Below are 57,671 nucleotides of genomic sequence, written 5' to 3'. Positions count from 1 at the left end.
ACGAATTATTGAAACTCCAAACCTACTTTACCGCAGGCGTAAAAGAAGTCCGTGCTTGGACCATTGGCAGAGGCTGGACAGCACCACAAGCCGCAGGCGTAATCCACACCGATTTTGAAAAAGGCTTTATCCGTGCCGAAGTGATCAAATACGATGATTTCATCAACTATGGTTCCGAAGTTAAAGTGAAAGAAGCTGGAAAACTATCCGTGGAAGGTAAAGAATACATCGTTCAAGATGGTGATATTATGCACTTTAGATTTAATGTATAAAATTTAAAATTACTCGCGATAATTTATTGATTTCGTAAATTTAAAAATTCACAAAAAAAGCCATTTCAAATGATTTGAAATGGCTTTTTTAATCCAATGCAATAATTTTAAAAAGCTTCTATAATTTTAGAGAAATCCTCAATATTAAGCGCTGCACCTCCAATCAATCCGCCATCTACATCAGGCTGAGAGAATATTTCTTTAGCATTATTTGGTTTTACCGAACCGCCGTAGAGGATGGAAATTTCTTCCGCCACCTCGCGACCATACTTTTCAGCAATCAAATTTCTGATGTACGCGTGCACCTCTTGCGCTTGCTCTGCAGATGCCGTTTCGCCAGTACCTATCGCCCAAACAGGCTCATAAGCGATAACCACTTTTTTAATCTCTTCCGCACTTAGCGTAAATAGCGCCACTTCGGTTTGGTTTTTAATCACTTCTAAATAGCGACCTGATTTCCGCTCTTCAAGATTTTCACCATTGCAATAAATCGGCGTAAGCCCTCTATCCAAGAGGTTTTTAATCTTTCTATTGGCGTGACTGTCGGTTTCGCCGTGGTATTGCCTTCTCTCAGAATGCGCGATAATACTGCCATTGGCATCCACCGATTTCAGCATATCCGCCGAAATTTCACCTGTGTAAGCCCCACTTCCATACTCAGAAATATCTTGAGCATAAACGCCCACTTTCCCCTTCAGTAGGGCTTGGGCAGGGATAAGATACAATGCTGGTGGCGCAATCATAACCTCGCAATTCGGCTGATGATTTTGCGTGTACTCTAAAAGTTCATTCATCAATTGTTGAGCTTCAGGATAGGTTTTATTCATTTTCCAGTTTCCTGCAACGATATTTTTTCTCATTTTATAATGATTTAATTAGTTTAATTTCCAAATCGTTTTCATCAGTTGATAGAACTGATGCTCTCTTTCCGTGACTTCTTGATCAGCTTTTATCAAAGATTTTGCGAATTTCGCAAATCTCTTGCGCTCCTCTTCCGTAGAATCATCTAAAAAACAATGGGCATGGAATTCAAAATGATCTTTCCACGCTTCAGGTTGTAAATTTGCGATAATCGCCATCTCATTATCCAAATTCATTCTAAAAGGAAACTCTTCGGCTAAATACTCTCTAATAACCAAGCCTTCTTCTGGCTGAAATTCATAATCTACCGCCGAAAGTATCATCAATAAATGATAACCCGCTATAGATTTATTTGACTTTTGCATTATTTTATTTTTTAATTTTTAATGATTTTTTTATTGATTTATAAAATCTCGCGCTGGCATTTTATCTACAATTTTTCCTCGCTTTAGCACCAAAACAAAAGGATTACTTCTCGCAATTGTCTTTATTGCCGTGCCATCCATCAGCCCATTGGGCAATATTTTAAAAGTTTGAGGATTAGTAGAAATGCCATAAACGGTTATCTTTTTCAATTGAGCCACTTTTTCTTCCACATCGGCGAGGAGTTGCGCATCGGCGTGATCAGGCTGATATGAGAATACCAACACCGCTTTTGGCGCTGTTAATAGGCTGTCCGTAACATCTTCGCCCTGTTGATTTTCAATCTTAAACTTCACGATTTCAGATACATATCCTTGTTTCACCAATTGATTGGTGGTTTGATCTTCTTGGATTTCCCAATCTGGATTTTGCCAATAATTTTGGTTGATGTACTCATCTTGATTGACCGTAATCTCTGTTTTATTTTTCTTATTTTTGAGTGTATAGACAGTTTTATATTCTGAAGGATGAGCGGCAATTTTCTGTTTTTCACTAAGCAAATCCGTTCCTATTTTATAATCTCTAAAATCAATAGCAGGTTCATATCTCCAACCGTAAATCATCAGCCAAAGTCCGCTAATCAAGCCCAAAGCTAAAAAAGAATAGCGGTAAGATTGTGCTTTCGTAGAAAATTGATGTCGGTATAGCCACCCAATTAAAATCAATAAAGCTAATAAAATAATATCTTTCCAGAAACTTTGCCAAGGGCTCAGTTTTATTGCATCACCGAAGCAACCGCAATCTGTCACCACATGATAATACGCCGAGTAAAATGTCAAAAATGCAAAAAATAGACACAATATTGTTAAATATCTCAAAGTCCATTTCAAGCGAATATCAAGCAAAAGCATTAAGCCTAAGGCTATTTCTAACATCACCACAATGGCAGCGATTGGAAGTGCCCAAGCTTCTAAAAAAGGCAGGTCAAAGACTTGTGCAGAAAAATATTCTTCTAATTTAAACGCAAAACCTCGGATGTCAACCGCCTTTACACCGCCTGATAAGATAAATAAAAAGCCAACGGCAAATCTTAGCAATCGTTTAAGCATTCTCTTCGGTTATTTTCATTTTAATAAGACAAAACACCGCATAATTTAGCATATCGTAATAATTGGCATCTAAACCTTCGGATACCAATGTTTTTCCGTGATTATCTTCTATCTGCTTGGTACGCAGTACTTTCTGATAAATTAAATCCGTAATGGAAGACACGCGCATACTCCGCCAAGCCTCGCCATAATCGTAGTTTTTACGAAGCATCAAGGCTTTGGCTTTGTTTTTATAATCATCATAAGCCTCTAAAATTTGGGCTGTATCGGCTTCCAAATGTTCCGCTGTCCCCCACTCTAACTGCACTAATCCAATGATCGCATAATTGACAATGGCGATAAATTCTTCCTCCTCACTTTCATCTACCATCCGAACATCGGACTCTTGTAAAGTCCTGATTCTATTGACTTTAATAAAAATCTGATCGGTAATAGAGCTGGGGCGCATCACCCGCCAAGCGGCACCATAATCTTGTAATTTCTTCCTAAAAAGCTCTCGGCAGATGTGAAGTACCGCATCAAACTGTTGAGAAGTATCTTGCATAATTTCAAAAATAACCCTTCAAAGTTAAGTATTTCTTTTTAAATTTTAGAACTTTCGCTCTATAACATAAGTCAGCATTAGGCTTAACGATTTCTTAGCCTCGGATTCTGGAAACTCATCTAAAATAGCTTGCGCCCTTTGCTGGAAGTCCTTCATCATCCCTATGGCATAATCCAAGCCTCCCGATTTTTTCACAAAATCAATGAGTTCTTTCACACGCTTGGCATCGTTATTATAGCGTTTTATGCTGTTGTAATAGTATTTTCTATCTTTTTCGTTAGCGGTTTTTAAGGCATATATGAGGGGCAAAGTCATTTTTTGTTCCTTAATATCTATGCCCACAGGCTTGCCGATAATGTTATTAGACAGGTAATCAAACAAATCGTCTTTAATCTGAAATGCCATCCCAGTAAGGGTTCCGAAGGTTTTCATCTTTTGTGCCACCTCTGGAGCTACACCGTTAGAAAGCACCCCAACCTCACAACACGCCGCAATTAAAGTGGCTGTTTTTTGGCGGATAATTTCGTAATAAACCTCTTCTGTAATATCCAATTTTCGGGCTTTTTCCAGTTGAAGCAATTCGCCTTCGGACATCTCTCTAATGGTGTTGGAAATCACGGCTAAAAGATCAAAATCCTGATGATCTGTGGAAAGCAACACCGATTTTGAAAGTAAATAATCCCCCACCAACACGGCAATTTTATTCTTCCAAAGGGCATTGATGGAGAAGAAATTTCGGCGTTTAAAACTCTCATCCACCACATCATCATGCACCAAAGTTGCAGTGTGGATCAGCTCTATCATAGAGGCGCCACGGTAGGTTTTCTCATTCACCTCGCCCACCAACCGCGCGCACAGAAACACGAACATAGGGCGCATCTGTTTGCCTTTGGTGGTGACTATAAAGCGGGTTACCTTATCTAAAAGAGGCACTTTGCTCTTCATAGATTCATAAAACTTTTTTTCAAAAAGTTTCATTTCTTGGTTAATCGGCTTTTTAATTTCTTCTACTATATTTGCCACGGATGTTGTTTAGGGTAAAATAATTAAACAGTTTTAGAATTACAAAGATACATTATTTAAGTTTATGATATGGCAAAAAATAAAGCGGCTGTTTGGCATCGCTAATTTTAGTTTTGAAGCGTTCGCCAGAAATGTAGAGCCCTTTTGGTGTTGCGGTGATGCCTTCTATCTGTCCTAATTTAAAACTCATCCCAAGGTAATATTTTTTCGGTGGAGCTTCAAAAAAGCGGTTAGGCTGGGTTTCGGTAAAGACACTAAGGTAAACCTCTGCTTTTTTGGTATAGCCGATGATGTAAAGTTGTCCATTATAATAAGTAGCATCTGTTGCCAAATAACCTAAATGATAGGTTTCTAAGGGTTCTAAACTTTGCTTTTTTTCATCATCAAGGCGAAGTTCATAGTGCTTGGTATCATAAGATTGCCATTCTTTAGAAAAAATCTGAAGATGCCCTCGGTGATAAACCATCGACTCCGCATCGTAGTTGTTTTTCCTATTGAGCGGCTGCAATTCTTTCTGCCGCGCGTACTGAAAAGTATAGTATTGATCATAGTTTAGCGCTCCTTCTTCGGTGTACGGAATTCTATACACGCCCAAGTTCGTCCTGTTCCCCATATTATTCCCAATATCACCGATGTAGAGATTTTTGCCATCGTTGGTCACCGCTTCCCAATCGTAGTTTTTTGCATTGGTGGTTCTGCGTATAGCCTCCCCAGTTTCAGGGTTAATGATGTACAAATCTGGAGCATTGCCGCTATCATTAAACGAAATTAAATCGCCATCTATTTCGGTAAGTCCCGAAGTTTCATTGAGTGCATCTGCCAAACGCGTTATTCTGTATTTTTTCAATTTTAAAAATTGTAGTTCCTGCGCCTGAGAAGAATGAGCAAAAAAGAAGACAACAAAAGTGGCAAAAATTTGTGATTTGACCATAAAAATAAGTTACTTTGTGGTTCACAAAAATAAGAAAAACATTTTAAAAATGATAGATAAAATCAATGTTCGGGCTTATGGTATCTGCCTTAATGCGAAACAAGAAGTGCTTATTTTAAAGGAAAAATATGCTGGAATATCGCTCGTTAAATTCCCTGGCGGCGGCTTAGAATACGGCGAAGGACTGATAGAAACGCTGCATAGAGAATTTAGAGAAGAACTTAATTTAGAAATTGAAGTTTTAGAACATTTCTACACCCAAGAAGATTTTTTAATCTCTAAGTTTAGGGAAAACGAGCAACTTCTCACGGTTTATTATTTGGTAAAAGTGCTCAATATAGAAGCCCTACAAATCCACGAACCTAACATTGATCATGTAGACTGGCACCCAATCTCTGGCGAAAATATTTTCCCACTGCCCATAGATGCTCGCGTTTTTGAACGCTTGAAAGAGAGGTTTTTGTGATAAAGATTTAATATTCAAAATAGTTGGTAAAAACCTTTGGAACACTTTATAAAAAGATAAGCGAGATTTCTGTAAAAAACACCTATAGAACTGGTACACAAAACTCTAAGAGGGATTTAAAAATTTGATAGATTATAATTTGCTATCTTAATAATGGAAAATTATTGAGAATTAGAAATACTGCTCTGATGATGTCTTCCAGAAAGTTTAAGATAAAAATAGCGTATTTCCTAAACTTATAATAACAGACTTGGGCAAGTAGATTACTCTACTTGCCCGCATTCGTCTGCGGATTGGTTCGCACCGCTCCGCCTTTATGAGGCAAATATATAAAAATTTAAACTATAAACAATGTATTCTTACGAGGTAATGAAAAATGACAGCGGCACAAGTGCATTATTTCTTAGATGATTGACTTGTTATTTTAACCAATGAAGCCACTCTGCTTTCCAAAGAAAATTTTGATGCAAAAGCCATAGTGTGGAACTTTTATACGGCGCGCCTCCCCTTTCAAAATCTTAACTAAAAAAAATCCGAAAGTTTCTTAACTCTCGGATTTTTTTGGTATCAAATTTAGTCTTTCTACCTCGCGATGTTGACCGCTCTGGTTTCTCTAATCACTGTAATTTTAACTTGCCCTGGGTAGGTCAGCTCGTTTTGAATTTTTTCAGAAATGTCGTAGGAAAGTTGGGCTGCTACATTATCATTCACCTTGCCACTTTCCACCATCACGCGGAGTTCTCTACCCGCCTGAATGGCATAAGCGCTGGAAACCCCATCAAAACTCAAAGCTGCAGCTTCCAAATCTTTCAACCTTTGGATGTACGATTCCAATACTTGTCTTCTCGCACCAGGTCTCGCACCAGAAATACCATCTGCCACTTGAATAATCGGCGAAAGTAACGAGATCATTTCAATCTCATCGTGGTGCGCTCCTATGGCATTAACCACCTCTGGATTTTCACCAAACTTCTCCGCCCACTGCATACCGAGCAAAGCGTGTGGCAATTCCGATTCTTGCTCTGGCACCTTGCCGATATCGTGCAGTAAACCAGCTCTTTTCGCTAATTTAACATTAAGCCCTAACTCCGCAGCCATCGTTGCGGCGATGTTTGCCACTTCGCGAGAGTGCTGCAGTAAATTCTGACCGTATGAAGAACGGTATTTCATCCGCCCTACAATCTTCACCAATTCTGGATGAAGCCCATGGATTCCTAAATCTATAATGGTTCTCTTTCCGACTTCTATAATTTCTTCCTCTATCTGTTTGCGGGTTTTTTCCACCACTTCTTCTATCCTCGCAGGGTGGATTCTTCCGTCTGTTACCAAACGATGCAAGGAGAGCCTTGCGATTTCTCTCCTTACAGGGTCAAAACAAGACAGCAAAATGGCTTCTGGCGTATCATCAACGATGATTTCCACTCCTGTAGCGGCTTCCAAAGCGCGGATATTTCGCCCTTCTCTACCGATAATTCGCCCTTTAACATCATCAGATTCTATGTTAAATACAGATACCGAATTTTCTATAGCTTGCTCTGTACCAATCCTTTGGATGGTTTGGATTACAATTTTTTTGGCTTCGGTTTTGGCATTGAGCTGAGCCTCCTCCATAATGTTTTGTACATAAGCTTGGGCTTTGGTTTTGGCTTCGGCTTTCATAGCTTCTACCAACTCTTCTTTGGCTTCCTCCGCTGAATAGCCTGATACTTTTTCTAAAAGTTCCACTTTTTGAGCGATGGCTGCAGAAAGTTCCGCTTGTTTTTTCTCCATTTGCTCTTCCTTTCTGGAGAGGTCGCTGAGTTTTTTATCTAAATCTTTTTCTAATTTGCTCACCTTGCTGAGTTCTTCATTGAGTTTTTGCTCTTTGTCTTTGGTTCTTTTCTCAGCATCTTGCATTTTTTTCTCACGCTGTTGGATGTGGGCATCGTGTTCAGATTTAAGCTCTAAAAAACGCTCTTTAGCCTGTATGTTTTTTTCTTTTTTAAGGCTTTCTGCCTGCACTGAGGCTTTTTCTAAAAGGTTTTCTGCATTTTTCTTTGCATCTTCTATAATGAATTTTGCTCTTGAGTTGAGCGCACTCTTTGAATAAATTGTAGCCGCTACCGCACCTACAACCAGTGATATTATTCCTATGATAATTGCCGTTGTCATATTTTATTATTTATTAAATTATTTTTCTCTATTTTATTTATTTTTATATCTATTACTTTATTCTACTAAAAAACCTACAACTGTTCTTAGAGATTAAAAGAGTAAACTCCTAATCAACACGATTTGAGCTGAGTCCTCCTGTTTGTAATCCGAAAAATCTTCGGCACGCCATTCAGAAAGCATTCACTCGGTATTTTTTTAGCGTTGAGTTTACCTTTTTGTGTTAGAACAATTGTAGGCTAAAGATTGAGGCGGTTTTTTCACCCACCTTTTTAATCATTTTCTAAAAGCACGCTGAGCGCTTCTATTTTTCTTTGAAAATATTCAATATTTTTATCACCATTTTGCTTCGCTACTTCGGCGTTGGTTCCTAATTTTAGGGCACACATAGCCAAAGCATCTTGTTTGTCTTGAATGGCAAAATTGGCTTCAAATTCTTTAATCATCGCCTCTATTTGCTTCCCTACCATACGCAACGTACCTTCCTCAGCGGCAGGCACATTGAGCGGATACAACCGCCCCGCAATACTGATATTGATTCTGCGCATTTCCATTACAATCCACTATTCTGAAGCTGTGCAATACAAGCATCAATCTCCTTCACCAAACGATTGATATGGTTTTTCATCAACCGATTATGCTCTGGATTACCTGATATTGCAGAGACTAATTTTATATCTTTATATTCTTCTATCAACTCTTGATGCGCCTTCTTCTCTTCATCTAACCGTTCTTTCAAATGGGTATGGCTGGCTAAAAGTTCATCATATTCTGCCTTAAGTTTCTGATAGTCTTTCTTTAATTCTACTATCTTCGTTTCTAAACCCGAAAAATGAAGTTCTAATTCTTTTAGCATCTCAAGAGGGTGTTCTAACCTTGACACAAAAGTATGAAAAATTATTGGGTTAATAAAGCATTTTGATGATAATTTTTGGCCTCTCCCCTTTAAGTTATAGAATATGAGGCTTTTTTGAGTTTTAACATAACTTTAACAACAGCTTTCTGATTTTTGGAATTATTATTGCAACTTACCAAGCACAAACCTAAAAAAATACATTGACAATGAGTTATTCTAACGAGGCTGAAAAAGCCCTCAATCAAGCTAAAGAAACAGTAGAAAATGCGGCTCAGAACGCTAAAGATAAAGCGCAAGAATACGCCAACCATGTGAGGGAATACCTCCGCGAACAAAAAGAAAAGAACGCCACAGCCAGCCAAGAAGATTTTTTTGAAAAGATGAAATCTAAAATGGCAGATGCGTGGGAAGATACCAAAGATGCTTTCTCTGAAGCGTGGGAGAAAACCAAAGACGCCTCGGAAGATGTAAAAGCCGAAATCCGAAAAGCGACCAACTAAAATTAAGTTTTTATTTCATAAGTTTTGTAAGAAAGAGCCGAAAATATTTTGGCTCTTTTTTGTTTTATGGCATATATTTTCTTACTTTTGTTTAAAATAAATACTATGTCATACGGATTATTAAAAGGAAAAAAAGGAATTATCTTCGGCGCGCTTAACGAACAATCTATCGCTTGGAAAGTGGCTGAGCGATGCCACGAAGAAGGCGCCGAATTCATCTTATCTAATGCCCCTATCGCAATGAGAATGGGCGAATTGAATGCTTTGGCGGAGAAAACCAACTCGGAGGTTATCGGGGCAGATGCCACTTCCACCGAGGATTTAGAGAAATTATTTGATGCCGCTATTGAGAAATTTGGCAAATTGGATTTTATCCTGCACTCCATCGGGATGTCTGTGAATGTGAGAAAAGGAAAACCTTATACCGACCTCAATTACAGCTTTTTAGAAAAAGGTTGGGATGTTTCTGCCGTTTCATTTCATAAAGTGATGAAAACCGCTTGGGATAAGGATTGTATGAATGAATGGGGCTCTATTTTAGCGCTAACCTACATCGCAGCACAGCGAACTTTCCCTGATTATAACGATATGGCGGACAACAAAGCCTATCTTGAAAGTATTGCCAGAAGCTTTGGCTACTACTGGGGCGAAAGAAAAGTGCGTGTGAACACCATTTCTCAGTCCCCTACGCCTACCACAGCAGGTAGCGGCGTGAAGGGCTTCAGCGGATTTTTAGGCTACGCCGAAGATATGTCGCCATTGGGGAATGCCACCGCGTTAGAATGTGCCAACTATTGCGTGGCTATGTTTTCGGATTTAACGAGAAAAGTGACTATGCAAAACCTCTTCCACGATGGTGGTTTTAGCAACACTGGCGTTTCTCAAAAAGTGGTAGACAAATACGATCACGAAGCTTAATTTTTTAAACCAAACCTTTAGCATATAAAAAACCTCAGCATCTGCCGAGGTTTTTTTATTGATATATATTCAAAATTCTATTTTACATATGAATAGCGCGCTTGCCTGTAGCATCTAAAGCGGCTTCTTTAATCGCTTCTGTAAAGGTTGGGTGAGCGTGAGAAATTCTAGCAATGTCCTCTGCACTGGCACGGAATTCCATTGCCACTACAGCTTCGGCAATCATATCCGCTGCACGAGCACCAATCATATGAACGCCTAAAACCTCATCGGTTTTCTCATCGGCTAAGACTTTAATTAGGCCGTCAATATCACCACTGGCACGGCTTCTACCCAAAGCTCTCATTGGGAAACTTCCCACTTTGTAAGCCACACCTTCTTCTTTTAGTTGCTCCTCGGTTTTACCAACGCCTGCCACCTCTGGCCAAGTGTAAACCACGCCTGGGATTAGGTTGTAGTTGATATGCGGCTTCTGCCCAGCCAAAGTTTCTGCCACAAAAACGCCTTCTTCCTCCGCTTTGTGAGCGAGCATCGCGCCTTTTACGACATCACCAATGGCATAAATATTCGGTACATTGGTTTGCAGGTGGTCGTTCACTTTTACTCTGCCTCTTTCATCTAACTCCACGCCTGCATTTTCTAAGCCTAAACCATCGGTATAAGGCCTTCTCCCCACAGACACCAAGCAATAATCGCCTTCCACGCTTACTTCTTGTCCTTTTTTATCCGTTGCGGTAACCTTCACCACATCGCCTTCTCTGGAAACAGCGGAAACAGCGGTAGAAAGCATAAATTTAATGCCTTGTTTTTTCAATACCTTTTGAAGTTCTTTAGAAAGGCTACCGTCCATCCCTGGGATAATCTTGTCTAAATACTCAATTACCGTTACTTCCGAACCCAATCTTTTGTAAACAGACCCCAATTCTAAGCCAATAACGCCACCACCAATCACGATGAGATGTTTCGGAATTTCTTTAAGGTTAAGGGCTTCTGTAGAGGTAATCACACGCTCTTTATCTATTGTAATGAAAGGCAATGACGAAGGTTTAGAACCTGTGGCAATAATGGTGTTTTTAGATTCTATAGTCTCTGAACTGCCATCTTTTTTGGTGATTTTAATTTTGGTATTAGACTCAAAGCTTCCTGTTCCTTCAAAAACGGTAATTTTGTTTTTATCCATTAGGAAGTTGATACCCTTAGTCGTTTGCTCTACCACCTCGTTTTTTCTGGCGACCATTCGGGCTAAATCAGCTTGAGGTTCATTGATGATAATACCGTGATTTTCAAAATTATGCTTTGCATTTTCAAAATGTTCGGAACTATCTAAAAGCGCTTTGGAAGGGATACAGCCCACATTTAGGCAGGTCCCACCAAGGGTTGAATATTTTTCTATAATAGCGGTTTTGAAACCTAATTGTGCACAGCGTATGGCGGCTACATATCCGCCAGGTCCAGAACCGATAACGGTAACATCAAACTGACTCATTATTGTTTTATTTTATGATTGTTTTTAATTTTGACAAAAGTAATAAATTTTATATTAACCACCAATTAAATCCTCTGGTGGCATTTCATCACATCAAGTTTTAGCTGATGCGCTCCATCAACGCCATATAGAAGCCATCATAACCATCACTCGGCCATTGGTGGTGGTCTTTTATCAGCTTAAATTGAGGATTTCCCTCTAAAAATGCGGCGACTTGTTTTTCATTTTCTGATGGTAAAATGGAACAAGTGGCATACACCATTTTCCCGCCCACCTTTAGAATTTTAGAGTAATCCTGAAGAATAGCAGCTTGCTCTTTTCTAATGCGAGCGATAAAATCCGCATCTATTTTCCACTTGCTGTCAGGGTTTCTTTTGAGAACCCCCAAGCCCGAACATGGCACATCTAACAGCAATCTATCGGCTTTGTTATAAAGTCTTTTAATCACTTTGTGGTCAGAAATCCATCGGGTCTCTATATTATGCGCTCCTGCCCTTTTGGCACGGCGCTTGAGCTCTGCCAGCTTCCATTCAAAAATATCCAGAGCGATAATTTGTCCTTTATTGCCCATTTTCGCAGCGAGGTGTAGCGTTTTCCCCCCTGCACCAGCACAAGCATCTACCACGCGCATCCCTTCTTTCACTTCTAAAAAGGCAGCAATAAGCTGAGAACCTGCATCTTGAACTTCAAACAAGCCATCTTTAAATGCTGTGGCTAGGAATACATTTTTACGTTCTTCCAATTGCAAAGCATCAGGATATTCACGCAACGCAACGGCGGTTACACCTTCATCATTTAAATCAGCGATGAGTTCTTTCACATTGGTTTTTAGCGTATTAGCTCTTAGCACAATCGGGGCTTGTTGGTTGAGGGCTTGCATTTCTCGCTCCCAATTTCTGCCCAACTCTTGCTCCAAAGTTTCGGCTAACCATTCCGGAATGGCGTATTCTATGGCTTTGGTGGGCAAGGTTCCTTTTTTGAGCTTCGCAATCACATCCGAAATTTTAATGCCATTAAATTCTTCAAACTTCTTATAATGCGTGTCGCTCCACAACAGATAAGCCAAAATCAACTTATAAATATTATTGGGTTTGGCGCCTTCCCCTATGTAATATTCCAAACGCCTTTTCCAGCGGATGATGTTATAAAAAATCTCAGAAACCACTGCTCTATCTTGGCTTCCCCATTTTTTATGCGCTTTTAGTAGGCGCTCTATCACCTTGTCTGCGTATTTATTTTTCTCAAAAAAAGTCTCTTGTAGGGCATCGTGAATGCCGATGAGTAAATTGCGGTGTACTAATTCCATTGTTATTCTAAATTTAGAAAGCCTCTGTTGAATATCTAAAACCTCGGCGTTTCTTTAATTTGCAAAAGTAGGGAATTTATCATAGATATAGCTATTTTTTGTTGAGACATTAGCATAAGCCATTCTTATTTAAAAACGGTAATTTTTTCTTATTTCGCGCCGTCATTTTTCGTTCTAAAAGTGCCATTCTGTCAGAAAAACCAGATTTGGCAATATCTTTGTGTGTCCCACAGCAAAATTTATATCAAAATGGAAGAAAATAAAGACTTACAAGAAGAACAACTCAATGCTGCGGCTAATGAGAATCAAAATAACCCATCAGAAAATACTGAAAACACCCCAGAACAGCCTACTGCAGAGCAACTTTTAGCTGAGGAGAAAGACCGATACATTCGCCTCTATGCCGAGTTTGAAAACTATAAAAAACGAACCACCAAAGAGAGAATGGAGTTTTTTCAATATGCCAGCCAAGATATGATGGTCTCTATGCTCGGTATTTTAGACGACTTTGAAAGAGCCCTTAAAGAATTAGCCAAAAATGGCAACGAAGAGGAGCTAAAAGGCGTAGAGTTAATTTATAACAAGTTCAGAAACAAGCTTATAGAAAAAGGACTTAAGCCAATAGAAGTGAAAGCGGGCGATGATTTTAATGTAGATTACCACGAGGCGATTACCCAGATCCCAGCGCCATCAGAGGAGCTTAAAGGCAAAATAGTAGATGTAATAGAAACTGGCTATATGTTGCACGATAAGGTGATTCGTTTCGCTAAAGTCGTTGTGGGGCAATAGAAAATAACATTAAAAATAGTAAACAAAAAATGAAATGCGCATCGCTGTGTTTCATTTTTTTACACATAAAATAAGCATAACAAAGCAATGTCAAAAAGAGATTATTACGAAATATTAGGCGTAGAAAGAACCGCCTCCATAGAAGTGATTAAAAAAGCATACCGCAAGCAAGCGCTAAAATACCACCCTGATAAAAACCCTGGTGACACCGAAGCGGAAGAGAAATTTAAAGAAGCCGCAGAGGCATATGAAGTCCTTAGCGATGAAAACAAAAGAGCCCGCTATGACCAATTTGGACACGCTGGCGTGGGTGGCAATGGCGGCTTTGGCGGCGGCGGTTTTGGCGGAATGAATATGGAGGATATATTCAGCCAGTTTGGTGATATTTTTGGCGGACATTTCGGTGGTTTTGGTGGCGGTGGCGGCAGACCTCAGCAAGCCCGAGGCACCAATCTGAGAGTGCGCATCAAACTCAATTTAGAAGAGATGATGAACGGCACCCAGAAAACCATCAAAATCAAAAAAATGAAAATGGCACCTGGGGCTACATCTAAAACTTGCCCTACCTGTAACGGCTCTGGCGTGCAGATGCGTGTGATGAACACTATGTTTGGGCAGGTGCAATCTCAGACCACTTGTGGCACTTGTAACGGCATCGGGAAGGTGGCAGATCAAATCCCTGCTGGTGCGAACGCCCAAGGGCTCATTAAAGTAGATGAAGAGGTGAGCATCAACATCCCTGCTGGCGCAAGAGATGGCATACAGCTGAATGTTAGAGGCAAAGGGAACGATGCCCCTTTCGGCGGCATTCCAGGGGATTTACTCGTGGTGGTGGAAGAAGAAGTAGATGCTCTCATCAAAAGAGAGGGCGATAACCTCCACCAAGAGCTTTATATTTCCTTTGCTGAAGCGGCTTTGGGAACTTCTAAAGAGGTTGCCGTGGTGGGTGGCAAAGTGAAAATTAAAATAGACGCTGGCACGCAGTCTGGCAAAATACTGCGCTTAGCTGGAAAAGGCTTGCCAAGCATTGATTCTTATGGCAAAGGCGATATGTTTGTCCACATCAATGTATGGACGCCGCAAAAACTTACCAAAGAACAAAAAGATTTTTTTGAAAACCAACTGAACTCTGGCGAGATGAAGGCAGAGCCTTCGGGCAAGGAAAAAACCTTCTTTGAAAAAGTCAGAGATTTATTCAACTAAAAGTTGAGCCAAAACCGAGAATTTTCTTAGTTTTGACTTTTTAATTTAAAAAAATTTCATTTCTATATGAATATGCTCCAAGCCAAAAATATTGTAAAAACTTATGATGCAGGCAGAAAAATTGCCCTTTCGGATTTCAGTATAGAAGTTCCCAAAGGCTCTATCTATGGGCTTTTAGGCCCTAATGGCGCTGGCAAAACTTCGTTGATTAGGATTATCAACCAAATTACCCAGCCTGATAGCGGTCAGCTTTTCATCAACCAAGAGCCGCTGAGTCCGCACCACATCAAAACCATTGGCTATATGCCCGAAGAGCGTGGATTGTACAAAAATATGTCCGTGGGCGACCAAATTTTATACTTCGGAGAGCTCAAAGGTATGTCCAAAGCGGAGGCGATGCAACAAGCCAAATATTGGTTTGACAAGCTGCATATAGAACACTGGTGGAAGAAAAAACTTGCGGAACTTTCTAAAGGTATGGCGCAGAAAATCCAGTTTGTGGTAACGGTGCTCCACCAGCCTCAACTCCTGATTTTAGATGAGCCATTTTCGGGTTTTGACCCTGTGAATGCCAACCTCATTAAAGACCAAATTTTGGAACTTAAAAACAACGGCACCACCATTATCCTCTCCACCCACCGTATGGAAAGCGTGGAGGAAATATGCGATTATGTGGCGCTCATCAACCATTCTAAAAAAGTTTTGGACGGCAGCCTGCAAGAGGTTAGAGAGCAATTTAAACAAAATATTTATGAAGTGGGCATTTCTGACCTCAACCCAGATTACATCGCTGATTTTAAGCATCATTTTTCACCGATGGATTGGGAGGAAAAGAACGGTTTAACCCAGTTTAAACTCCAATATACCTCGGCGCAAGACGATTTGATGCAAGCACTTTTAAAACTGGGAAAAATCCACCGTTTTAATGAGAAAATCCCGAGTATGAACGAAGTTTTTATCCACGCTGTAACCCACTAACCGACTATGAAGAATATCATTATCATCACCAAAAGGGAGTTTATCACCCAAGTTAAAAAGAAATCTTTTATCATCCTGACCCTACTGGCACCTATTTTAATGATTGCCTTTGGCGCTGTGATCGCTCTGATGTTTAAAGCCAACAAAACGGAATATCAAATCAGTGTGGTGGATAAAAGTGGCTTATTTCAAAATCAACTTAAAGCCCCTAATGGCGTGCAATTGGTCTATACTTCGGCTCAAACAGAACAGAGCCTTCGGGAAAATTTGAAAGCCATAGAAAGCACAGATGGGCTACTGATCATTCCGTCATTAGAAAATAAAAATTATCAAAAATTAGAGCAAAACACTGAACTTTTGGTAAATAAAGACATCAGCTTTGATACCCGAAAGGCACTCGCTAATGCGATGAGCCAAATCATCAAAAAAGAAAAAATAAAAGACTTGGGGCTTACCGAGCAGCAAATTGGCGATTTAGACCGTTCTTTTGAACTGAAAACCCAAAACATTGCGGCAGAAAAACAGCCTGATGATGACTTAGCTTTCGGCATTAAATCTACGCTGAGTATGCTCCTGATGTACGCTACTTTTATGTTTATCCTCATCTATGGTGTGCGGGTGATGCGCAGTGTTTTGGAAGAAAAAAACAACCGTGTGGTGGAGATTTTAATCTCTTCGGTAAAGCCTTTTGAACTGATGGTAGGGAAAATTATCGGTGTTACTTTTGTTGCTTTAACCCAATTTATTATTTGGATTACAATGGCAGTGATCGCAGCGTTTTTCTTCAACCAAAGTTATGGCAACATCAGCCAACAAGCGGATGACAGAGGCTTCCAAGTCGAGGAAATACAAAGTACGATTATCCAAATTTCGCATACCCTTTTGGAATTAAATTACGGACTCATCATTGCGGTATTCTTAATTTTCTTCCTCCTTGGTTACATTTTTTATAGTTCTATCTATGCTGCTATTGGCTCTGCCGTGGATAGTGATACGGAAACACAACAGTTCACCACTGTGATTATCTTACCGCTGATGTTAGGGATGTACGGTAGTTTTTCCATTATGAACAACCCCGATGGTCCTATGGCTTTTTGGCTTTCTATGATTCCGCTGACTTCACCAATTGCGATGATTGCACGGATTCCGTTTGGTGTTCCACTGTGGCAAATTGGGCTGTCTTTAGCGCTATTGATTGGTTCTACATTGGGGATGGTCTACATTGCTGCGAAAATTTACCGTGTAGGCATTTTAATGTATGGTAACAAAACAACCTTCAAGGAGCTTTGGAAGTGGATCAAAGCGAGTTAAATTCAGAAAAAAAATGCTTTATAAACAAAAACCGCTTCAGTAATGAGGCGGTTTTTCTATTTTAATGATGATGAAATAAATGTCCCAAAAGTGCCAAAGCAACTCCAATACTCACCAATGCTAATTTTATCCAATCCATTTTGTGATTTTTATTGCTTTCAAAGATGATTACCGAAGAAATATGCAAAAATATACCGCCTACAATGGCTAAAAAATAAGGCTGCCACGCTGGATTAAAATACTGCCCCAATACCATCCCCAGCGGAGACGCCAAAGCAAAAAGGCTGATAATCGTCCAAGCATAGCGCCGCGAAGATTGCCCACTAAACAGATAAGCTCCCAACACAAAGGAAATCGGGAGGTTATGGAAGACAATGCCCATCAGATAAGCCGAAAAAATATCGTGCTCATTCGCTAAAGGAATACCTTCAATAAAGGCGTGGATAAACATCCCGACCATCAGCGCCATTGGGAGAATATTTTTGGATTCATGGTGGTGCATATGCCCGTGCTCAAAGCCTTTGGTTAGGCTCTCCAAAATCATTTGTAGCAAAACCCCAGCAATCACCCAAATTCCGATATGATGCCCTTCCGCACTCTGATAGATTTCAGGAAAAACTTCATTAACGCAAATGGTAATCAAAAAACCTGCACTCAGCACCAATAGATTTTTGGCTAAATGGGCTCTATTTCCTAAAATTTTCCCCAGCAATACGCCCAGCAACACACTCAGAATAAGTAGAACAATAATCATATCTCAACAGAATAAGTTTGCAAAAATATTAAAAAGTGATGAGAGTTATCATATTTATCGTTTATTCTTTACGATATACCCTTTGCCATTACGAATTTTGATCATTTTATTTTATGATTAGAGTCATAATACCCCTAAAAAACCACAATACCTTTGCTATGAAATTATTAAAATAAAAAATAATGAAAAAAGTATTTTTAGTAGGTGCTTTGGCACTTATGGGAGCCATGAACACTCAGGAGTACAAGCCTACAACAGGAGATGTTACCGTAGATTAGGGCTTTCTGGAGGATTAGGAAACACTTCTATCAGCCTTCCAGATCAAAGTTTTGGTGCTGGTGCTATGTTATAAAGCCAGATTTTTTAAAACTGACAAATTGGCTTATAGAGGAACTGTTGTGCTAACCAGCAATAACAAAACTGAAAAACCAAACGATTACTTCGTAAGCAAAGAATCAGGATTTGGCTTCGGTTTAGGCTTCGGGATAGAAAAACACTTTACTGGAACTGAAAGACTTTCGCCTTATGTGGGTGGAGATGTTTTTATTAGGATTTTCTAACGCTTCTAAAAAAGAAACGACAACCATTGCTAATACTACAACGGTATCACAAGTAAAAGGACCTAACTCGGTATCAGAGGGGTTTTTGGTGCTGATTATTACTTTGCAAAAAGAGTATTCTTAGGTGTAGAAGCTGGTTTAGGGCTTATCTACAAGTCTGAGGACGATATCACCACTTCCGTAACTGGTCAAGATGATGTGGTGGTAAAAGGAGGTAGTACTTTCAAGATCTCTCCTACCGTAGTAACAGGCATCAGATTAGGATACGCTTTCTAAATTTTAATACCCAAACTAATTTTAGATCTATATTAAAATCGGTGAGAAATAAGCTTCTCACCGATTTTTTATGCCTTTATTCTTGATTTTTTCATATTTTTCGTTAAAATTTAGCCCTCTATCCTCGCTTTCGTTCTTATCCTACATCAATGCATTCGGGTGAGGTTATGGCGTATCTTTGCCGTGTTAATTTAATTCAGTTTAACCTATAAAATAATAAAAATATGGCAACTAAAAATGTAGAAATCATAGTAGCACCAAGACCTGCACACTATGTAGGCGACGGCTTCCGTGTTCATAACTTTATCCCAAGCGGCTACCGTTTAGATATGAAGCGTATGGACCCGTTCATTATGTTAGATTACAATTCTAAATTTCATTTTGAAGGTTCCCAAACCCCAAAAGGCGTAGGCGTGCATCCACACAGAGGCTTTGAAACCGTTACTATTGCGTACCAAGGCAGAGTGGAACACCACGATAGCGCAGGGGGCGGCGGCATCATTGGCGAAGGTGATGTGCAGTGGATGACAGCTGCCAGCGGCGTGCTTCACAAAGAATACCACGAAACCGAGTGGAGCAAAACGGGTGGCATTTTTCAAATGGTGCAACTTTGGGTGAATTTGCCTGCAAAAGACAAAATGAGCCCTCCTAAATACCAAGCCATCAAGAACGAAGAAATGACCACCGTAGATTTAGGCGATCATGGTTTCATTGAAATTATTGCAGGAGAATACCAAGGGAAACAAGGTCCAGCAAGCACTTTCAGTCCTGTTCATATGATGAATGCCAAACTTAAAACTGGTGGCAAGGCGGAATTTAACTTCCCTGCCCACTACAACACTGCGGCTTTGGTCATAGAAGGAAGCATCCGCGTGAATGGCGCCGAAGAAATCGTGCCAACCGACCATTTCGTGCTGTTTGAAAACGAAGGCGAAACTTTCAGCATTGAAGCTTCAGAAGATGCCATTGTACTCATTATCAGTGGAGAACCATTAAATGAACCTATCTTTCCACACGGACCTTTCGTGATGAACACCCGCGAGGAAATCATCCAAGCTTTTGATGACTTTAACAATGGGAAATTTGGATATTTAGAAGACTAATTTTAATCTTTTAATCTTTTAATCTTTTAATCTTTTAATCTTTTAATCTTTTAATCTTTTAATCTTTTAATCTTTTAATAATTAAAAAAAATGAAAAACATCAGTTTAGGATTGTTAATCCTCCGTTTAATATTAGGATTTTTAATGTTATTGCACGGCATTGCCAAATTTGCAGGGCTCGCCATGATACAAAGTATGCTTGAAAACCAAGGCTTACCGACTTTCTTAGCCTTTGGCGTTTACATCACCGAAGTGGTGGCGCCACTCTTGATTATTGTAGGCTTCCGCACGCGGATTGCGGCTGCAGTCTATGCCTCTGGCGCATTAGTAGCGATGCTTCTTGCCCACTCCGCCGACTTATTCAGCTTAAGTCCACATGGCGGCTGGGCAGCGGAACTCATTGGATTGTATTATTTCTTTGGTGCTGTCGCTTTATTCTTCACAGGAGGTGGTAAATACGCTATTTCATCCAACAATCCATGGGATTAAAATACTAAAATCACTTTATTATTAAACCCCATTAAGTCTGAGTTTTAACTTTGGCTTAATGGGGTTTTGTATTAAGAATATCCTAAATTACATTCCCATTTTTATTACAAATCAATAGTTTAATTAAAATCAATATTTATCAAATATCAATCTATTTAATAACAATTCTCAAAAAATCATCTTGGATAAGCCAAAATATATTTGGTGGTTGATTTTTGAAGACTTTCGGAGAGGATAGAAGACTCCGATTGCTCCAATCTATATTTTTTACGATTGCGCTCTAATAAGTAAATCGGCTGTTTTTCAGCATCATAGGGAAGTAAATCCCGCTGAATGGTATCCACCCAAAAATGCCCATAATCAACCCCAAAGCGCTGATTAACCCGTGCTACCTCCGCAGCCACCACCTCTTCTGGAAACGGCGATGAGGAAATTCGCGTTTGTGGCAATTCTCGCCGAATAATTGCACGACAATAATAAGACAACATTAAATCATCAGCATATTGCCAATCTTTAATCGCTTGTAGCACATCGGTATCATCCAGCGCCGTAAAGCGGTCTATATCCTCTTCTTGCGCCGATGAAAAATCCGTTTTATATAAGAAATATTTTAAATTTTCAGAAGCGTTGAGTGGCATTCCATCAGCAATTAGCGCCTTGGCTCTGCCCAATATTTTCACCAAAATAGACTCTGCCAAAGATGCCGTTTTATGGTAATACACTTGCCAATACATCAGCATTCGGGCGGTCAAATAATTCTCAATAGAATAAATTCCTTTGGCATCTACCACCAACTCGCCATCCGCCACATTCATCATTGAAATAATGCGCTCCGCATTGATATTCCCTTCCGATACGCCTGTAAAAAAACTATCGCGTTTGAGGTAATCCAAGCGGTCTACATCCAGCTGAGAGCTCACCAACTGATTAAAAAACTGCCGTGAATATTGCCCTTTGAACATCTCAATCGCCATACCCAATTCGCCTGAATATTCTTCATTCAGTCGATTCATCAGGAGCAACGAAAGCCGCTCGTGGTGCCAGTTTTCCATCAGCGTAGATTCCAAAGCGTGCGAAAATGGACCGTGCCCTATATCGTGCAGAAGTATCGCCAACATCGCTGATTTTTCTTCTTCTTTATTGATTTTCACACCTTTTAACTTCAAGGTTTCCAAGGCTTTAAACATCAAATGCATAGCACCTATGGCGTGGTGAAAGCGCGTGTGGGTAGCGCCTGGAAAAATCAAATTGAGCAATCCCGTTTGAGAAATCCGCCGCAACCGCTGGAAATAAGGGTGTTCTATAACATCAAATAAAATTTCGTGCGGAATTTTGATAAAACCATGCACGGGGTCGTTAATGATTTTGAGTTTGTTAATTTTACTCATCAATTGTTGATCAATTTTCTGGCAAAGGTAAGCATATTTTAAGAGAAGTTGAGGTTTTAGCCCACTCCAAACTCAATAAATTTAACGCAATTTTAACTTTTTTTAATGGTATTTTGGGGCAAATTCTGATTTTTTGACCGTACTTTTGAGCATTCAAATAAAATAGAAAGACAATGTCAAAAAAAATATTATGGATAGATGATGAGGTAGATTTGCTCAAACCACACATCGTATTCTTAGAAAATAAAGGCTATACCGTGCACTCCATCAACAATGTGAACGAGGCTTTAGAAATGTTAGATGAAGACCGCTACGCCTTGGTGCTTTTAGATGAAAATATGCCTGGTATTTCGGGGTTAGATGCCATCCCTTTGCTTAAGGATAAAGACAGCGCTATGAAAATCGTAATGGTGACCAAAAGCGAGGAGGAACACATTATGGAACAAGCCATTGGCGCCCAGATTTCGGACTATATCTTAAAGCCTGTTAATCCCAATCAGGTGCTTCTTTCCTTGAAAAAAAATCTCCAAAGCGAGGATTTAGTAGAGCAAAAAACCATTGTGGAATATCAACAAGAATTCCGTAATCTGAGTATGGAATTAGGCGATTTGCGTTCTCACCAAGATTGGGCGGAATATTATAAAAAAATATTAGGCTGGGAACTTAAATTTGATAAAGTTTTTGATAATGAATTTGCAGATTTATTGCAATCTCAAAAAGAAGAAGCTAATATTCAATTTGCGAAATTCATAGAAAATAACTACCAAGATTGGCTTAACTCTAATGAGAAACCACTGATGAGCCATACCTTATTCAAAGAAAAGGTAAAGCCAGAAATAGAGCAAGACAAGGTTTTATTATTGATGATTGACAACCTGCGCTATGACCAGTGGAAAATGATAGAACCACTTTTCCTCAAATTCTATAATAAAACCCAAGAAATGCCTTATTATAGCATCTTGCCCACCGCTACTCAATATGCCAGAAATGCCTTTTTTGCAGGGCTGATGCCCTCTGAAATTGAAAAAAGATTTCCTGATTATTGGCTCAATGACAACGAAGAAGGCAACAAAAACGAGCACGAACAAGACTTCCTAAAAGACCAAATGAAGCGTTTAGGATTATCCGCCAAAACCATGAAATATTTGAAGATTCTTAATTCTGATTATGAGCAAAAAGTTTTAGATGACTTTAAGCAACATCAGAACAAAGATTTCATTGTAATTGTTTATAATTTCATCGATATTCTTTCTCACGCCAAAACGGACAATAGCATTGTAGATCAATTGATTAGAGACGATAAAACCTTCCGTTCTCTGACCCTCAATTGGTTTGAAAATGCAGCCATTATGAAACTCGTAAAAGCGGCGGCAGAGAGCGGTTTCAAACTCATTCTCACCACCGACCACGGCACCATTTATGTCAAAAAACCAAGCAAAGTGGTGGGCGACAGGGAAACCTCTACCAACATCCGATACAAGACAGGGAAAAGCCTCACCTACGATGAAAAGGAGATTTGGGCGATTACGCAACCAGAAAAATACTTCCTCCCGAAAGGCAACCTAAGTAGTAAATATATTTTCGCAAAAAATAACATTTTCTTAGCTTATCCTAAAAATTACAATCATTTTGTTAATTATTATAAAGACACCTATCAGCACGGCGGCATCTCGTTAGAAGAATGCATTATTCCATTCTGTATTTTAGAACCTAAGGTTTAATTTTTTATATAATTCTCTCTAGATAAGCGCGCGCTCCATACCTTTGGAAGCGCGCTTATTCTTTACACACCATTAGTTTCTGACAAGTTCACTCACAATAGACTCCTCGAAAAACCTTATCTTTGCCACAAAAACCATAGGTTTATGATGGAATTCAACATTCAAAAAATAGAAGATTGGGCAGAAGTGGTGGCGCAGATAAAACCGCATTTGGTGCATCCTATCCTTTTGCTCAAAGGCAATTTGGGCGCGGGCAAAACCTCCTTTACCACTTATCTTATGAAAGCTTTGGGCTCGTTAGACAGCATTTCTTCGCCCACCTATGCTATTGTTAATGAATACACTACACCTAAGGGCGCCGTATTTCATTTTGATTTATACCGAATGGAAAGCATAGAAGAAGTGCTGGATATCGGCATAGAAGAATACTTGGACAGTGCCTACCTCTCCATTATAGAATGGCCAGAAATCTATGAATCTGAACTGCAAGACCTCCCCCACCACGAGATGAAAATTGAAAATATTGACGGAAAAAGGCATATCATTTTCAAATGATGCTTATCTTTGCTTAGATTTTAATTTCAGCCTATGAGCCATACCATATATACGCCTTTTAAGGAAGAAGAACTCCGCCCCAAGGAAGAAAGGTTGGAAGTTCTCAAAAAAAATAAACAACTTTTTATCGGCATTCCCAAGGAAACTTGCCTCAATGAAAAACGCCTCTGCCTGACCCCAGATGCCGTACAAGTGCTGACCCAAAACGGCCACGAGGTGATTATAGAATCTGGAGCGGGAGAAGGTTCTTTCTTTACCGATTTACAATATTCCGAGGCAGGCGCCATCATCACCCACGATGCCAAAGTGGCTTTTGGACAACCTTTAGTGTTGAAAATCAATCCGCCAACCTTGGAAGAAATAGCGTATCTAAAACCCAACGCTTTCCTGATTTCGGCGCTACAAGTGAACCTACAATCGGCACTTTATTTTCAAAAGTTAGCCGAAAGAAAAGTGAACGCCATCGCCTTTGAATTTATCAAAGATGAATACCAGCAATTGGCTTTAGTACGGCTAATTGGCGAGATTGCAGGGCATGTTTCCGTGCTTTATGCATCGGAGCTTTTAGCGCAATCCAATGGGCTGATGTTGGGCGGTATCACAGGCGTTCGCCCTACGGAAATCGTGATTTTAGGCGCGGGCATTGTGGGAGAAACCGCCGCCAAAACCGCCATAGGCTTGGGCGCCCAAGTGAAAGTTTTTGATTATTCTTTAGCCAAATTGCGCCGCCTGCACAACTTTATAGACCAGCGCGTTTCTACCTCCACCATAGACCCCAAAGAGTTGGGCAAAAGCCTAAGAAGAGCCGATGTTTTAATCGGAGCAATGCAGCGACAAAACCTTCCGCCCATCGTTACCGAGGAGATGGTTTCAAAAATGAAAAAAGGCAGCATCATTATTGACCTGACCATTGATTATGGCAAATCCATAGAAACGGCGGAGCTGACCACCCAAGAGCAACCCATCTTTACCAAACACGGCGTGGTGCATGCGGGCATTCCGAATATCACTTCTAAAACGCCAAGAACGACCACCAAAGCCATCAGCAATTTTTTCCTCAACTATTTGCTTCAATCTGAATATGAGGGCGGTTTGGAAAATATCATCCTTAAAAATATAATGATGAAAGATTGTATCTACCTCTACAAAGGGCGGCACACCAAGAAAATTATTTGTGATAAATTCCAGCTGCCTTACCACGATATTAACCTATTAACTTACTAATGAGAAAATTAAAATTCTACCTGATCGGGCTCATTCCAGGGTGTATTTTGGTCTTTTTTATTCTGAATCAAAAAGGTGCCAGCTGTAGCGGCTACCTCCCCAACAGTCGGGTGATCACCGAAACGCTATCCAAAGATTTTGATTACACCGATGCTTTTAAACAAAAAATGCAGCAATACGGCATTTCGGAGGCTGTTCTTCGGGATAGCATCATCCGCACGGGGACTATAGATTTTGACCAAAGCAAAGCCCAGCAAGAGCCTTGTCCAGAGTATCTTCTCCAGCAAACCAAAGGTCAAAACAAGTATCAAATTCGTTTTGAAAAATGCAAAGAAAAAGCCTTATTTTTGGAAATTCAACCCATTCAATAATGGTTAATTTAGTTTGGAAATTATAAAATGCAGAAGAAATTAGCAATAATAGGCGTGGGACTTATCGGTGGCTCTATGGCACTGAAACTACGGCAAAAGGGTTGGGCATCTTATATTTATGGCGTAGACCATCAACCTCAAAATCTGGAAGATGCCTTGGCGCTTCGCATCATTGATGAAGCCGCTACATTAGAGCACGCGGTAAAAAATGCCGACTTCATCATCATCGCTATTCCTGTAGATGCCACGCAGGTCTGTCTTCGCCAAGTTTTAAATTTAATAGAAGACCACCAAACCGTGATGGATACAGGTTCTACCAAAGTGGGCATCATCAATGCTGTGGAAAATCATCGCAATAGAGCGCGTTTTGTGGCAACCCACCCGATGTGGGGCACGGAAAATAATGGTCCTCAGTCGGCAAAGGTAGACGCTTTTTCTGACAAAGTGGCGGTAATTTGTAACCCCGAAGACTCAGCGAAAGATGCCCTCAACCTTGTGGAAAACCTTTGCCACACGCTGGATATGGAAGTCATTACGATGGATGCTGAAAATCACGATGTGCATACGGCATACATTTCGCATATCTCGCATATTACTTCTTATGCCCTCGCCAACACGGTTCTGGAGAAGGAACGAGAGGAAGAAACTATTTTTCAATTGGCAAGTTCTGGATTTTCCAGCACGGTAAGGCTCGCCAAATCTCACCCCGAAATGTGGGTGCCTATTTTTAAACAAAATAAAGAGAATGTGTTAGATGTCCTCAACGAACATATTAGCCAACTAAGAAAATTTAAAGCGGCTTTAGAAAAAGATAACGACGAATTTTTAGAAGAATTGATTAGAAATGCCAACCGTATTAGGGACATTCTAAAATAAAACATAAAAAATAATGGGTTTTAATTTTAAACTGCTTTATATTTTTGCATTTATCATCAGTTTTTTGGGTATTGTGGCCTTTATTGGCGATTACGGATTTACCCAATCCAAGGCCTCGCGGGCAATGTTTGATGGTTATTATCATTTTGTGCTCGCCATAGGGCTAATCTCCACTGCCACACGCTATTACGAAAACAGAGATACCTTTGTTAAGAACAAATCTTTTTTCTTTGATGTGGCTACCGTGGCTTTCACTTTGGTGATTTATTATTTCCACTTTATCAGCCCTTTTCATGGGACATTAGACCACTTTTTTGCGAGCCGCTATTGGGTGATTTTTGCGGTGGTATTCACCTTTATCCGAGAGTTTTCGGACCTCAAAATCAATTTTAAAAGAACAGTGCTCAATCCTGCGCAGTTGTTCATCAGTAGTTTTATCGCGATTATTTTAATCGGTTCATTTTTGCTCACTCTCCCCAGAGCAACCACCAAGGGTATTACCTTTTTAGATGCCTTGTTTACCTCTACCAGCGCCGTTTGCGTTACAGGTTTGGCGGTATTAGACACGGGTTCAGACTTTACCACTTTCGGCAAGCTCATCATTATGATTTTAATCCAAGTGGGGGGGCTGGGGATCTTAACCTTTGCGAGTTATTTTAGTTATTTTTTCAAAGGTGGTTCCACTTACGAAAACCAATTGGTCCTCAGTGATATGACCAGCTCTAAAAAGTTAGGCGATGTTTTTTCTATGCTCAAACACATCATCTTGATTACCTTTGGGATAGAACTTTTTTCAGCGGTTTTAATCTATAGTAGCGTGAGCCCAGACCTGTTTTCATCAGGGTTTCAGCATATATTCTTCTCTGTTTTCCACTCTGTATCAGCGTTTTGTAATGCTGGATTTTCCACCTCGGACAGTAGTTTATTTGCCGACCATTATCGGTTTAATTATTATCTACAATTGGTGATTATTTTCACCTTTGTCTTCGGTGGTTTGGGCTTCCCTATCGTGGTGAATATTTTGAAATATCTGCGTTATAAAATCTCGCATATTATGCATTTTTCATCGCCGAGAAACCGCAATTATAAACCTTGGGTGCTCAATCTGGATAGCCGTATTACGCTATTTACCACAGCCTCATTGACCATTGTTGCCACCGTGATTTTTTACATTTTAGAATACCACCATACTTTGGCTGATCACCCTACTGTTTTTGGAAAAATGGTGACCGCTTTTTTTGGTGCCACCACACCGAGAACCGCTGGTTTTAATACAATTGATAACGCTGCAATGTCCTTCCCTACCATTATGATGATTTTCTTGCTGATGTGGGTGGGCGCCTCGCCGCAGTCTACAGGTGGGGGGATTAAAACCAACACTTTTGCTATCGCATTTCTGAATGTTCTCAGCTTGGCAAAAGGGAAATCTAAAGTAGAAATTTTCCGTAGAGAAATCGCTGAACGCTCTATCCGCAGGGCTTTCGCTATTATGACGCTTTCCCTTATGGTGATTGGTTTAGGGGTGATGCTCATCGCTTTTTTTGACCCAGAGAAAAATCTTTTGGATATTTCCTTTGAATGCTTTTCCGCTTATAGCACCGTGGGGCTCAGCTTGGGGATTACCTCTGCGCTAAGTAGCTCATCTAAAATGGTATTGATAGGCATTATGTTTGTTGGGCGGATCAGTATGCTATCCTTAGTAATTGCCGTAGTTAAAAAAGCCAAATATAAAAACTACAATTATCCTATTGAAGAAATTACAATGAATTAAAACAAAAGGCTAAAAACTATCTTAACTTTATAAAAAAAAATAAAATTTAATATGAAATACATCATTATAGGGCTCGGAAATTTTGGAGCCTCACTCGCAGAAAAACTTACCGCACAAGGCAACGAAGTGATTGGAATAGACACCAGTATGTCCAAAGTAGACGCCTGCAAAGAAAAAATCTCCCACACCATTTGTATGGATGCCACAGATGAATACACCGTTTCTGGCTTACCATTAAAGGAGACGGATATCTTCGTGGTTGCCATTGGGGAAGACCAAGGCGCCAATGTGATGACCACCGCTCTACTCAAAAATTTGCAAGTTAAACGCCTCATCAGTCGCGCTATCAACCCGCTGCACGAAAAGGTTTTGCAAGCCATCGGCGTAGATGAGATTGTCCACCCCGAAGAAGAAACCGCCGAAAGGTGGGCGAAAAAACTCTGCCTCAGCAATGTGGTGGATTCCTTTGAGCTCAACCAAGAATACAGCATTATAGAAGCCAAAGTGCCAGAGGAATATGTGGGACAAACCATGCGAGACCTCAATTTTAGGGAAAAATACAACTTGGTACCGCTCACCATCATCAAAAAAATGGAAGTGAAAAGCCTTTTAGGAAAGACCAAAACCGAGAACAAAGTATTGGGCGTGGCAGTGGCTAATAATGTCTTAGAAACCAATGACATTCTGGTGCTATACGGCTCCAATAAAGACTTACAACGATTTTTAAAACTCAAGATGCGACCTTAATATGAACCATTTAGGCAGAGATTTACTTCAGAAAATAAAACAAGCCCCATTGGAGGGCGAGCAGGCTCATCGCCTATTTTCGCCACCCTACCGCCCTCTATTTTCGTACTCCGAAATTTTAGAAAAACACCCGCGCTGGGCTGCGGTTAATCTCTTGCTCTACCTCAAAAACAACGAATGGCACCTCCCACTTATGGTCAGGAGCATCAACCAAAATGATCGGCACAGCGGACAGATTTCGCTCCCTGGAGGGCAGAAAGAAGCCGCTGATCACGATTTTTCAGAAACCGCCATCAGAGAAACCTCGGAAGAATTGGGCATAGAAAGGCATTACATCCGACTGATCCGAGAGATGAGCCCACTCTACATTCCGCCGAGTAATTTTTATGTGCATACCTACATTTCTTACACCAAGAAAAATCCCACTTTTATCCTACAAGAAGCCGAAGCCGTAGAGCTTATAGAACTGCCTATTTCGGCATTATTAGAGCTGACCCAACAACCTCAAATGATGACGCTCCCTGGCACCAAAGGTATAGAAGTCCCTGTGATCCACTATCAAAATTACACCATATGGGGCGCTACTTCAATGATTTTGAGCGAATTTAGTAGATTGCTGAAAAATGTTTAAATTTGCTCTCCTAACTTATCAATGTCTATGGCAAAAAAAACAATATTTACCGACTCTTTCGGTAACCTTTATTTCTTAAAACGCTTTATTATTTTCATTTTAGGGCTGATATCTTATCGGCGCTTTAATGGCTTTAATAAACTGAAAATCTCTGGTACGGAGCATCTTGTAGACCTCCCGCAGACCAATGTTTTATTCGTGTCTAACCACCAGACTTATTTTGCTGATGTGGCAGCTATGTACCACGCTTTTTGTGCGGTCAATAATGGCTACCTCAACACCATTAAAAACCCTATTTACCTCCTCAATCCCAAAGTAGATTTCTACTATGTGGCAGCCCAAGAAACGATGAACAAAGGGCTTTTAGCACGGATTTTTAAACTCGCAGGAGCGGTTACCGTTAAAAGAACTTGGCGCGCCGAAGGCAAAGCTGTAAACAGAATGGTGGATATGTCCGAAGTGGAAAACATCATCAAAGCTTTGGATAACGGCTGGGTGATTACCTTTCCACAAGGCACTACCTCCGCATTTGCACAAGGGCGGAAAGGAACTGCCAAATTGGTAAAACAGCAACGCCCAATTGTCATTCCGATAAAAATCAATGGCTTTCGTAGAGCTTTTGATAAAAAAGGACTTAAAATAAAAGTAACTGGCGTAGAGCCTACTATGGAGTTTAAACCTGCCTTAGACATTGATTATGATAATGAATCTGCACAGGAAATACTACAAAAAATAATGCACGCCATAGAGCAAACGCCAGAACACAACCTCCTCCACGATTATGATGAGGAGCTTAAAAAGAAAAAAGAGGAAGAAAATAATACGCAGGAAAAAACTGCCGAATAACTCTCCAATATCAAAATAGATTAACCAAACAAAAACACCACATTGAGAACACATTTCATCGCTATAGGCGGCAGCGCTATGCACAACCTCGCCATTGCGCTTAAAGATAAAGGCTACCAAGTGACTGGCTCTGATGATGCCATTTTTGAACCTTCAAAATCAAGATTAGAAAAAAAAGGACTCTTGCCTGATGCTTTGGGCTGGTTTCCAGAAAAAATAACTGAAGATATAGATGCCGTGATCCTCGGAATGCACGCCCATGCCGACAATCCAGAATTGGCTAAAGCCAAGGCGCTTGGGCTTAAAATCTACTCCTACCCCGAGTTTTTGTATGAACAAAGCAAGGACAAAACCCGTGTGGTTATCGGCGGTTCACACGGCAAAACCACCATCACTTCTATGATTTTGCATGTGCTCAATTTCCATCATCAGGAGGTTGATTTTATGGTGGGCGCCCAGTTGGAAGGCTTTGATTGTATGGTCAAAACCACAGAACACAACGATTTTATGATTCTGGAAGGTGATGAATACCTTTCCTCGCCCATAGATCTGCGCTCTAAATTTTTACTCTACCAGCCCAATATCGCCCTAATTTCGGGGATTGCTTGGGACCACATCAATGTTTTTAAAACCTTTGATGATTATGTGGAACAGTTTAGAAAATTTGTCAGCACCATTACACCAGGCGGCATTTTGGTCTATAATGAAGAAGATGAAGAAGTGGTAAAAGTGGTAGAGCAAGCCGAAAATTATTTCCGAAAAATCCCTTACAGAACGCCAAAATACCACATCAACCACCACCAAGTTTATTTGGAGACAGAAATGGGCGAAGTTCCCGTTTCGGTTTTTGGTGCGCACAACCTCCTCAATATGGAGGGCGCCAGACTGATTTGCCAGCAATTGGGCATTATGGAAGAGGCTTTTTATGAAGCGATTATGAGTTTTAAAGGTGCCTCCAAACGCTTAGAAAAGGTGGAACGCCCAGACCACGGCATTTTGTACAAAGATTTTGCCCACGCTCCCAGCAAGGTTAAAGCCACCACAAAAGCCTTTGCCGAGCAATTTAAAGGACAGCCCACTTTCGGATTTTTAGAACTGCACACCTATTCTTCGCTCAATCCTGTATTTTTGGAGCAATACGCCAACGCCTTAAATGGCTTAGACCACGCCGTGGTATTCTATTCTGAGGAAGCCTTAAAAATCAAAAGAATGGCGCCGATTTCTCCCGACCTTATCCGAGAGAAATTTAAAAATCTGCAGCTCAAAGTCTTTACCAATGCGGAAGATTTGCAGCAATATTGGCAAAGTTTAGACAAAACACAAGGGGCTTTTCTTATGATGAGTTCTGGTAATTTTGGTGGGTTAGATTTGGTTAATTCTTAAATAATTATCACCAATGAAACTCTACATTATCAGTGGATTAGGAGCAGATTTTAGCGTTTTAGAAAAACTTAAATTCCCTGATCATGTAGAGCCTGTTTTTATACCCTGGCTCATCCCAGAGCGTAATGAAAGTTTTAGCCACTATATTCAAAGAATGGCATCTTCTATTGAAGAAAATGAAGATTTTGCGCTCTTGGGTTATTCTTTTGGTGGATTTATCGTTCAAGAAATTCATCAAATTAAACCAGCCAAAAAAGTAATTATTTTAGGCTCTTTAAAATCCGATTTAGAAAAATCACGGTTGATGCGTTTCGGGAAAATCACACAGCTCCCAAGGCGGATGCCCACAGCATTTTTTAGCGACCAATCTACGCTGGTTTATCGTTTCATTAGAGCCATTGTAGCGCCCAAAAGTCCTAAACTGATGCAATATTTTAAAGTCACCCATCCGTATTACATCAAATGGAGTATGGATAAAATTGTCAATTGGAAATTCCCCAAACAGCCTGAGGTTGTGCAGATTATGGGCGACAGAGATTGGGTTTTTCCGCTCCAAAACTCTCAACCTGATTATATTATAAAAGACGGCACACATCTATTCCCTTTAACTAAGGCTAAAGAAACCTCCGAAATTCTAAAAAAAATTTTATAAGTCCGCGAGATTATTTATATTTGCTTTTAATAAAAACACCTTGAAATGCAATCCATCAGCGTTTTTGAAATCATAAAAGTCGGCATCGGTCCGTCCAGTTCTCACACTATGGGCCCTTGGAATGCTGCAGAATTATTTTTAAACCTCATCAGAAGACAGCGCTCCATCACCGAAGTGAAAGAAGTTTTTGTAGAATTTTTTGGCTCTTTGGCGAAGACAGGTATCGGGCACGGTACGGACATCGCGGGGATGCTGGGGCTGGCAGGAGAAAATTTTAAAACCATAGATACCACCAAAATTGATGAGAAAATAGAGCACATTAAATCAAGCCAAACCCTACTTTTGGGCGACGAAAAGGAGATTCCATTTATCTATGGGCATCATTTGGTGCTGAATATGGCAGAAAGTTTAGATTTCCACCCTAATGGTATGATTTTCAAAGCTGTATTTAACGATGGAGAAATCATTTCGCAAGATTACTATTCCGTGGGAGGCGGTTTTGTGGCGACCCAAGAGGACAATACTTTAGAGCAAACTTGCATCCGTACGCTTTACCCTTGTCATAAAGGTAAAGACATTATCTACTATACACAAAAACTTGGTTTACAGCGCATTTCTGATTTAGTTAAAATTAACGAAGAAGCATGGCGCACCCCAGAAGAAACCGAAGCCGAAGCACTCTACATTTGGCAACAAATTAAAGAATGTATCTACAAAGGCGTTAATAAAGAAGGAATTCTCCCTGGAGGATTGAAAGTGAGCCGCCGTGCTGCAGCACTTAACCGTAAACTTTTAGGCGAAGATCAACATTATCATAATATCAATGAATGGTTTAATTTAGTAAAAAATTCAGAAAAGAACTTCAACAATATCACCAAATGGATTTCTTGTTTTGCCTTAGCAGTGAATGAGGAAAATGCCAGCTTTGGGCGGATTATCACAGCGCCTACCAATGGTGCCAGCGGTGTAATTCCTGCCGTGTTGATGTATGCTCAGACTTTTACGGAGTTCAACACGCCTGATGATATTGTTCGTTTTTTGTTGGTGGCGGGCGAAATCGGTACTTTGTTTAAAAAGAATGCCACCATTTCTGCAGCGGCAGGAGGTTGTCAGGCGGAAATCGGCGTATCTTCAGCTATGGCGGCGGCAGGCCTAACCGAAATTTCTGGAGGCACCCCTGCGCAAGTCCTTATGGCAGCGGAAATCGCGATGGAACACCACCTTGGACTCACTTGTGATCCTATTAAAGGTTTGGTGCAAATCCCTTGTATTGAACGAAATTCTATGGGTGCAATGAAAGCTATCACAGCGGCGCAACTCGCTCTGGAAAGCAACCCTGAGAATGCGCGCGTGAGTTTAGATGATGTGATTAAATCGATGTGGGAAACCGCTCAAGATATGAACTCCAAATACAAAGAAACCTCCGAAGGAGGCTTAGCCATCGCCGTTAATGTGGCAGAGTGCTAAAATTTAGACTTTCATTTTTTGAGTATTTAAACCATTTTTCATCAAACAAGGATTTTCTATTGATTAGGAAATCCTTATTATTTTTACCGATTTAGCAATTAAGTAAAGACACAATCAGCATCGCCGCCCGAAATAGTCCATTTGACATTTTGAGGCAAAAGCTCAGCAAATTCTTTATGGATTAAAAAATCTCTGGTTCGTACTTTTTTATAAAGGTGAAACTTGGTTTTAAGAACAGCATTGATGCGTTCATCAAAACTGATGATGTTAGAAATTTGGTGCGCTATCATATACTGATACACGGCTTCTGTCACCATAGCATCCACTTCGCCAAAGATATATTGTAGCTTCAAAATACGATTTCGTTCTGTGAATAAAATCACTGTTTTGAGCTGGTTTTTATCGTATATTTTTAGAAAGAAAGTTTTAAAAGTCACATCATAATCGGAGAAAAAATAGCGAGAATCCATCTCTTTTTTAGTCCCTTTAAGAATCCACGGATATTGTATAATCCATTCAAAATCCTCGTATTTTTTACGAAAATCACTACCACTCACTCCTTCTAAAAAAGGAGCGATTTCCTCATCTATATCCAACGAAACTCGGTAATTGACTTTCTTTTTAAAAAGGCTATAAACACCTTTTAAAACCGCATTAACCCCTCGGTCTACAATTGAAATTAAAGGAAAAAATCGTTTGATTTTTTGATGTTCCCTAAGAAAATATCCAAAATTGAAATAATAATAAAATGCAAAGCCTTGCAACTGATGTCCTAATAAAAAACGACCACTTTTCAAGTATAATTTCAAAGCTTCTGGTGTGAATTCCGTCATCAAAATACGCCCTTGGTAAACCTCGCAAGCTTTTGATAATAAGGCTTGTGCAATCTTCTTCCCTCTATAATCAGGATGGATTAAAATAGTACTTAGCCAGCCCAAATGGTAGTTTTTTCCATCTACACACCAATCGTCTGGCAAAATCCCCAAATATCCCGCCAATTGTTGCTGAATATATACCACAATCAGCACCACATCGTCCTCTTTAGCGCGAGGATTATGGGCGTGCGACCAAGCGCGATGATAGGAAATCGGTGAAAATGGCAACCGCTCAAACGCCTCCGAAGCCACAAAATCTGCCAGTTCTTTTTTTCTATAAATTTTTAATTCTAACATCTTCTATCGCTTCAATTGGTTTTTACTAAAATAGGATTTTAGCCGATAATAATGGCTTTCAAAATTAAGTTCTTGCTGCGCTGAATAGCCCAATTCTATTGGGATTCTATGCAGATTTTTAGGATAATCATCCAACTTTAATCCAGAAATGCCAAAGGTTAATTTTAAGCGTGGATTGGCATCAAAAATTTGGTTAAAAAAATCAAGCGACACGCCATCATCACTGAATGGAAAAGCAAAAGCGGCATCTAAAAACTGATGTTCTCGGATAAAATCTAAGGAACGCTGCGTGGTTTCCAGTTGTTCCTCTAAAGACAAATCCCGATACAAAGGGTGCGACCAACTATGAGCCGCCACGCCAAAACCTCTCTGTGATAAGTTTTTTAAATCCTCCAAATCCATATAAATCGGTTGGCGTTTCATATAAGATTTCAGATCTAAACCTAAGCGTTCTGCAATTACGGAAATCTCATTTTTTTGCTGATATTTTAACGATAATAAAATCTTAATCAGTTGTTTTAAGGAAGTCATCCGAAGGTTTAAAATTGAAGAACATTCTACTCTATAACGCTCAAAATCTTGCGGTTGAGAAATGATATGCTCCACAATTAAACTGACTTTATATCTGAACATCATCTCCTTTTCCACAATGAATTGGGGATTGACAAAATTGACCGCATAAATACCTTTTCGCTCTAAAATAGGCGCTACCACCTCCTTAAACTCCACCAAACCATCATCAAAAGTCATCAGCGCTAAAGGTCTCCCTTGAGGAGAACGCTGGTAATTTTGAACGAAAAAATCCCAATCGACAAAGTTAAAACGCTTGAGCATCTGTTCTAAATCTTGCTCAAACGCCTTTATATTCTTATAACGGATAATGTGCTTAAGATGCGGCAGCGGCTCATCTGAAACGCTATGATAAACAGGGATAAAGTATTGAAACGGATAGTTCCCTTCCCTATTTTTAAACATCTGTTTAAGGCTATTTTTTAGCAACATTATCGTCGTTTTATTTTTTATTGAAATGGCAGCACTCCATAGCGCTCATCTTACAAAAATAAACAATTTTAACCGCATTTCCCAACAGATTGGAGGATAAAAACATCGCCTATTATCAATAAAAAAACAGGAACCTCATCGTTTAAAGTTCCTGTTTTCTATATTCTAAAAAGTTAATTTTAAATATGAATCACCTCGCCATAGGCTGCGGCTACAGCTTCCATAATCGCTTCTGAAAGCGTTGGGTGCGGGTGTATTGATTTCAAAATCTCGTGACCTGTGGTTTCTAATTTTCTCGCCACTACAGCTTCGGCAACCATTTCTGTAACGCCATTGCCTATCATATGACAGCCTAACCACTCGCCGTATTTGGCATCAAAAATCACCTTAACAAAACCATCTGTATCGCCGTTGGCTGTGGCTTTACCACTGGCTGAGAATGGGAATTTCCCTACTTTAATCTCATAACCTTTTTCCTTGGCTTGCTTTTCGGTTAGCCCTACAGAAGCGATTTCTGGCGAACAATAAGTACAACCTGGGATGTTGCCATAATTGATGGTTTCAGTAGGAATACCTTTGATTTTTTCCACGCAAGTGATACCCTCCGCAGATGCCACATGGGCTAATGCTTGGGTCGGGATTAAATCGCCGATGGCATAGTAGCCAGGTACAGAAGTTTGGTACCACTCGTTCACCAAAACGCGACCTTTATCCGTCTGAATGCCCACTTCTTCTAAGCCGATATTCTCAATATTAGCGCTGATTCCCACTGCTGAAAGCACGATATCTGCCTCCAAAGTAACCTCGCCTTTTGCGGTTTTCACTTTTGCCTTCACGCCTTCTCCCGAAGTATCTACAGACTCCACGGAAGCATTTGTCATCACCTCAATACCCGCTTTTTTCAATGATTTTTCTAAATGTTTAGACACCTCTTCATCTTCTACTGGCACGATGTTCGGCATAAATTCTACAATCGTTACCTTGGTGCCCATAGTGGCATAGAAATACGCAAACTCCACGCCGATGGCGCCAGAGCCCACCACAATCATAGATTTAGGTTGCTCAGGAAGCGATAGCGCTTGTCTGTAGCCAATCACTTTTTTGCCGTCTTGAGGTAAATTCGGCAATTCTCTGGAGCGTGCTCCCGTGGCTAAAATAATATGCTCTGCGCTGTATTCTGTGGTGTTGCCATCTTTCTCCACAGCCACTTTTTTGCCTTTTTTAATTTTGGCAGTTCCGAAGATTACATCAATTTTGTTTTTCTTCATTAGGAACTCTATCCCTTTACTCATTTTATTGGCTACGCCACGGCTTCTTTGGATCACATTTGGAAACTCAAAACTGGCTTCTACTTTGTTTAATCCAAAATCTTCTGCGTGGTTGATATATTTAAAAACCTGAGCTGATTTGAGCAAGGCTTTGGTTGGAATACAGCCCCAATTTAAACAAATCCCTCCCAGATTTTCTTTTTCTATAATGGCGGTTTTAAACCCTAATTGTGCCGCTCTAATGGCTGTTACATAGCCCCCAGGGCCACTTCCTATCACTATAATATCGTAATTCATATCAATTAAAATTTAGTGCGAAAATACAAAAAATAATTCAGTTATTTTATAAATGTTCAAAAATCAAGTCTTAAAATCTCCATTTTTTCCGATAGGCTTAAGGTTGCCGATGGATATAGCGCGTGAGCTTGATGCCCATATCCGTCCATAATATTTTAGAATTGGCATTTCGGCTTAGGTGGTAATCTGCCTCCGAAATTTCTTCCAAAATATCTTCAATATTAGCGCCGTGGATAAAATTAGAAAACGCCTCCCAATTGAATCCATTGTTTATCAACTGTTTATACACCAAATCAGAAATACCATAACTCTGCAATAGCGCCAACCTAAACACCTCTGCCGCGTAGTTGAGAAAATTTTTCTGTTGCTCGCGGTTCCACTCGGCAATATGCCTTGCCCATTTGATCAGTTCCTTTAACACTTCTGGCTTTTTCTTCGCTTGAAACGCCAAACGCACCCATTGGATAAAATAAGTTTCAAAAGTAGCTTCTACCTCATCTGTAGACATCAGTTTTAGTGCGGTGTTATAGTTGCCCTGCGCCTCGTGGAGTATGGATTTTCTGTGGCTTTCATCAGAGATTTTGTCTAATAATACCGCTTCTAAATCCTCATCGTTAATTCTATAAATTGGGGTAAGCTGGCAGCGGGATAAAATGGTGGGCAGCATGGTTTCTGTGGAAGTTGCCGTGAGGATAATCACCGTATTTTCTGGCGGTTCTTCTAAGAATTTAAGGAATTTATTGGCGGCATCTTCGCGCATTTTGTCTGCATTCCAAATGATGAGCACCTTGGTACCGCCTTCAAAGCTCTTGAGACTAAAGGTTTCACTTTTCGCCATCATCTCATTAACGGAGATATACAATTGCTTATTTTCGGCATTCAGGCGATTAACCCAATCTTGATACTGGCTGTAAGGATTTTCTAACATCATCTCTCGCCATTGGTTGAAAAAGCCTTGGCTCTGGGCTTTGTGTTTGTCATCTTTAAACACTGGAAATGAAAAATGGACATCTAAATGGTTCAGATGGTTCACTTTTTCTGCGGCAGATTCATTTTCGCGTTTGAGGAGCTCTGTAGCGTAAGCCAAAGCGAGTGGCAGCGTGCCATAGCCCTCCTCCCCTACAAAAAGTTGGGCGTGGCTCACTCTGCCGTCTTCAATGCTTTCTAATAACGATTGCTTGATTTTTTCTTGCCCGATAACTTGATCCCAATTCATAGCCCAAAGATACTAAAATCCGAGAATTAGACAAGGTGCAAAGGTGAATTATCAGACCTTAACAAACTTTAACGCCCGATAAATTTTAATATTTCATTTATAATTAAGATATTTGCGTTTTGGTTTAGATAATATAAAGAATGAAAAAAATCATCCATACATCACTGATTGTTCTTGCAGGTCATATGGCGGCACAGAGCATCGGAAATTCACCTTATGCAGCGTTTGGCTTAGGAGATCTTAAATATGACAACACCGCCGAAACCAGCGCTATGGCAGGCATTTCTACGGCTTATATTTGGGATTTTAATAATAGTTTTAACTTTAACAACCCTGCAGCTAACGGTAATTTAGAGCTGACTTCCTTCAAAATTCAAGTGAATAATGAAAATCAGTTTCTAAAATCAGATATTCAGAATTTAGATGTTACTCAGCATTCTACTTATTTATCTAACATCTCATTGGCGTTTCCTATATCTCAGAAAGTAAAATTTGGGATTGCCTACCAACCGTACAGCTCTAAACGCTACAATATTATTAGCAAAAAAGAAGATGCCAACGGCGTAGTACAAGGCAATGCATTCTATGGCGAGGGTACGGTAAACACCATTCAATCTGGTATTGGTTACCAAATTACGCCAGAATTTGCCTTAGGTTTAAGAACCAATTTCTACTTCGGTAAAATTTCGGATATAGAGGAATTGGCACTTTCCAATGCAGAACTCATCAATGGTTTTGAAACTTCGCGAAAAGTTAAAAGTTGGAATTTCACTTTGGGCTCTACTTACCAGAAAAAACTCGCAAGAGATAGAAAACTGACCGCCGGCGCCACTTATACTTTTGGAAAAATTGGGAAAATGGAAACTTCCTATACCAATAGCACCTATTATTACATCGGTAATGATAAAGCCAACCAAAGCATCATCGCTACAGAGGACTATCAGGAAAATAATTTAATTCCGCAAAAAGCCTCTTTGGGGATAGGTTACGGTCAAGACGCTAAATGGTTCATTTCCACACAGTTTGATTATGCCAAAGGCGGCAATATTCAATTCACAGGAATTCCTGTTACCTCTAATGACAGTTACCGCATAGCCGTAGGAGGCTGGTACTTACCGAATTACAACAACTTCCGTAATTTCTTCTCAAGAGTAATCTACCGCTATGGCGCTTACTATGAAAAGGGACATTTGAACCTTAACGGTACCAACATCAACGAATACGGACTGACTTTCGGCGCTACCCTACCGTTCCAAAATTCAAGTATTATGAAGATGAGCGGCATAGATGTCGGCATAGACATCGGCAATAGAGGAGGTTTAAAAAATAGTTTAATTTCTGAAAGATTTGTTAACTTTAAAATAGGGCTCAACTTCGCTGATAAATGGTTCACCAAGCGCCAGTATGACTAAGCCCCAAACGCTATGAAAAGCGAGCGATTGATTCAAATAAAATCTTATATAGCTACCACTCTGGCGGTGGCTATATGTTTTATAACCACCTCCTGCGAAGAAGATTTGGCACAATACAACAAAAACAAGCCCACCAATTTCCCCTCGCGGGTGGTGCATAATGCCGCCATTATACAACGAGATTCTGGGCAAGTTAAACTTCGGTTTAAAGCTCCACTTTTAGAAGAATATGAGTTTATAGACACGCCTTATGTAGAGATCAGAAAAGGGCTCTACCTTGAATTTTACGATAAGAAAAAGCCTAAAACTCCTGGCAAACTTTGGGCAGATTACGCTAAAATCATTGAGAAAAAAGAATTCTACGAAGCCAAAGGCCATGTGAAGGTCATCAATAATGAAGGGCGTACTTTTGTGATGCAGTCCATCTATTGGGATAAAAAAAATCGGAAAATGTATACCCAAGACACGGTTTTCATCACGGATAAAGAGGGCAATACCTTTGTAGCCGCAGGCGGAATGAACACCAAAGATGATTTTTCCGAATACACGCTCTACAACAATTCTGGCAATTTCAACACGAAAGCTATTCCCGAAATGAGCAAATAAAACCACATAAAAAAGCGAGGTCATTTTGAATATGCCTCGCTTTTTGGTTCGTGTATTTTTTAAAGTTGCTCTATTTTATCCGTAAGGGTATTGATAAAATTTTGAAGTGGCTTCTCCACCATCATCTTAATAAACGGATTAAATTGACCTTCAAATAAAAGCTGTACCTCGGTTTGGTTCTCGTTGATGGGGTTCATCGTCCCGATGAGAGCAAAGTCTAAACTGGAACTCGCCGATTTTAGAACCACGCGTTCATTTTCTTTAACCTCGTCTATTTTCAGGGCGATTTCAGGCATTCCTTTCAGTCCAAATTTAAAGCCATCCGCTACCGTTTCAAATTTTTGCAAGCCCTCAGGCATCAAATCTTTATAATCTTCTGGGCGTTTTAGCATTTCCGAAAGCTCTTTTGCCGATTTATTCACGATAATTTTTCGTCCTTCTAAATTCATTTCTTATTTTTGTTAAATATTTAATTCGGTACAAATGTATAAAGTTTTTATCAATGAAAAAAGTTTCAGCATCAGTCAACAGCCAGAAATTGCTGAACATAACATAGCTTTTAATGGAAAAAGTAGCCTGCAAACCGCTTTGGAGTGGATAGAGCAGCCCGCTACTGCCTCCGTCAATCTCTACGGCGATGCCATAGATCGCATTTGGCAAGAGTTTCAGTCTTTGTTTACCATTGTAGAAGCGGCAGGTGGCGTGGTAGCCAACCCCAATAACGAACTTCTTTTCATCTATCGATTGGGTAAATGGGACCTTCCCAAAGGAAAATTAGAAAAAAATGAAAAAATAGAAGATGCCGCCATAAGAGAAGTAGAGGAAGAAACCAGCATCCACCGCTTAGAATTGGGTGATTTTTTAAAGGAAACTTACCACATTTACACCGAAAAAAAGAACAAAAAAATCCTTAAAAAAACCTATTGGTTTTCTATGAAACACCTTGGCAATGAGCAACCTATACCTCAACAGGAAGAGGGTATTTCCAAAGTAGAATGGTTGCCTTATAAAAAGGTTCAGGAGAGCATTTATCCTAAAACTTTTAAGAATATTCAAGAGGTGCTTAATCTTTACTTTAAACTAAATCACCTCATCTAAAATCCGTTCTAAACCTATACCTCGTGAGCCTTTTAATAGGATATTTTGATGAGTGATAGGCTTCTTTTTTAGATAAACAGCCAGATCTGCCACCGTAGCAAATGCCATTTCCGATGGATTGATATTTTTAAAATGGGCGCCTACGGTAATAATTTGCTCAAAGCCTAAATTTTGGGCTTGTTTTAAAATGGCTTGGTGCTCCACTTGAGAAGCCTCGCCAAGTTCCAGCATATCGCCAATGATGATGGTTTTAGAACCTTCAAATTGGTTAAAATTTTCCAAAGAAACCGCCATACTACTCGGATTGGCGTTATAGGTGTCTAAAACCAAGGTTTTGCCATTTTTCCGCATAATTTGAGAGCGCATATTGCTGGGCTGATATTCGGATATGGCTTTTTTGATCCGCTCAAAGTCAATTTCAAAATAAAGTCCCAAAGCCGCTGCCACAGAAAGATTGGTGAAATTATAAGCCCCTGTTAATTGGGATAATACCGCTTCGCCTTGGTAGGTGAGCCCCACTTGTTGATCTTCATAAAAAAGTTCAAAATCATAATCCGAAGCGGGCGTGCCAAAACTAATTTTCGGACGATATCCTTGCGTTTTTTCTACTTGTATCGCATCATTATCATTGACAATCACCGTTTTATGATGATTTTTAAGGTAATGGTAAAGTTCCGACTTGCCTTTGATAACGCCCTCAAAACCGCCAAAACCTTCTAAATGTGCCTTACCAAAATTGGTAATACAGCCATAATCTGGTTGTGCCATTTGGCAAAGCGCCTCTATTTCTTTTTGATGGTTGGCGCCCATTTCCACCACTGCAATTTCGTGGTCTGGCTGGATGGACAGCAAGGTGAGCGGCACTCCAATATGATTATTAAGATTGCCTTGGGTAAACTGGACTTTAAATTTTTGCCCCAAAACAGCGGCTATCAGCTCCTTAGTGGTGGTTTTGCCATTACTCCCTGTAAGGGCGATTATTGGAATGCTCAACTGTTGCCGATGGTAACGCGCCAAGTCTTGCAAAAAATCCAAAGTAGAGGGCACATAGAATATATTTTTCTCTTGATTTTCAAACTCTTTTTGCTCTACAATCGCCGCCAAAGCACCATCAGCAATAGCTTTTTCCGCCAAAGTAGCAGCATTAAAATTAACGCCTGAAAACGCAAAAAAAATATCATTGGGCGCTATGGTTCGGCTGTCTATGGTGACTTTATTCGCTTTTTGGTATAGTGGGTAAAATTGTTCTACATTCATAGGTCAAAAATAAAAAATCCTCTCCGAAATGGAAAGGATTTTTGGAAATATCATTTAAAAATTATCTTTTGGTTCTTTTAGTAGCATTATCTTTGGCATCTTGCGCCACACGGAAGCCAATCCAGCCATACGCTCTCGCCTCGTCTCTGTACCTTCTCTGCCCTGGGTCTAACCAATAAGCGGTGTCTTTCCAAGAACCACCTTTAACCACGCGCGAGGTGTTAGAAACATTGGTGGTGCGTTGTTTTTTATCTTTTTCTAAAATCACTCTACCTTTGGCATCTACGAAGAATTTGCGCTTGGTGGAGTTGTACATATCAAACTCCTTGGCGGCAGCGCTATCCAACTCTCTACCATAACCCGCTTCTAATGAGGACATAAAATCACCATCACGGAAGTTTCTATCATCTTCCACCACTTCTCTTTTGTATTGCCCTGGTAAGCCTCGGTAAATTTTTCTACCATCGGCTAAAGTATCATAAGCGATATTATTGCCTTCAATTTTTGTGAAAGTGCCATCTGCATTTTTCACCACCTCACGGCTTACATTGCCTCTGTAATAGTTGAAATCGCTAGCTTCTTCATCTATGATTGGGCGATAAACATCTGCCGTCCACTCTGCTACATTGCCATACATACCGTAAATTCCTAAATCGTTAGAAGGGTATTGTCTCACATCTGAAGTGGTAGGTGAGCCATCATTATTCCAACCTGCGGTTCCTGAATAATCCCCTCTTCCGTATTTGAAGTTTTCTAAGAACATCCCTCTATTTCTACCTTTATTGCCTCGCAATTTATCAATTTCTGGCGTTTTGCCTTCGTAGAGGTTATATTCTCTATTCTTCTGAAGTCCTAATGCTGCAAATTCCCACTCTACCTCGGTAGGAAGCCTGAATTTAGTCACCACGCCTGCTGTGGCATTTCTGTTGGCAGCTAAAATTCTGGCATTGGCACTTTTAATTCCTGATTTTTGCTTTAAACGCTGTTCATTGATATAGGACTGCATCTCTGGGTCGTTGGCTTTGTATTTATCCAAAGTGAAAGAAGCTTGTCCTTGGTTGTTGCTTTCATTCACATATAAATCTTTAGAAATTACGCCTTGATCCATCAATGCTTTTTCATTGGCACGATCTGTTAGCCAATCACAATATCTGGAAGCTTGCAACCAAGATACCCCCACCACAGGATAATAATCAAACTCTGGCGAACGGAAATAAGTTTCTGAATAATCATTCCGAGAAAGCTTGTTATTCCATACCAAAGTATCTGGTAATGCGCCTGTGTAAATATCTTTAAAATTAGGGTCTGATGATGGAAATACCACCTTTAACCAAGTCACATATGAGCGGTAATCGGCATTGGTGGTCTCGGTTTCTCCGATAAAGAAAGAGCTCACCTGCATTCTTCTTGGGGTGTTGTTCCAATCGTGCATTACATCATCTTTCACTAAGCCCATTGTAAAAGTACCGCCCTCTACATACACCATATTCACCCAGCCTTTTTGCTTTTGCTGTTTTCCTGAGAAGAACCAACCTTTTTGGTCGTTGGGCTTCCATCCTGTTTGGCTCACAAAGCGCTTAGTACCGCCTCCTTTTTTAGTATTATTACCTCCACAGCTTACCAAAAGCATAGAAGAACTTAATAAACCTAATGAAAATAACTTTAGTTTTTTCATCCGATATGTTTTTATTTTTTTTATTATCTCTTTGATACTCAAAATTTTAACCTTAAAACAATGCGCTCTGCATTACCGTTTTATAGTCTAAAATTAACAATCCACAAAGTAAAACAATTTATTCTACTTTACAAAATAGATTTCTATTTTTTTCAAAACGGCACGCATTTAATTTTATTGTTTAAGATTTTTACTTTTACTTTGCAATAAATTCATTCTAACTTCATCTATCGCCTAATGAAAAGATTTGTTTTTTTATACATCGCTGTGATTTCCGTGCTTTGCGCACGTGCCCAAACCTATACCATCCATTGGGAAGGCAACCAAACCATAACTTACGCTCAAGGGAAAACGGTAACGCTGCCCAGCTTTAACAATGAACATTTTGTATTTGACCAAGGGCAAATTTACCTCCAAAATAGCCAAAAGACAACAGCACTACAAGCATTGAGCGTTAGCCAGATGCATTGGGAAAAACTTCCAAAAAATCTTTGGTACGATCTACAACTCCACGAAGTTACCCCAGATGAAGAAGCCGATTTTAACCCTGAAAGCCATACGGACACAGCGGGGATGTTCATCAATTATAGAATTAAAGCCATTAAGCGCATCAATGATGAAATTTATCGGCTGACATCCTACACGCTCACGCCACAAACGCCACAAGTCCAGACCACAGCGCAACAGTTTAAAAATCTCGGCAATAGCGCTGATTCTCCATTGGCGACGGGAACTTTCTATAAGATAAAAGTGGACAAAACAGGCGTTTTCAAAATCACTACAGCGTTTTTAAAAGAAAACGGCATAGACCCCAATAGCGTCAATCCCAAGCATTTAAGGATTTATGGCAACGGCGGACTGATGCTCCCAGAATACAATCGGGATGTTTATTATTCCACCCTCCAAGAAAATGCGATAGAAGTGGTGGGCGAAGATGATGAACAATGGAACGATGAGGATTTCGCTCTTTTTTATGCACAAGGTCCCAATGGTTTTGGGCTTTATAATAGAGGACACCGCCGCCGTGAAACCCGCACAGACCGTTCTTATAATGTGGTCAATATCTATGATGAATCCGCCTATTATTTCCTCAGTTTTGACCAAGGCGAAGGCAAAAGAATCACCACCGAGACCAACACACCAACCAATACTTTCAAACGAGAGTATGATGATTATCAATACCTCAACGAGGAGAAAAACAACCTCCGCGGCATTGGGAGATTATGGGTAGGCGATGCCTTTACCAATCCGCAAGATATTACCTTTAACACGCCAGAGCCCATTCCTGCACAAAGCGAAACCATCTACCGCGCCCGTGTGGCAACCAGCAATGCGCAAAATGCAAAAATAAGCCTCAATTTCAATGGCGAAGAAGCCAGCCTCACCGCAGGCAAAAATTTTGGTACTTTAGTCTTTAATTTCAGTACGAATAACATCACGGGGAATACCTTAAAGTTTAACTTCACACCAGACATCAGCCCTAATCCTAATGCGCTTTTCTACTTAGATTATGTGGAGGTTTTATATAAACAACCGCTCAAATTTAACGGAAATCTATTGGCATTTAGAGATTTTAGCATTAGCGAAGGTTCTGGAATGGTGTATGGCTTTGAAATCAGTAATGCTGGCGGCATAGACCGTGTATGGAATGTTGCCGATGTGACCAATGTCCGCCACAAACCCAATATGAGTGGCAACGCTGATACTTTCCAACTTTCATATCTCGCCAATTCAGACCTTTTTAATAATGAGTTTATCGCTTTTAATATGGCGGCAGCGCAAGTACCTACTTTTGTGGGAAGAATCGAAAACCAAAATTTGGCAGCGCTTACAGATACGGATTACCTCATCATTACCTCGCCTGCGTTGGTGGGAGAAGCCCAGCGCTTGGCTCGTTATCATCAGGAGCAAAACCACTTTAAAGTCGCGATAGTAGAGCCAGAGAAAATCTACAACGAGTACAGCTCTGGTGGGCAGGATATTACCGCCATTCGGAATTTTATAGCCCACCTTAAAAATAACGGCAACCTTAAATATGTCCTCATCTTGGGCGATACATCCTACGATTACAGAGGCAAAATATCAAAGAACCCTTACCTTATTCCGTCTTATGAGAGTGAGAGTAGCCTCTCTTTTGATCAATCCTTTGTTACCGATGATTATTTTGTGATGAGTAGCCCACAGCGGTCTTCATCGTTAAGTAACATCTTCCCTGATCTGCCTATTGGTAGGCTACCAGCCCAAAACGCCAGCGAAGCAAAGACCCTTATCGATAAAACGTTGGCATATTATAACCAACTTGCCAACCAATCCACGCCGTTTGGTGATTGGAAGATGAATATGGATTTTGTGGTTGATGATGACAATGATGGCGGTACCCCTTTCCACACGGAAATCAACGCGGTTTTAAAAAACATCTTCCAAGATGGCACAGATAAAAAAGAATACCACATCAGAAAGCTTTACCTTGATGCTTTTGCACCTGAGAGCACCGCTGGAGGACAGCGCTATCCTGCCGTACAACAAGGCATCAATACTGCCATAAGCAACAGTTTATTCCTGATGTATTTTGGGCACGGCGGTGTCAATGGTTGGGCGCAAGAGCGGGTGCTCACGGTGCCAGACATTCAAAGTTTCAATAACTTCAGCCGCACCTATAGCCGCTTTCCGTTGGTATCCACCATCACTTGTGAGTTTACCCTTTGGGACAACCCTGCCATCAGCTCCGCAGGAGAGATTATGATGAAACACCCCCAAGGCGGTCCTGCCACTATGATTACTTCCAGCCGAGAGCTCGGCGTTAACTATGGCAAGAGGTTCAGCCGCAAATTCTTGGAACATCTATTCCAAATCAATGCTAACCAAAATTTCAACCGCTTAGGCGATGCCTTCCTCTCTGCAAAAATAGCTTTTGGGGCACACCCAGACCACCTCAAAGTCAACTTTTTAGGCGACCCTGCTATGCAACTGAGCCGCCCTCAGCCTCACATCATCATTGATGAAATTATCAAGCCTACCACCAACAGCATCAGAGCTTTGGATTTCATCAAGATTAAAGGGCATATTACCACACCGCAAGGTAGTACAGACACCGATTTTAACGGTAAAGTGATCATCAGCCTCTTTGATAAATTTCAAAATAAAAGCACCCGAAATAATGATGGCAACCTGACGCCAATTCTCCATTATAAAGAAGAAGGTAACCCCATTGTAAAATCTTCGGGCACCGCTACTGCAGGAGAGTTTGAGTTGGAATTCTACATCCCGAAAGATATTGATTTTGATATGGGCGATGGGCGCCTCCTCCTCTATGCCGATAACCAAAAACGAGATGTCTACCACTCTGAAACCGTTACCATCGGCGGCATTAACCCTAATGGCATCAACGATAACGAACCGCCAAAAATAAAACTCTTTATGAACAATACCAACTTTGCAGATGGCGGCATTACCAATGAGAACCCTATTCTATTGGCGTGTTTAACGGATAACATGGGCATCAATGCGACTGGTGCAGGCATAGGGCATGATATTACTATGGTCTTAGATGGTGAGGTGATTAACACCAAGGTGCTTAATGACTACTTCTCCCCTGGGGAAGGCAACGGCTGTATCTCCACACAACTGAAGGACTTCCAAAAAGGTACTGTGAACTACGCGTTCCAAAACTTGAAACCAGGCAACCATCAGTTGGTATTAAAAGTTTGGGATATTAACAATAATTCGGCGTCGGCATCGTTAAACTTTATAGTAAGACCTCAGGGCGAAGAAAACTTGGTGGTTAAAAGGCTACTGAACTGGCCTAACCCTTTTACCAATAAAACCTATATCCACTTTGAGCACAACTGTCCAGACCTATTGGAGGTGACCGCTCAAATTTATACCATTACAGGGAAATTGGTAAAAACCATCCACCAAGCCGTAAGCTCCGAACCGTTTAGAGAAGGCTTCCGCACGGGTAGAGAACAGATAGAATGGGATGGCACAGACCAATATGGTGCCCATGTGGGAAAAGGTTCGTATATTTACAAAGTTTTTGTGAAAAGTGCTAATCAAGGCACTTGCAAAGGCTCAGTAACACAAACAGAAAAAATGATTTTATTAAAATAAACTTATGAAAATTACAACAAAACTACTTTTAGGCTTAGGCGTAGCGGCATCATCATTCGCTATAGCACAAGAAAAAGGACAAGTCCTCACGGGGGCACCATTTCTTAGAATATCTCCTGATGCCAGAGCTGGCGGTATGGGAGACCAAGGGGTAGCCACCTCTACTGATGCTTTTTCTCAGTTTTGGAATGCGGCTAAATTCCCTTTCAGCAAAACCACCTCTGCCGTGGCGGTTAACTATACCCCTTATATGGGCAAGATTACCAATGATATTTTCTTACTCTATGCTGGCTACCACACCTTTTTAGGCAACGAAGAGCGCTCTACCTTAGGCGCCAGTATCTACTACTTCAATATGGGGCAAGTGGAACTCACCAAGTTGGTAGGCAATCAAGTGACCCAAGAAGGCTCGGTAAGCCCTAACGAATTCGCGATTGACCTCTCCTATGGCTTAAAGTTATCAGACTCCTACGCTATGGCGGTAACAGGTCGCTATATCCGTTCAGACTTCGGAAGTTTTAACTCTGATAGCAATCTAAAGCCTGCCAATAGCTTTGCTGTAGATGTTTCAGGGTTCTACCAATCTCCTAAGCACCAGAGTTTCGGTGATTATGAAGGTCAAGCCAGAGCTGGTTTTGCCGTTCAGAATTTAGGTCCTAAGTTGGATTATACAGGAGATGACACTTCTCGCTCTTACCTCCCTACCACTTTGAGAATTGGGGCCGGTTATGATTTATTCTTAGACGAAGCCAATAAAGTAGGGCTTTCCGTAGAAGCCTCTAAACTCTTGGTACCTGGTGCCGAGTACGCCGAAGATGGCACCACGCTACAGATCCCTAATGCAGGGGTATTGGAGGGCATCGGTAAATCTTTCAGCAATCCGCAAAGCACTATGCTAAGCGCCGCTGTAGAATACTCTTATGATGATGCCTTTGCGGTAAGAGGCGGTTATTTCACCGAAAGCCAGTTGCAAGGTGGGCGCCAATATGCCACCGTGGGTGTGGGCTTCAACTACCAATCTTTTGGCTTAGATGTTTCTTACCTCATCAACACTTCTAAAACCAATTCCGCATTAGACAACACCCTCCGTTTCGGATTAACCTGGAACATCGGAGAGGCGACCTCTAATGCCGACCAATAGTAGATTTAATTTATTTTAACTTTTTTTGACAAGCACCCTGCAAAGCCTAATTTGCAGGGTTTTTATTTTCAATAAATGGAGCAACGACCTCTAAATAAGCGGTATCCGACCCCTTCGAAAGGGGGTAATGACCACTAAAAAAGGGATACACGACCCCTTCGGAAGGGGGTAACGATCATTAAAGAAGGGATATCCGACCCCTTCGGAAGGGGGTAACGACCACTAAAAAAGGGATACACGACCCCTTCGGAAGGGGGTAACGACCATTAAAGAAGGGATTCACGACCCCTTCGGAAGGGGGTAACGACCACTAAAGAAGGGATACACGACCCCTTCGGAAGGGGGTAACGACCACTAAAGAAGGGGTATCCGACCCCTTCAGAAGGGGGTAATGACCACTAAAGAAGGGGGATCTGACCCCTTCCGAAGGGGTCGCGATAATCCCCCAAACCTTAACCTAAGTTTAAAGAAGAAGACATAAAATATTCATTAACTTTGCAAGATGAAAGATTATGCCACCGAACTCAAGAAGTTTTTCTCTGGACAGAATATTTACACAGGGGTTAGGATTTCTCTCGCTGTGCTTGTGCCCTCGCTTATATTCAGTTACTTTGGGGTTTTCAAGATGTTTTTCCTCTTTCCGCTGGGCACCAGTTTTATTGCCTTTGTGGATCAGCCTGGTCCTTTCATCCGCCGGCGGAACACCCTGATTGGGGCTATTGTTTCGTTTTTTATGGTAGCTACCATCGCCAGTTTGCTCAAAGATTATCCGCTATTGGTGCTGGTAGAGCTGGTGGTGATGGGGCTTTTCTTCAATATGATTGGCGTTTTTGGTCAGCGGTTGGCAGCCGTGGGCGGCTTATCACTCGTGGTTTTAGCCATCTTTATTGATGGACATCTCACGGGGGAGCATATCTTTTATAACATCTTAATCTTTACCGCTGGTGCAGCGTGGTACTTGCTGTTGTTCTCGGTTTTGGCACAGCTACAGCCTTATAAATTAGCCAAGCAAATGGTGGGCGAAAATTATATAGAATTAGGGAAATACTTAGAGATTAAAGCCAAATTCTATGGTAAAAATCCGGACTATGAGCAGCTCCTCAGCCAGCTTTTAGCCCAGCAAGTGCTCATCAAAAATACCCAAGAAGAAACCCGAGATTTGGTCTTCCGCACACGGAAATTCGTGAATGAATCTACTACCACCAGCCGCCTACTGATGCTCAGCTTTATCAGTAGTATAGACCTCTATGAAAAGCTACTGACCTCGGAAACCGATTATCAAAAGCTGCAACAGCGTTTCAGTGGCACCCGCATTCTTGGGCAGATACAACAGACCTTGCAACTTTTAGCCTCGGAACTGAGCCATATTGGGGTGAGCACGCAGGCGGGGCAACAGCCTAAGCCCAAGCAAAACATCAATGCGGTGATGGAAGACTGCTTTAATGCTTATTTTGACCTAAGAATGCAGCGGCTTTCGCCAGATACCTTAGATGATTTTATGATCCTCCGCCAAGTGATGATGCGTATGGCAGAGGTGGCAGAAGACATTAAAGCCATCTACCAAATTACCACCCAAGATATTAACTTAGCCAAAAGCCTTTCCTCTGGGTTAGATCTATCCAAATTTTTACCTAAGGAAGAACCGCTGAATTTCAAGGTTTTTAAAACCAATTTCTCCCGAAAGTCGGCACATTTTCGGCACGCCATTCGGGTTACCACCGCGATGCTCATCGGTTATACCATTTCTAAAATGACCTTCCACGGTTTGGGGCATTCTTATTGGGTACTCATCACCATCATCGCCATTATGAGGCCTGCGTACAGCATCACCAAAAGTAGAAACCTCCTGCGGCTCTATGGTACCGCTGTAGGGGCGGTGGTGGGGGCGCTCATCATCTATTTTGTGCACGAGCCTACCCTATTGCTCATCTTGCTGTTTATCTCTATGGCGCTCTGTTTTACGATGCTTAGGACGCAATATTTCTGGGCAGTGCTGTTTATGACGGTTTATGTCTTCATCGCCTTTAATTTCTTGAACCCTGGGCATTTTGAAACCCTTCTGAAAGATCGCATTTTTGATACCTTGATTGCGGGGATTGTCGCCTTTGGGGTGTCTTATTTTGTGATGCCTGTGTGGGAACATACCCAAAACCGAACGCTAATGAAGGTCTCTCAGAAGAACAATCGGCTTTATTTTGAAGAGGTGCTGGCGATTTTCCAACAAAAAGCCCACGGCGATGAGCACTACCGATTGCTTCGGAAGAATGCCATTATTGCCTTAGCCAACCTTTCGGATAACTTCCAAAGGATGCTCTCTGACCCCAAAACACAACAGAAAAAGTTAGAAGACATCCATCAGTTTGTGACCACCTCTCACCTGCTGACGGCTTACATTGCCTCGTTATCTCAGTATGCGCAGTCGGGGAAGACCTATTCTGAGATAGATTTTGCCTCTTGGTACACCAAAATAGATGCAGAAATGCACAAAACGCAAATGCTCCTCAACAATACTCGGTATGATGCCAGCCTTAATGAAAAAAGCGAGATTAGACCCGAGGATTATGTGAGCACTCTACTCCAAAAACGGAAAATGGAACTTGCAGAGTCTGAGGTTTACAACATCCGAAATCCTAAGCGCATCACGCACCTCACGGAGCTCAAAAATATCCAAGAACTTTTGGATTTAATCTATAATGTCGCAAAAGAACAGCGGAAAGTGGCAGTACACCTAAAACAAGACTACACGGCGGTTACCACGGCTAAAATATAATCTCCATCTAAATGGTAAAGTTGGGCTTGGTAGGCTGTGGCATTGCCCTCGGTATCTACTACACGGCAGGCTATGGCTTGCGCGGTCTCACCTGCCCTAAATGGCGAGACTTCGTAATGCGTTCTAAACGACCAATATTTCTCTTGATGGATTTTATAAAGGCTCTCTTTAATGCACCAAATGCTGGTGAGGCTGTTTAAATCATCGGTATCTGCGAGCCATTCCATTTCTTTTTTAGATAAGAATTTGGATTTTACGCGTCGGATTTTTTCGGATTTTAGCTCTATATCTACCCCTATGGGTTGTGGCGCTATGGCTAACACGGCATAAGGATAGGCGTGGCTTATGCTGATATCAGCAGAATGAGGCTCTACATACGGAGCCCCATGGTCTTGATGTTTGAGTAAATGGTTGGGCAACGCTGATTGCAGCATCTGGCTGATCATCCATTTTTCTATTTTCTTTTTAGATAGCGCCGTGTCAAGGTCTATCTGTTCTGCCTCCACCTCCGCTTGATATTGCCACACCAAAATGGCGTTCTCTGCATCTGAAAACTCTCGGTATAAAGGCATTTTTTAATCTAAGTATTAAAACATAATCACCAGTAGATAGGTCGCGCCAGCCACCAAAGCACTAATCGGAATGGTGAGTACCCACGCCCAGAGCAAACTCACAGTAACGCCCCAGCGCACAGCGGAAATCCTTTTGGTAAGCCCTACCCCAATAATAGACCCTGTAATGGTGTGCGTGGTAGACACTGGAATCCCGAAATGGTCAGTCAAAAATAAGGTGATGGCACCTGCCGTTTCGGCACTTACGCCCTCTAATGGGGTTACTTTGGTAATCCGTGTTCCCATCGTTTTTACAATCTTCCAGCCGCCACTCATCGTTCCTAAACCAATCGCCACGAAAGAGGCAATAGGCACCCAAACATAATCTTTCGCAAAATGGTTAAAACGGTCTGCAGGGAGCATTTCGGCATAAATATCTGTGCCGCCAATCATATTCACATGGTAGTAAATAACTGCCGCACCGATGATTCCCATCACTTTCTGAGCGTCATTAAGCCCGTGCCCTAAACTGAACAAGGCTGAAGAAACCAATTGTAATTTCTTAAAGGCTTTTTCGGCTTTGTGAGGGTTGGTTTTTCTACAAATATTGATGATGATAAGGGTGATGATCACAGAGACAATCATCCCGATAAATGGCGCCATAAAGATGAACAAGAAAATAGGAATGACCTTGCTATACTTGACCACATCTTGCGAAAATAGCTGTTTAAAAGCCAACTGTGCCGCTTCTAAAAAGGACAATTCTGGCTGTGCTAATACAATCTGGTGGTAGTCTGTCACTAAGGCGTGCATCAGCGCGGCGCCCAAAAACCCACCAATTAAGGTATGAGAGGAAGAGGACGGAATACCAAACCACCAAGTGAGCAAATTCCACGCGATGGCTGCCATCAATCCTGAAAAAATCACTTCTAAGGTGATAAAATCTTCGTTTACGGTTTTGGCAATGGTATTACCAATTTTAAACTCGCCAACGATGTAAAATGCGATGAAGAATGCGGCAAAATTCCAAACCGCTGCCCAAAGTACCGCCTGAAATGGCGTGAGCACCTTCGTGGAAACAATGGTAGCAATAGAGTTAGCGGCATCATGAAATCCATTAATATAATCAAATACCAAAGCCAAGGCGATGATAATGATGAGGAGCATTGGGAAATCCATACTGTGTATTTTTAGATGATAAAAATCTTAAGCGTATTTAATGATAATATTATCTAAAATATTCGCTACATCTTCGGCTTTATCGGTTACTTCTTCTAAGTAGTCTAAAACCTTGCTGACTTTAATAATGTTGATGGCATCGCTGGTTTCAAAGAGTTTAATCATCGCATTGCTATGCACATCATCGGCAATATTTTCTATGCTATTGATTTTGATGGTCGCCTCTTTTACCGCGGCAGGATTTTTAAATTCTTTAAGGTTTTCTATCGCAGTTCGGATTTCTAAACACGCTTTATAGATAAGGAGCGAAAGCTCTTCAAATGCCTTTGTTTCTGGGCTTTTGTAGAGTAGAATATATTTCATAGAAGCGTACATATAGTCGGCAATATCATCTAAACCACTCGCCAAATAGTGGATGTCTTCTCTATCAAACGGCGTGATGAAATTTCTGCCCAGCTCTACATAAATCTGGTGCGTGGTGTCATCATTCTGATGCTCATAATCGCTGATTTTTTGCAATAAAGTTTCATCATTGGCATCAAAGTCTTTAATGCCTTCGTGGAAGGTCTTAGACATCTCCACCAAAGTATTGGCTACCTTTTCAAACAGTACAAAAAACACCTTGTCTTTCGGTTGAAAAGCTTTAAAAATATTACCTATTCCCATTGTTTTAATTATTTCATTTTTTTAGTAGGGCAAATATCATCATAAAAAAACAAGTAAGGAAATTCTAATGTTAATTTTTGTTCACATTTGAGAAAAATCAGGTTTTTGGCATTTAAATCATATTTTAGATTTAGGCTATTTTACAAAAAAATAATGAACAGAAAAAAATTTCTATCCATTATAAATTGATTAGTGGTGTAGGTTTTAGTTTGCCACCTCGGCTCTCATCTCTTTGCCTCTAAATTTCATTGAGGAAAGGTTGCTTAGAATTTCGTTTTTAAAAGGCTTTTCAACTTCAAAGAACGAGAATTTCTCTAAAATTTCTATATCGCCAATGTCTGGCTTTTTCTTTGATTTCTTAGTCGCTTTATTAATGATGTCCAAAACATCTACCTTTTTCAATTGATCTTTTTTGCCGAGATTAAAGAAAAAACGCACCATATTACCTTGTGTATTTCTCTTTCTGCCACCAGCGCTGCGCTCTCTTCTCCCCTTTTCGGAGCCTCTGCGCTCTCTGCGGCTTTCTCTTACCTCATCTTCACGCTTTAGTTTTTGGTCAGAAAGGTCGTTTCTTTCCTTGTAATACAGCGCCAAATCTCTCAACTGAAACTGCAATAACTGATGCACCAGCTCTTCCTTAGAAAACGCCGAAAGGTCTGGAATAAGGCTATCATCAAAGTCAAAATAGTTTTCGTGCTCGGTAAATAGATGCTCAAAAACGCCTGCCACTTGGGCTTTTATAATATCTTCGCCCTTAGGAATTGGCTTTTCTTTAAGGTCTATTTTGGTCTGGCTTTTAATCTGTTTTAGCTTTCTGGTTTCCTCAGGTTTAATGAGCGCCATAGAAATCCCATCTTTGCCCGCACGCCCTGTTCTTCCGCTTCTGTGGACAAAAACTTCTGGGTCATCAGGCAAGGAATAATGGATCACATGCGTGAGAGAATCTACATCTAAACCTCTGGCTGCCACATCTGTAGCCACCAAAATATCAATATTTTTAAGCCTAAACTTCTTCATCACGGTATCCCTTTGGGCTTGGGACAAATCGCCGTGGAGGGCATCTGCTGCAAAGCCGTGCTGCATCAAATAATCAGCTACATCTTTAGCTTCCATTCGGGTTCTACAAAAGATGATGGAATATTGGTTCGGGTTGGCGTCTATTAAACGCTTTAAGGCTTCTTTTTTCTGTCTGTAATTCACTACATAATACTCGTGGGAGATGTTTTTCTTAACCGCATTAATGGAACCCACCGAAATACGATGCGGCTGTGTCAAGTAGTTTTTAGAGATTTTCTCCACCTCCTTATTCATCGTTGCAGAGAAAAGGAAAGTTTGTTTGGTATCTGGCGTTTCAGAAAGTATCGTTTCTAAATCGTCTTTAAAGCCCATAGAGAGCATCTCATCTGCCTCATCTAACACCAACCATTGGATTTCGGAGAAATCAAGCGCCTTACGGTTGATTAAATCGATAACCCGCCCAGGTGTTCCCACAATAATTTGTGGCTTCTCTCTTAAACTGCGGATTTGGTCTGTAATGCTACTACCGCCATACACTGCCACAGATTTTATTCCCTTTTGATACTTGGAATAAGTGCGGATGTCTTTGGCAATTTGCAAACATAGTTCTCTGGTTGGACACAGCACCAGAAGCTGTATTTTACGACTTTGCGCGTCTATCATATCCAAAATAGGCAATGAAAACGCTGCGGTTTTCCCCGTTCCTGTCTGAGCCAGCGCAATGAGGTCTCTATGATCTGATAAAATAAAAGGAATAGCTTGTTTTTGGATTTCTGTGGGGCTTTCGTAGCCCATTTCGCCAATGGCCTTGAGAATGTCAGGACTTAAATTGGACTCGCTAAATAAATTCATTAAATGTTCTAAAATTTCTGCAAAGATAGGAAAAATTTATGAGATCGCTTTTTAAACCTTTCTGCAACACCTCTTTTTTATCATTTTATTATAGTAGAATGTCTACTTTTTTCATTTTTGATGAAATTAAACATTTCTAATGCTACACCCCAAACTGACTCAAATGGTGGTCTATGTGCTTAGAAAAAAGGGCGTTCCATTGCGTAGCGGAGAGCTTTCCAAAGGTGATGTTTTCTTTTCCTTCAAAGAAATTGGCGCCTAATTCTTGCGTTTTTTTGAGGTAAGCGATGAGTTTTTGCTTTTCTTCCTCAAAATTTTTCTCCTCTTTGATGATGAAAGAAGGGGCTGTTGGTCCGTTCTTTTTATACGGTGTGGTAGAGTCGGTAACCATTTTCTTGGCAAAAAGATTCGCCATCAACTTCCCGAAAAAACTCGGTTGATCCGCTGGCGTAGGTTCATAAGTGAGGCGATAAGCAATATTGAGGTGGCTAACATTTGAGC

54 protein-coding genes (2 of these 54 only partly in view) are annotated in these 57,671 nt (G+C 40.7%); 29 read left to right on the top strand and 25 right to left on the bottom strand.

Features of this window, described 5'->3' with window-relative positions:
- Positions 1 to 272, top strand: partial view of a redox-regulated ATPase YchF gene (gene ychF / locus NYR17_RS05255; protein WP_302504692.1) — the end only. It extends 820 nt beyond the left edge of the window; the window shows 272 of its 1,092 coding nt (coding positions 821-1,092); the start codon falls outside the window, past its left edge; the stop codon is at positions 270 to 272.
- Positions 273 to 379: 107 nt separating this feature from the next.
- Here ychF and tpiA read toward each other — a convergent pair whose 3' ends face one another.
- The 6 genes from tpiA to NYR17_RS05225 are packed head-to-tail and all read right to left on the bottom strand — an operon-like array spanning position 380 to position 5,103.
- A complete protein-coding gene (gene tpiA / locus NYR17_RS05250) occupies positions 380 to 1,132 on the bottom strand; it encodes a triose-phosphate isomerase (RefSeq protein ID WP_302504691.1) in 753 nt (250 codons plus the stop codon).
- Between the two features lie 15 nt (positions 1,133 to 1,147).
- Positions 1,148 to 1,498, bottom strand: coding sequence for a TerB family tellurite resistance protein (locus NYR17_RS05245; RefSeq protein WP_302504690.1), 351 nt, complete (start codon positions 1,496 to 1,498; stop codon positions 1,148 to 1,150).
- Between the two features lie 30 nt (positions 1,499 to 1,528).
- Entirely contained in the window at positions 1,529 to 2,605 is a 1,077-nt protein-coding gene (locus NYR17_RS05240) for a BT_3928 family protein (RefSeq protein ID WP_302504689.1), read from the bottom strand.
- Positions 2,598 to 3,149, bottom strand: coding sequence for a DUF1599 domain-containing protein (locus tag NYR17_RS05235; protein ID WP_302504688.1), 552 nt, complete (start codon positions 3,147 to 3,149; stop codon positions 2,598 to 2,600). Before NYR17_RS05235 ends, NYR17_RS05240 begins: the two co-directional genes overlap by 8 nt.
- 45 nt (positions 3,150 to 3,194) lie before the next feature.
- The gene (locus NYR17_RS05230) at positions 3,195 to 4,172 is read right to left on the bottom strand and encodes a polyprenyl synthetase family protein (protein ID WP_302504687.1); all 978 of its coding nucleotides are present in this window, start codon (positions 4,170 to 4,172) and stop codon (positions 3,195 to 3,197) included.
- Between the two features lie 52 nt (positions 4,173 to 4,224).
- Positions 4,225 to 5,103 carry a hypothetical protein gene (locus tag NYR17_RS05225; protein ID WP_302504686.1) on the bottom strand — a complete coding sequence of 293 codons (879 nt, stop codon included), beginning with the start codon at positions 5,101 to 5,103 and terminating at the stop codon, positions 4,225 to 4,227.
- A gap of 49 nt (positions 5,104 to 5,152) precedes the next feature.
- Here NYR17_RS05225 and NYR17_RS05220 point away from each other — a divergent pair, with 49 nt between their 5' ends.
- Entirely contained in the window at positions 5,153 to 5,569 is a 417-nt protein-coding gene (locus NYR17_RS05220) for an NUDIX hydrolase (RefSeq protein WP_302504685.1), read from the top strand.
- Between the two features lie 582 nt (positions 5,570 to 6,151).
- Here NYR17_RS05220 and rny read toward each other — a convergent pair.
- The 3 genes from rny to NYR17_RS05205 all read right to left on the bottom strand — a co-directional run bounded on the left by rny (position 6,152) and on the right by NYR17_RS05205 (position 8,576).
- On the bottom strand, positions 6,152 to 7,720 hold the full coding sequence (gene rny, locus NYR17_RS05215; RefSeq protein ID WP_302504684.1) for a ribonuclease Y: 1,569 nt from the start codon (positions 7,718 to 7,720) through the stop codon (positions 6,152 to 6,154).
- A gap of 272 nt (positions 7,721 to 7,992) precedes the next feature.
- Positions 7,993 to 8,274, bottom strand: coding sequence for a cell division protein ZapA (locus NYR17_RS05210; RefSeq protein ID WP_302504683.1), 282 nt, complete (start codon positions 8,272 to 8,274; stop codon positions 7,993 to 7,995).
- Positions 8,274 to 8,576: a hypothetical protein gene (locus tag NYR17_RS05205; protein ID WP_302504682.1), complete on the bottom strand. Its 303-nt coding sequence runs from the start codon at positions 8,574 to 8,576 to the stop codon at positions 8,274 to 8,276. The genes NYR17_RS05210 and NYR17_RS05205 overlap by 1 nt, the downstream gene beginning before the upstream one ends.
- Positions 8,577 to 8,782: 206 nt before the next feature.
- Here NYR17_RS05205 and NYR17_RS05200 point away from each other — a divergent pair, with 206 nt between their 5' ends.
- Both NYR17_RS05200 and NYR17_RS05195 read left to right on the top strand, forming a co-directional pair.
- Complete coding sequence (locus NYR17_RS05200) at positions 8,783 to 9,076, top strand: hypothetical protein (RefSeq protein ID WP_302504681.1); 294 nt, start codon at positions 8,783 to 8,785, stop codon at positions 9,074 to 9,076.
- Positions 9,077 to 9,181: 105 nt separating this feature from the next.
- Entirely contained in the window at positions 9,182 to 9,994 is an 813-nt protein-coding gene (locus NYR17_RS05195; protein ID WP_302504680.1) for an enoyl-ACP reductase FabI, read from the top strand.
- Positions 9,995 to 10,076: 82 nt separating this feature from the next.
- Here the strand turns inward: NYR17_RS05195 and lpdA (NYR17_RS05190) are convergent, their stop codons facing one another.
- Positions 10,077 to 11,480 carry a dihydrolipoyl dehydrogenase gene (gene lpdA / locus NYR17_RS05190; RefSeq protein ID WP_302504679.1) on the bottom strand — a complete coding sequence of 468 codons (1,404 nt, stop codon included), beginning with the start codon at positions 11,478 to 11,480 and terminating at the stop codon, positions 10,077 to 10,079.
- 100 nt (positions 11,481 to 11,580) lie between these two features.
- Positions 11,581 to 12,786 (bottom strand): RsmB/NOP family class I SAM-dependent RNA methyltransferase, encoded by a 1,206-nt coding sequence (locus tag NYR17_RS05185; protein ID WP_302504678.1) that lies wholly within the window; start codon positions 12,784 to 12,786, stop codon positions 11,581 to 11,583.
- Positions 12,787 to 13,035: 249 nt separating this feature from the next.
- On the opposite strand from NYR17_RS05185, the gene NYR17_RS05180 reads away from it, so the two are divergent.
- From NYR17_RS05180 to NYR17_RS05165, 4 genes are all read left to right on the top strand, one after another.
- Entirely contained in the window at positions 13,036 to 13,575 is a 540-nt protein-coding gene (locus NYR17_RS05180) for a nucleotide exchange factor GrpE (RefSeq protein ID WP_302504677.1), read from the top strand.
- A gap of 87 nt (positions 13,576 to 13,662) precedes the next feature.
- The gene (gene dnaJ, locus NYR17_RS05175) at positions 13,663 to 14,778 is read left to right on the top strand and encodes a molecular chaperone DnaJ (RefSeq protein ID WP_302504676.1); all 1,116 of its coding nucleotides are present in this window, start codon (positions 13,663 to 13,665) and stop codon (positions 14,776 to 14,778) included.
- A gap of 72 nt (positions 14,779 to 14,850) precedes the next feature.
- Complete coding sequence (locus NYR17_RS05170) at positions 14,851 to 15,756, top strand: ABC transporter ATP-binding protein (RefSeq protein ID WP_302506997.1); 906 nt, start codon at positions 14,851 to 14,853, stop codon at positions 15,754 to 15,756.
- 6 nt (positions 15,757 to 15,762) lie between these two features.
- On the top strand, positions 15,763 to 17,067 hold the full coding sequence (locus tag NYR17_RS05165; RefSeq protein ID WP_302504675.1) for an ABC transporter permease: 1,305 nt from the start codon (positions 15,763 to 15,765) through the stop codon (positions 17,065 to 17,067).
- 61 nt (positions 17,068 to 17,128) lie between these two features.
- Here NYR17_RS05165 and NYR17_RS05160 read toward each other — a convergent pair whose 3' ends face one another.
- Complete coding sequence (locus NYR17_RS05160; protein WP_302504674.1) at positions 17,129 to 17,821, bottom strand: ZIP family metal transporter; 693 nt, start codon at positions 17,819 to 17,821, stop codon at positions 17,129 to 17,131.
- 377 nt (positions 17,822 to 18,198) lie between these two features.
- On the opposite strand from NYR17_RS05160, the gene NYR17_RS05155 reads away from it, so the two are divergent.
- From NYR17_RS05155 to NYR17_RS05145, 3 genes are all read left to right on the top strand, one after another.
- Positions 18,199 to 18,381, top strand: coding sequence for a hypothetical protein (locus tag NYR17_RS05155; RefSeq protein WP_302504673.1), 183 nt, complete (start codon positions 18,199 to 18,201; stop codon positions 18,379 to 18,381).
- Positions 18,382 to 18,881: 500 nt separating this feature from the next.
- Positions 18,882 to 19,760: a pirin family protein gene (locus NYR17_RS05150; protein ID WP_302504672.1), complete on the top strand. Its 879-nt coding sequence runs from the start codon at positions 18,882 to 18,884 to the stop codon at positions 19,758 to 19,760.
- A 90-nt stretch (positions 19,761 to 19,850) separates the two neighbouring features.
- Positions 19,851 to 20,249, top strand: coding sequence for a DoxX family protein (locus NYR17_RS05145; protein WP_302504671.1), 399 nt, complete (start codon positions 19,851 to 19,853; stop codon positions 20,247 to 20,249).
- A 176-nt stretch (positions 20,250 to 20,425) separates the two neighbouring features.
- On the opposite strand, the gene NYR17_RS05140 is transcribed toward NYR17_RS05145, so the two are convergent.
- Complete coding sequence (locus NYR17_RS05140) at positions 20,426 to 21,637, bottom strand: HD domain-containing protein (RefSeq protein ID WP_302504670.1); 1,212 nt, start codon at positions 21,635 to 21,637, stop codon at positions 20,426 to 20,428.
- A gap of 173 nt (positions 21,638 to 21,810) precedes the next feature.
- On the opposite strand from NYR17_RS05140, the gene NYR17_RS05135 reads away from it, so the two are divergent.
- The 12 genes from NYR17_RS05135 to NYR17_RS05080 all read left to right on the top strand — a co-directional run bounded on the left by NYR17_RS05135 (position 21,811) and on the right by NYR17_RS05080 (position 33,881).
- The gene (locus NYR17_RS05135; protein WP_302504669.1) at positions 21,811 to 23,358 is read left to right on the top strand and encodes a bifunctional response regulator/alkaline phosphatase family protein; all 1,548 of its coding nucleotides are present in this window, start codon (positions 21,811 to 21,813) and stop codon (positions 23,356 to 23,358) included.
- A gap of 147 nt (positions 23,359 to 23,505) precedes the next feature.
- Positions 23,506 to 23,913 (top strand): tRNA (adenosine(37)-N6)-threonylcarbamoyltransferase complex ATPase subunit type 1 TsaE, encoded by a 408-nt coding sequence (gene tsaE, locus NYR17_RS05130; protein WP_302506996.1) that lies wholly within the window; start codon positions 23,506 to 23,508, stop codon positions 23,911 to 23,913.
- 33 nt (positions 23,914 to 23,946) lie between these two features.
- The gene (locus tag NYR17_RS05125) at positions 23,947 to 25,137 is read left to right on the top strand and encodes an alanine dehydrogenase (RefSeq protein WP_302504668.1); all 1,191 of its coding nucleotides are present in this window, start codon (positions 23,947 to 23,949) and stop codon (positions 25,135 to 25,137) included.
- Positions 25,137 to 25,508, top strand: coding sequence for a hypothetical protein (locus NYR17_RS05120; RefSeq protein ID WP_302504667.1), 372 nt, complete (start codon positions 25,137 to 25,139; stop codon positions 25,506 to 25,508). Before NYR17_RS05125 ends, NYR17_RS05120 begins: the two co-directional genes overlap by 1 nt.
- Positions 25,509 to 25,535: 27 nt before the next feature.
- On the top strand, positions 25,536 to 26,384 hold the full coding sequence (locus NYR17_RS05115) for a prephenate dehydrogenase (RefSeq protein ID WP_302504666.1): 849 nt from the start codon (positions 25,536 to 25,538) through the stop codon (positions 26,382 to 26,384).
- 13 nt (positions 26,385 to 26,397) lie between these two features.
- Positions 26,398 to 28,155, top strand: a complete 1,758-nt coding sequence (locus tag NYR17_RS05110; RefSeq protein ID WP_302504665.1) for a TrkH family potassium uptake protein — start codon at positions 26,398 to 26,400, stop codon at positions 28,153 to 28,155.
- 51 nt (positions 28,156 to 28,206) lie between these two features.
- On the top strand, positions 28,207 to 28,902 hold the full coding sequence (locus NYR17_RS05105; RefSeq protein ID WP_302504664.1) for a potassium channel family protein: 696 nt from the start codon (positions 28,207 to 28,209) through the stop codon (positions 28,900 to 28,902).
- Position 28,903: 1 nt separating this feature from the next.
- Positions 28,904 to 29,533 (top strand): NUDIX hydrolase, encoded by a 630-nt coding sequence (locus tag NYR17_RS05100; RefSeq protein WP_302504663.1) that lies wholly within the window; start codon positions 28,904 to 28,906, stop codon positions 29,531 to 29,533.
- A gap of 27 nt (positions 29,534 to 29,560) precedes the next feature.
- Positions 29,561 to 30,379 (top strand): lysophospholipid acyltransferase family protein, encoded by an 819-nt coding sequence (locus NYR17_RS05095; protein WP_302504662.1) that lies wholly within the window; start codon positions 29,561 to 29,563, stop codon positions 30,377 to 30,379.
- Between the two features lie 42 nt (positions 30,380 to 30,421).
- The gene (locus tag NYR17_RS05090) at positions 30,422 to 31,762 is read left to right on the top strand and encodes a UDP-N-acetylmuramate--L-alanine ligase (protein ID WP_302504661.1); all 1,341 of its coding nucleotides are present in this window, start codon (positions 30,422 to 30,424) and stop codon (positions 31,760 to 31,762) included.
- Positions 31,763 to 31,775: 13 nt separating this feature from the next.
- The gene (locus tag NYR17_RS05085; protein WP_302504660.1) at positions 31,776 to 32,414 is read left to right on the top strand and encodes an alpha/beta hydrolase; all 639 of its coding nucleotides are present in this window, start codon (positions 31,776 to 31,778) and stop codon (positions 32,412 to 32,414) included.
- 45 nt (positions 32,415 to 32,459) lie between these two features.
- Positions 32,460 to 33,881, top strand: a complete 1,422-nt coding sequence (locus NYR17_RS05080; protein ID WP_302504659.1) for an L-serine ammonia-lyase — start codon at positions 32,460 to 32,462, stop codon at positions 33,879 to 33,881.
- 98 nt (positions 33,882 to 33,979) lie between these two features.
- Here the strand turns inward: NYR17_RS05080 and NYR17_RS05075 are convergent, their stop codons facing one another.
- The 4 genes from NYR17_RS05075 to NYR17_RS05060 all read right to left on the bottom strand — a co-directional run bounded on the left by NYR17_RS05075 (position 33,980) and on the right by NYR17_RS05060 (position 38,836).
- Positions 33,980 to 35,053, bottom strand: a complete 1,074-nt coding sequence (locus NYR17_RS05075) for a GNAT family N-acetyltransferase (RefSeq protein WP_302504658.1) — start codon at positions 35,051 to 35,053, stop codon at positions 33,980 to 33,982.
- A 3-nt stretch (positions 35,054 to 35,056) separates the two neighbouring features.
- Positions 35,057 to 36,028, bottom strand: a complete 972-nt coding sequence (locus NYR17_RS05070) for a polysaccharide deacetylase family protein (protein ID WP_302504657.1) — start codon at positions 36,026 to 36,028, stop codon at positions 35,057 to 35,059.
- 206 nt (positions 36,029 to 36,234) lie between these two features.
- Positions 36,235 to 37,620: a dihydrolipoyl dehydrogenase gene (gene lpdA, locus NYR17_RS05065; RefSeq protein WP_302504656.1), complete on the bottom strand. Its 1,386-nt coding sequence runs from the start codon at positions 37,618 to 37,620 to the stop codon at positions 36,235 to 36,237.
- Positions 37,621 to 37,717: 97 nt separating this feature from the next.
- Positions 37,718 to 38,836, bottom strand: a complete 1,119-nt coding sequence (locus NYR17_RS05060) for an ATP-binding protein (RefSeq protein WP_302504655.1) — start codon at positions 38,834 to 38,836, stop codon at positions 37,718 to 37,720.
- Between the two features lie 140 nt (positions 38,837 to 38,976).
- On the opposite strand from NYR17_RS05060, the gene NYR17_RS05055 reads away from it, so the two are divergent.
- Both NYR17_RS05055 and lptC read left to right on the top strand, forming a co-directional pair.
- Positions 38,977 to 40,248, top strand: a complete 1,272-nt coding sequence (locus NYR17_RS05055) for a hypothetical protein (protein WP_302504654.1) — start codon at positions 38,977 to 38,979, stop codon at positions 40,246 to 40,248.
- 12 nt (positions 40,249 to 40,260) lie between these two features.
- Positions 40,261 to 40,854: an LPS export ABC transporter periplasmic protein LptC gene (gene lptC, locus NYR17_RS05050; protein WP_302504653.1), complete on the top strand. Its 594-nt coding sequence runs from the start codon at positions 40,261 to 40,263 to the stop codon at positions 40,852 to 40,854.
- Positions 40,855 to 40,913: 59 nt separating this feature from the next.
- Here lptC and NYR17_RS05045 read toward each other — a convergent pair whose 3' ends face one another.
- The gene (locus NYR17_RS05045) at positions 40,914 to 41,303 is read right to left on the bottom strand and encodes an SRPBCC family protein (protein ID WP_302504652.1); all 390 of its coding nucleotides are present in this window, start codon (positions 41,301 to 41,303) and stop codon (positions 40,914 to 40,916) included.
- A 34-nt stretch (positions 41,304 to 41,337) separates the two neighbouring features.
- Here NYR17_RS05045 and NYR17_RS05040 point away from each other — a divergent pair, with 34 nt between their 5' ends.
- The gene (locus NYR17_RS05040) at positions 41,338 to 41,952 is read left to right on the top strand and encodes an NUDIX hydrolase (protein ID WP_302504651.1); all 615 of its coding nucleotides are present in this window, start codon (positions 41,338 to 41,340) and stop codon (positions 41,950 to 41,952) included.
- On the opposite strand, the gene NYR17_RS05035 is transcribed toward NYR17_RS05040, so the two are convergent.
- The gene (locus NYR17_RS05035) at positions 41,935 to 43,209 is read right to left on the bottom strand and encodes a UDP-N-acetylmuramoyl-tripeptide--D-alanyl-D-alanine ligase (RefSeq protein WP_302504650.1); all 1,275 of its coding nucleotides are present in this window, start codon (positions 43,207 to 43,209) and stop codon (positions 41,935 to 41,937) included. The genes NYR17_RS05040 and NYR17_RS05035 overlap by 18 nt on opposite strands.
- Positions 43,210 to 43,270: 61 nt before the next feature.
- On the bottom strand, positions 43,271 to 44,884 hold the full coding sequence (gene gldJ, locus NYR17_RS05030) for a gliding motility lipoprotein GldJ (RefSeq protein ID WP_302504649.1): 1,614 nt from the start codon (positions 44,882 to 44,884) through the stop codon (positions 43,271 to 43,273).
- Between the two features lie 237 nt (positions 44,885 to 45,121).
- Between gldJ and porU the strand changes: the two genes are divergently transcribed.
- The 3 genes from porU to NYR17_RS05015 all read left to right on the top strand — a co-directional run bounded on the left by porU (position 45,122) and on the right by NYR17_RS05015 (position 52,905).
- On the top strand, positions 45,122 to 48,994 hold the full coding sequence (gene porU, locus NYR17_RS05025; RefSeq protein ID WP_302504648.1) for a type IX secretion system sortase PorU: 3,873 nt from the start codon (positions 45,122 to 45,124) through the stop codon (positions 48,992 to 48,994).
- A 4-nt stretch (positions 48,995 to 48,998) separates the two neighbouring features.
- Positions 48,999 to 50,135, top strand: a complete 1,137-nt coding sequence (gene porV, locus NYR17_RS05020) for a type IX secretion system outer membrane channel protein PorV (protein ID WP_302504647.1) — start codon at positions 48,999 to 49,001, stop codon at positions 50,133 to 50,135.
- 502 nt (positions 50,136 to 50,637) lie between these two features.
- Positions 50,638 to 52,905, top strand: coding sequence for an FUSC family protein (locus NYR17_RS05015; protein WP_302504646.1), 2,268 nt, complete (start codon positions 50,638 to 50,640; stop codon positions 52,903 to 52,905).
- Here the strand turns inward: NYR17_RS05015 and NYR17_RS05010 are convergent.
- The 5 genes from NYR17_RS05010 to NYR17_RS04990 all read right to left on the bottom strand — a co-directional run.
- Complete coding sequence (locus NYR17_RS05010; RefSeq protein WP_302504645.1) at positions 52,875 to 53,477, bottom strand: 4'-phosphopantetheinyl transferase family protein; 603 nt, start codon at positions 53,475 to 53,477, stop codon at positions 52,875 to 52,877. The two genes, NYR17_RS05015 and NYR17_RS05010, sit on opposite strands and share 31 nt — an antisense overlap.
- A gap of 15 nt (positions 53,478 to 53,492) precedes the next feature.
- A complete protein-coding gene (locus NYR17_RS05005; RefSeq protein WP_302504644.1) occupies positions 53,493 to 54,635 on the bottom strand; it encodes an inorganic phosphate transporter in 1,143 nt (380 codons plus the stop codon).
- A 27-nt stretch (positions 54,636 to 54,662) separates the two neighbouring features.
- Positions 54,663 to 55,301, bottom strand: coding sequence for a DUF47 domain-containing protein (locus NYR17_RS05000; RefSeq protein ID WP_302504643.1), 639 nt, complete (start codon positions 55,299 to 55,301; stop codon positions 54,663 to 54,665).
- 204 nt (positions 55,302 to 55,505) lie between these two features.
- Positions 55,506 to 57,170, bottom strand: a complete 1,665-nt coding sequence (locus NYR17_RS04995; RefSeq protein WP_302504642.1) for a DEAD/DEAH box helicase — start codon at positions 57,168 to 57,170, stop codon at positions 55,506 to 55,508.
- A 142-nt stretch (positions 57,171 to 57,312) separates the two neighbouring features.
- On the bottom strand, positions 57,313 to 57,671 hold the 3' portion of the coding sequence (locus tag NYR17_RS04990) for a DUF1569 domain-containing protein (protein ID WP_302504641.1). 19 nt of this gene lie beyond the right edge of the window; only the last 359 of its 378 coding nucleotides appear in the window; the start codon falls outside the window, past its right edge; it ends in the stop codon at positions 57,313 to 57,315.

This window comes from Riemerella columbina (assembly GCF_030517065.1).
Lineage (GTDB): Bacteria > Bacteroidota > Bacteroidia > Flavobacteriales > Weeksellaceae > Riemerella > Riemerella columbina_A.
Note: the sequence above shows the minus strand (reverse complement) of the source record. Positions and strands in the feature narration are given on the sequence as shown.

Bases quoted from the DNA above. Each gene is read 5' to 3' on its own strand.
- tpiA (WP_302504691.1), bottom strand. From the start codon at position 1,132: ATGAGAAAAAATATCGTTGCAGGAAACTGGAAAATGAATAAAACCTAT.
- NYR17_RS05245 (WP_302504690.1), bottom strand. From the start codon at position 1,498: ATGCAAAAGTCAAATAAATCTATAGCGGGTTATCATTTATTGATGATA.
- NYR17_RS05240 (WP_302504689.1), bottom strand. From the start codon at position 2,605: ATGCTTAAACGATTGCTAAGATTTGCCGTTGGCTTTTTATTTATCTTA.
- NYR17_RS05235 (WP_302504688.1), bottom strand. From the start codon at position 3,149: ATGCAAGATACTTCTCAACAGTTTGATGCGGTACTTCACATCTGCCGA.
- NYR17_RS05225 (WP_302504686.1), bottom strand. From the start codon at position 5,103: ATGGTCAAATCACAAATTTTTGCCACTTTTGTTGTCTTCTTTTTTGCT.
- NYR17_RS05220 (WP_302504685.1), top strand. From the start codon at position 5,153: ATGATAGATAAAATCAATGTTCGGGCTTATGGTATCTGCCTTAATGCG.
- rny (WP_302504684.1), bottom strand. From the start codon at position 7,720: ATGACAACGGCAATTATCATAGGAATAATATCACTGGTTGTAGGTGCG.
- NYR17_RS05210 (WP_302504683.1), bottom strand. From the start codon at position 8,274: ATGGAAATGCGCAGAATCAATATCAGTATTGCGGGGCGGTTGTATCCG.
- NYR17_RS05205 (WP_302504682.1), bottom strand. From the start codon at position 8,576: ATGCTAAAAGAATTAGAACTTCATTTTTCGGGTTTAGAAACGAAGATA.
- NYR17_RS05200 (WP_302504681.1), top strand. From the start codon at position 8,783: ATGAGTTATTCTAACGAGGCTGAAAAAGCCCTCAATCAAGCTAAAGAA.
- NYR17_RS05195 (WP_302504680.1), top strand. From the start codon at position 9,182: ATGTCATACGGATTATTAAAAGGAAAAAAAGGAATTATCTTCGGCGCG.
- lpdA (WP_302504679.1), bottom strand. From the start codon at position 11,480: ATGAGTCAGTTTGATGTTACCGTTATCGGTTCTGGACCTGGCGGATAT.
- NYR17_RS05185 (WP_302504678.1), bottom strand. From the start codon at position 12,786: ATGGAATTAGTACACCGCAATTTACTCATCGGCATTCACGATGCCCTA.
- NYR17_RS05180 (WP_302504677.1), top strand. From the start codon at position 13,036: ATGGAAGAAAATAAAGACTTACAAGAAGAACAACTCAATGCTGCGGCT.
- dnaJ (WP_302504676.1), top strand. From the start codon at position 13,663: ATGTCAAAAAGAGATTATTACGAAATATTAGGCGTAGAAAGAACCGCC.
- NYR17_RS05170 (WP_302506997.1), top strand. From the start codon at position 14,851: ATGCTCCAAGCCAAAAATATTGTAAAAACTTATGATGCAGGCAGAAAA.
- NYR17_RS05165 (WP_302504675.1), top strand. From the start codon at position 15,763: ATGAAGAATATCATTATCATCACCAAAAGGGAGTTTATCACCCAAGTT.
- NYR17_RS05160 (WP_302504674.1), bottom strand. From the start codon at position 17,821: ATGATTATTGTTCTACTTATTCTGAGTGTGTTGCTGGGCGTATTGCTG.
- NYR17_RS05150 (WP_302504672.1), top strand. From the start codon at position 18,882: ATGGCAACTAAAAATGTAGAAATCATAGTAGCACCAAGACCTGCACAC.
- NYR17_RS05145 (WP_302504671.1), top strand. From the start codon at position 19,851: ATGAAAAACATCAGTTTAGGATTGTTAATCCTCCGTTTAATATTAGGA.
- NYR17_RS05140 (WP_302504670.1), bottom strand. From the start codon at position 21,637: ATGAGTAAAATTAACAAACTCAAAATCATTAACGACCCCGTGCATGGT.
- NYR17_RS05135 (WP_302504669.1), top strand. From the start codon at position 21,811: ATGTCAAAAAAAATATTATGGATAGATGATGAGGTAGATTTGCTCAAA.
- tsaE (WP_302506996.1), top strand. From the start codon at position 23,506: ATGGAATTCAACATTCAAAAAATAGAAGATTGGGCAGAAGTGGTGGCG.
- NYR17_RS05125 (WP_302504668.1), top strand. From the start codon at position 23,947: ATGAGCCATACCATATATACGCCTTTTAAGGAAGAAGAACTCCGCCCC.
- NYR17_RS05120 (WP_302504667.1), top strand. From the start codon at position 25,137: ATGAGAAAATTAAAATTCTACCTGATCGGGCTCATTCCAGGGTGTATT.
- NYR17_RS05115 (WP_302504666.1), top strand. From the start codon at position 25,536: ATGCAGAAGAAATTAGCAATAATAGGCGTGGGACTTATCGGTGGCTCT.
- NYR17_RS05110 (WP_302504665.1), top strand. From the start codon at position 26,398: ATGGGTTTTAATTTTAAACTGCTTTATATTTTTGCATTTATCATCAGT.
- NYR17_RS05105 (WP_302504664.1), top strand. From the start codon at position 28,207: ATGAAATACATCATTATAGGGCTCGGAAATTTTGGAGCCTCACTCGCA.
- NYR17_RS05100 (WP_302504663.1), top strand. From the start codon at position 28,904: ATGAACCATTTAGGCAGAGATTTACTTCAGAAAATAAAACAAGCCCCA.
- NYR17_RS05095 (WP_302504662.1), top strand. From the start codon at position 29,561: ATGGCAAAAAAAACAATATTTACCGACTCTTTCGGTAACCTTTATTTC.
- NYR17_RS05085 (WP_302504660.1), top strand. From the start codon at position 31,776: ATGAAACTCTACATTATCAGTGGATTAGGAGCAGATTTTAGCGTTTTA.
- NYR17_RS05080 (WP_302504659.1), top strand. From the start codon at position 32,460: ATGCAATCCATCAGCGTTTTTGAAATCATAAAAGTCGGCATCGGTCCG.
- NYR17_RS05075 (WP_302504658.1), bottom strand. From the start codon at position 35,053: ATGTTAGAATTAAAAATTTATAGAAAAAAAGAACTGGCAGATTTTGTG.
- NYR17_RS05070 (WP_302504657.1), bottom strand. From the start codon at position 36,028: ATGTTTAAAAATAGGGAAGGGAACTATCCGTTTCAATACTTTATCCCT.
- lpdA (WP_302504656.1), bottom strand. From the start codon at position 37,620: ATGAATTACGATATTATAGTGATAGGAAGTGGCCCTGGGGGCTATGTA.
- NYR17_RS05060 (WP_302504655.1), bottom strand. From the start codon at position 38,836: ATGAATTGGGATCAAGTTATCGGGCAAGAAAAAATCAAGCAATCGTTA.
- NYR17_RS05055 (WP_302504654.1), top strand. From the start codon at position 38,977: ATGAAAAAAATCATCCATACATCACTGATTGTTCTTGCAGGTCATATG.
- lptC (WP_302504653.1), top strand. From the start codon at position 40,261: ATGAAAAGCGAGCGATTGATTCAAATAAAATCTTATATAGCTACCACT.
- NYR17_RS05045 (WP_302504652.1), bottom strand. From the start codon at position 41,303: ATGAATTTAGAAGGACGAAAAATTATCGTGAATAAATCGGCAAAAGAG.
- NYR17_RS05040 (WP_302504651.1), top strand. From the start codon at position 41,338: ATGTATAAAGTTTTTATCAATGAAAAAAGTTTCAGCATCAGTCAACAG.
- NYR17_RS05035 (WP_302504650.1), bottom strand. From the start codon at position 43,209: ATGAATGTAGAACAATTTTACCCACTATACCAAAAAGCGAATAAAGTC.
- gldJ (WP_302504649.1), bottom strand. From the start codon at position 44,884: ATGAAAAAACTAAAGTTATTTTCATTAGGTTTATTAAGTTCTTCTATG.
- porU (WP_302504648.1), top strand. From the start codon at position 45,122: ATGAAAAGATTTGTTTTTTTATACATCGCTGTGATTTCCGTGCTTTGC.
- porV (WP_302504647.1), top strand. From the start codon at position 48,999: ATGAAAATTACAACAAAACTACTTTTAGGCTTAGGCGTAGCGGCATCA.
- NYR17_RS05015 (WP_302504646.1), top strand. From the start codon at position 50,638: ATGAAAGATTATGCCACCGAACTCAAGAAGTTTTTCTCTGGACAGAAT.
- NYR17_RS05010 (WP_302504645.1), bottom strand. From the start codon at position 53,477: ATGCCTTTATACCGAGAGTTTTCAGATGCAGAGAACGCCATTTTGGTG.
- NYR17_RS05005 (WP_302504644.1), bottom strand. From the start codon at position 54,635: ATGGATTTCCCAATGCTCCTCATCATTATCATCGCCTTGGCTTTGGTA.
- NYR17_RS05000 (WP_302504643.1), bottom strand. From the start codon at position 55,301: ATGGGAATAGGTAATATTTTTAAAGCTTTTCAACCGAAAGACAAGGTG.
- NYR17_RS04995 (WP_302504642.1), bottom strand. From the start codon at position 57,170: ATGAATTTATTTAGCGAGTCCAATTTAAGTCCTGACATTCTCAAGGCC.